Genomic DNA, 56,793 nt, shown 5'->3' with positions numbered 1-56,793 from the left:
GGACGGTGGTGTTAAAGAACGTACGGACCGACTGCTGCGCCAGATACGCGTCGTCGCCGGTGCCGAGGCAGACCAGGTGCTGCCGGGCGACCTCGCCCGCGAAGGTGACCGAGAGCTTGTTCCACCACTGCCAGGGGTGGACCGGGATCAGCAGATACGCGGCCGGGTCGAGGCCCCGGCCGGTCAGCGCGGCGGCGAAGCGCCGGAGCTGCTCCCGGCCCAGTTCGGCGGTGAGGAAGTCCTCGTAGTCGATGCCCGCGCCCGCGCTGAAGGTGGTGCGGTCGCGGCGCGCGGCCAGCCAGATCAGCCGGACGGGGGAGGCGGCCTCGGGCGCGTACCGCGGGTGGTCGTCCGCGCCGAAACCGAGCCGGCCGCTGTTGGCGACGAAGCAGGGGTGGCCCTCGGTCATCCCGGTCTCGATGGCCTGGAATCCGGCGCGGGTCAGCTCCGCCGCGCTCACCGGGGCGCGGTCGCGGGCGGCGAGCCTGAAGGCGGCGGCGGAGAGGGTCGCGCTGATCTCCTCCAGGTAGACCGGCAGGACGCTGTCGCTGATGGCGAGGGTGGTGCGCAGTTCGGTGATGAAGTCGAGCGCGTCGAGGGGGAGTTCGGCCTCCTGCCGGTGGCGGGTGACGGTCGCCGGGTCGATCCGCCAGTGGTCGAGGGCCAGGCGGCGGGCGGCGAAACGGTACGTCGTGGCGCCGTCGTCGCTGCGGACGAGGTAGCTGTCGTGGTCCTTCTGACCGTGCCGGGCGTCCTGGGCGTCCGGGGCGTCCGGGGCGTCCGGGGCGTGCTGACGGTCCTGGCCGTGCTGGGCGTCCTGGCCGTCCTGGCTCGCGGGCTCCGGGGTGAGCAGGCGTTCGTGGGTGAATTCGGCGAGGGCCTTGGCCACCAGGTGGCGGGTGGCCCGCTCCCACAGCTCCGGGGTGAGGTGGTCGACGTCGGTCATCGGGTGGCCTCGAAGCGCTCGCGGGTGCAGATGCTCAAGAAGGCGTCCTTCTCCGGCTTCTTGATCCGCTCGATGATCTCGAAGCCGACCGTCTCGTTGAGTACGTGCACCGCCGTGTTGCGGACGTCGGGCTCCACGATCACCCTTCGGGTCGCGGGATCGGCGAAGAGTTCGGCCATCACCGCCCTGATCACCGCGCGGGTGAAGCCGTGCACGGGGGTGTCGCAGGGCGCGACCAGGAAGTGCATCCCGACGTCACCGGGCTGCGCCGGGTAGAGCCCGACGAGTTCGACCCGCGCGGGGTCGTACCGTTCCATCAGGAAGACGGGCCGTCCGTCCTGGAGGCCGAGGAACGCCTCCTCGTACGGGGCCTGCGCGATCTCGGTGTACGCGCGCTCGACGTCGTAACGGCTCGCGTCGCCCATCAGCCAGAAACCGGCTTTCGGGTGCGTCACCCAGGTGTGCAGCAGGTCGGCGTCGGCGAGGGGGTCGACCGGGCGGAAGGTGAAGTCGAGGTCTGTGCTGGTGCTGCCCGCGCTGTGCGCGGTGGTTGCGGTCCTCGCGGTGCTTGCGCCGCTCATGCTGTTCGTGCTGCTCATGCGGTGAACTCCTGGAAGGCGATGGCCTTTTCCACGCGGTAGCGCTCGCGGCCCAGCAGCTCCCGGATGATGCGGGAGTTGCGGTAGGCGGCCATGCCGAGGTCGGGGGAGACGAAGCCGTGCGTGTGCAGTTCGGCGTTCTGCACGTAGATCGCGCGCTCGGTGACGTCGATGGCGTAGTCGCGGGTGACGTCGTAACGGCCCTGCTCGTCCCAGCGGATGCGGTCCCGGACGGGGGCGAGGAATTCCGGCACCTGGTAGCGGTAGCCGGTGGCGAGGACCAGGCCCTCGGTGTCGATCGTGAACTCCCCGCCCTGCTCGCGTTGGCACAGTCCGAGGGTGTACGTGCCGCTGTCGGCGTCGTACCGCGCGCTGTCGAGCGAGGTGTTGGTGAGCAGCCGGGTCGGGACCTTGCCGCGCCGGTTCTTCAGATAGAGCAGGTCGAAGATGTCATTGATCAGCTCCGAATTGATCCCCTTGTAGAGGTTCTTCTGCGAGACGTTCAGCGAGTCGCGGACCGGGGACGGCAGGGAATGGAAGTAGTCGACGTATTCGGGCGACGTCATTTCCAGCGTGAGCTTGGTGTATTCGAGCGGGAAGAAGCGCGGCGAGCGGGTCACCCAGTTCAGCGCGTAACCGTGCGCGTCGATGTCCTGGAGCAGGTCGTGGTAGATCTCGGCGGCGCTCTGCCCGCTGCCGACGATCGTGATGCTGCGCTTGCGCTGGAGGTCGCTCTTGGCCGCCAGATAGCGGGAGTTGTGGATGAGGTCGCCGCCGAGCCCTTCGCAGGCGGCGGGGACGTACGGCGGTGTGCCGGTGCCGAGGACCAGTCGGCGCGTACGGTGCGCCGCGCCGCTCGCGGTCCGTACGACGTAGGTCCCGCCGTGCGTGCCCTCGTGCGTGCCCTCGTGCGTTGCGCCGTCCTCGTAGGTCACCTCGGTGACCGTCTGTCCGAAGCGGATCGACGGGATGCGGGCCGCGGCCCAGCGGCAGTAGTCGTTGTACTCCTCGCGCAGCGGATAGAAGCTCTCGCGTATGTAGAAGGAGTACAACCGCCCTGATTCCTTGAGGTAGTTGAGGAAGCTGAAGGGCGAGGTGGGGTCGGCGAGGGTCACCAGGTCCGACATGAACGGCGTCTGGAGGGTGCTGCCCTCCAGGAACATGCCGGAGTGCCAGTCGAAGTCCGGTTTGGCTTCCAGGAAGAGGCCGTTGAGGTCGTCGATCGGCTCGGTCAGGCAGGCGAGGCCCAGATTGAACGGGCCGAGGCCGATCGCGATGAAGTCGAACTCCGGTTCCGGCGCGGCGGGTTCGGATGCCGAGTCCGGGTCACGAGGCGTGGACAAGTGCGTCTCCCAGGTACTGGTCCGCGTGCTCGGCGAGCAGGTCGAGGACGGTGGCGATGTCGGCGGGGGTGGTGCGCGGGTTGAGCAGGGTGAACTTCAGGTAGTGGCTGCCGCGTACCTTCGTGCCCGCCACGACGGCCTCGCCCGAGGCGAACAGCGCCTTGCGGGCGTGCAGGTTGGCGCGGTCGATCAGCGCCGGGCTGGTGACGGCGGCCGGGATCCAGCGGAAGACCAGCGTGGACAGGGTCGGCGGGGCGACCACTTCGAAGCGCGGGTCGGCGTCGAGCAGCTTCCAGCCCTCGGCGGCCAGGTCCACGACCTCGTCGAAGAGCTGGCCGACGCCGTCGGCGCCCATCACGCGCAGCGTCATCCACAGCTTGAGGGCGTCGAACCGCCGTGTGGTCTGGAGCGACTTGTCCACCTGGTTGGGGATGCGCTCGGTGGTGGTGCGGCGCGGGTTGAGGTAGTCGGCGTAGTACGTGGCGTGCCGCAGCGTGGTGCGGTCGCGGACCAGGAGGGCGCTCGAACTGACGGGCTGGAAGAAGGACTTGTGGTAGTCGACGGTCACCGAGTCGGCGCGCTCGATGCCGTCGAGCAGGTGGCGGCGGGTGGGGGAGACCAGCAGGCCGCAGCCGTACGCGGCGTCCACGTGCAGCCACACGCCGTGGCGCTCGCACAGGTCGGCGATGGCGGGCAGCGGGTCGATGGAGCCGAAGTCGGTGGTGCCCGCGGTGGCGACGACGGCCATCGGGGTCAGGCCCTCGCGGGCGCAGCGGTCCAACTCGCGGGCGAGCGCGAGGCTCTGCATCCGCTTGTTCTGGTCGCAGGGGACGGCGATGACGGCGTCGGCGCCGAGGCCGAGCAGCTTCGCGGACTTCTGGACGCTGAAGTGGCCGCACTCGGAGGCGAGGATGCGCAGCCGCGAGGAGGCGGCGCCGCGGGTGACGGCTTCCTCACGGGCGAGCAGCAGCGCCTGGAGGTTGGACTGGGTGCCGCCGCTGGTGAAGACGCCGTCGGCCGCCGGGCCGAGGCCCGCGCGCTCGGCCGTCCAGTCGATCATGCGGCGCTCGATGAGGGTGGCGCCGGCGCTCTGGTCCCAGGTGTCGAGGGAGGAGTTGACGGCGCTGAGCACGGCCTCGGCGGCGACGGCCGGTATGACGACCGGGCAGTTGAGGTGCGCGAGGTAGCGGGGGTGGTGGAAGTAGACGGCGTCGCGCAGATAGACCGCTTCGAGTTCGTCCAGCGCGGCGGCGGTGTCGCCGAGCGGCTGGGCGAGGTCGATCGCGTCGATCCGGGGCGCGAGGGCTTCCGGGGTGATACCGGTGAAAGGCCGGTCGGTCGCGGCGAGGGTGGCCGCCACCCGCTCGACTCCCTGGGAGACGGAGCGCAGATAGTGCTCCGTCGTGGCGTCGTTGAGCAGGTGTGAGCGCATGGGCAGACCTCTCGTTGAGCGGCTGAGTTAGGTTAGCCTAACCTAACTCACCGCTTCAACGGTCCTGTGTCCCAGTTGTCTCAGGAATCACTCTTCCCCGCAGGCGGGTGTTCTAGCCCACCAGCCCCAACTCCCGTGCGATCAGCATGCGCTGCACCTCGCTGGTGCCTTCGCCGATCTCCAGGATTTTGGAGTCCCGCCACATACGGGCCACCGGATATTCGTTCATGAAGCCGTAGCCGCCGTGGATCTGCGTGGCCTCACGGGCGTTGGTGACCGCGATCTCGGAGGAGTAGAGCTTGGCCAGCGCCGCCTCCTTCTTGAAGTCGTCGCCGTGCACCAGCCGCGACGCCGCGTCCCGCCACGCCAGCCGCGCCGTGTGGGCCCGCATCTCCATGTCCGCGATCTTGAACTGGATCGCCTGGTTGTCACCGATCGGACGCCCGAAGGCGTGCCGGGTCTTGGCGTACGACAGCGACTCGTCCACACAGCCCTGCGCCAGACCGGTGGACAGGGCCGAGATCGCGATCCGCCCCTCGTCCAGGATGCGCAGGAACTGCGCGTAGCCCCGGCCCTCCTCGCCCAGCAGATTCGCCGCGGGCACCCGGCAGTCGGCGAAGGACAGCTCGCGGGTGTCCGACGCGTTCCACCCGACCTTGCTGTACTTCTTCGACACCGTGAAGCCGGGCGTCCCCGACGGCACGATGATCGAGGAGATCCGCGGCCTGCCGTCGTCCTTGCGGCCGGTCACCGCCGTCACCGTGACCAGCCCGGTGATGTCGGTGCCCGAGTTGGTGATGAAGCACTTGGTGCCGTTGATCACCCACTCGTCGGTCGCCTCGTCCAGCCGCGCGGTGGTACGGGTGCCGCCCGCGTCGGAACCGCACTCCGGCTCCGTCAGCCCGAACGCGCCCAGCATCTCGCCCGAGCAGAGCTTCGGCAGCCAGGCGCGCTTCTGCTCCTCGGTGCCGAACCTGAACACCGGCATCGCGCCCAGCGACACCCCGGCCTCCAGGGTGATCGCCACCGAGGAGTCCACGCGGGCCAGCTCCTCCAGCGCGATGCACAGCGCGAAGTAGTCGCCGCCCATCCCGCCGTACTCCTCGGGGAACGGCAGCCCGAACAGGCCCATCCGCCCCATCTCCCGCACGATCTCGTACGGGAACTCCTGCTGCTCGTAGAACTCGCCGATCTTCGGCGCGATCACGTCCTTGGCGAACTCCGCGACCGTGGCGCGCAGTTCCTCGTACTCGGCGGACAGACGGTGGTCGATCGACATGGCTACTGCTCCTGGTGGGTCAGGGCGCGGACGGTACGGGACGGGCTCGGCCGTCCCAGGTGCTCCGCCATCCACACGCTTGTGGCGCTGAGGCGGTCCAGATCGACCCCGGTGCGGATGCCGAGGCCGTGCAGCATCCAGACGAGGTCTTCGGTGGCGAGGTTTCCGGTGGCGCTCTTGGCGTACGGGCAGCCGCCGAGGCCGCCCGCGGAGGCGTCCACGACGGTGACGCCCCGCTGGAGCGCGGCCAGCGTGTTGGACAGCGCCTGGCCGTAGGTGTCGTGGAAGTGCACGGCGAGCTTGTCGACCGGCACGCCGTTGCCGCCGGAGCCGCCGGTCAGTTCGTCCAGCAGCGCCGTGACATGGCCGGGCGTCGCCACCCCGATCGTGTCGCCGAGGCTCAGCTCGGTGCAGCCCAGTTCGTACAGCCGCCGGGCCGCGGCGGCGACCTGCCCGATCGGGACCGGGCCCTCCCAGGGGTCGCCGAAGCACATCGACAGATAGCCGCGGACGGTGGCGCCCGCGTCCCTGGCCCTGGTCACCACCGGGGCGAACATCGCCAGCGACTCCTCCACCGTCCGGTTGAGGTTGGCGCGGGCGAAGGACTCGGTGGCGCTGCCGAAGACCGCGATCTCCCGGACGCCCAGCTCCAGCGCCCGCTCCAGACCCCGCTCGTTCGGCACCAGCACCGGCAGCCGCACCGCCGGGTCCAGGTCCGCGAGCAGCGACATCAGCTCGGCCGCGTCGGCCAGTTGGGGCACCCACTTGGGGTGGACGAAGCTGGTCGCCTCGATCGTGCCGAGCCCGGCCGCGGCGAGCCGGTGCACGAATTCCGCCTTCACGGCGGTCGGCACGGTCGCCTTCTCGTTCTGCAATCCGTCCCGCGCGCCGACCTCGTGGATCCGCACGGCCGTCGGCAGCCCGGCCGCGGGTACGGCCATCGGCAGTCCGGCGGGCAGCGCGCCGGCGGTCGCGTCCGTCGTCGTACTCGCGGCGGCGCTGGTGGGTGTCCCGGACGCGGCCGGGCTCCGGTCGGCGGTGCTCATGACGCCTCCCCGGCAGTCGGCGCGGAAGCCGGCGCGGTGGTCTGACCGGCAGCGGGTGCGGTGGTCCGCGCGGCGTCGGATGCGGTGGTCCGCGCGGCGGTCGGTCCGGCGGGCGGTTCGGGCGCTGTTCCGGCGGCTGCCGCGGGTGTTGCCGCCTCGGCCGGGTCCTGCGGGGCCGACGGGGTGACCACCGCAAGCACCTGGTCCATCGCCACGGTGCTGCCCGCGGTGACGTCGATCTCGGACACCGTCCCGTCGTGCGGGGCGGTGATCACGTGCTCCATCTTCATGGCCTCCACCACCAGCAGGCTCTGGCCCGCCACGACCTCGTCCCCCTTGCCGACCTTCACCACCGTGACCGTGCCGGGCATCGGCGCGGTCAGCGCGCCGCCCCCGCCCCCGCCCGCGGCGCCGCGCAGGGCCGCGGCCACCGGGTCGTATGCCCGTACCCACCAGCCGTCGCCGTCCCGGCCCAGCCACTCGCCCGCGTGCCGGAAAGCGGTCACCGTGCCCTCGCGGTGCAGCAGCGCGCGCGGTCCGTCCAGCGTCAACCGGGCCGCCGTGGCCGGTCCTTCGCCGATCCGCACCAGGCCGTCACGGACCCGTACCGTCACCGGCTCCCGGCCGGGAACCCGCAGGTGGTGCACCGTCCAGGCCGCCTCGCCGCCCAGCCGCCAGCCGCTCGGCACCGAGAACGGGTCGGTCCAGCCGCCCGCGTCCGGGGCCGGGGCCAGCGCGGCCTGCCGCAGCAGCGCCGCCGCCGCGTACACCTCGTCCGGCACGCCGGGCGGCAGCAGCTCGGCGGCGTCCCGGTCGATCAGCCCGGTGTCCAGCTCGCCCGCGACCACCGCCGGGTGGGCCAGCAGCCTGCGCAGGAAACCGGTGTTGGTGTCCAGGCCCAGCACGACGGTGTCCGCCAGCGCGGCCCGCAGCCGTCGCAGCGCCGTGGCCCGGTCGGGGCCGTAGGCGATCACCTTGGCCAGCATCGGGTCGTAGGCCGTGCCCACCTCCGTGCCGACCGCGAGACCCGAATCGACGCGCACTCCGGGGCCGGTCGGTTCGGCCAGCGCCACGACGGTGCCCGCGGACGGCAGGAAGTCCACCCGGCCGTCGCCCGCTCTGGCGGTCTCCGCGCAGATCCGCGCCTCCATGGCGTGGCCGGTCATGGCGATGGCCCGCTGTCCGAAGCCCAGCCGCTCGCCGCACGCCACCCGGAGCTGCCACTCGACCAGGTCGAGCCCGGTGACCAGCTCCGTCACCGGGTGCTCCACCTGGAGGCGGGTGTTCATCTCCATGAAGAAGTACGCGCCGGGGTCGGCGCCGGGGACGATGAACTCCACCGTGCCCGCGCCCGTGTAGCCGCACGAGCGGGCGGCCTGCACCGCGGCCTCGCCCATCGCCTGCCGGGTCGCCTCGTCGAGCAGGACCGAGGGGGCCTCCTCGATCACCTTCTGGTGCCGTCGTTGCAGCGAGCACTCGCGCTCGCCGAGGTGCACCACCGAGCCGTGGCCGTCGGCCAGGACCTGGATCTCGATGTGCCGCGGCCGGTCGATCCACCGCTCCACCAGCAGCGTGTCGTCGCCGAAGGAGCCGCGCGCCTCGCGCCGGGCCGCCGCGATCTCCTCGGCCAGCAGGGCCTCGTCGCGCACCAGCCGCATGCCCTTGCCGCCGCCGCCCGCCGAGGGCTTGAGCAGCACCGGCAGGCCGATCTCCCGTGCCGCGTCGGCCAGTTGGTCGTCGGTGAGCCCACTGCCCGTGCTGCCGGGCACGACCGGGACGCCCGCGGCCCGGACCGTCTCCTTGGCGCGGATCTTGTCGCCCATCAGCTCGATGGCCTCGGCGGGCGGTCCGATGAAGACCAGGCCCGCCTCGGCGCAGGCGCGGGCGAAGGCCGCGTTCTCCGCCAGGAAGCCGTAGCCGGGGTGGACCGCCTGGGCACCCGCCTCCACGGCCGCCCGTACCTGCTCGGCGGCCGACAGATAGTTCTCGATCCGTACCGCGGTGTCCGCCTCGCGTACGTGCCGGGCGTCGGCGTCGGCGTCGGTGAAGACGGCGGCCGAGCGGACGCCCAGCTCCCGCAGGGTCCGCAGCACGCGGACGGCGATCTCGCCGCGGTTGGCGACCAGGACGGTGTCGAACATGGGGCTCGCGCTCCCGGCGGTTGCGGTGTTCATGGTCGGCACGCCCCTCACATCCGGAAGACGCCGTAGCCGGGCGCGCCCGGATCGGCGGTCGGAAGGGGGGCGTTGGCGCAGGCGGTGAGGGCCAGGCCGAGGACGGTACGGGTCTCCAGCGGGTCGATCACACCGTCGTCCCAGAGCCTGGCGGTGGCGTAGTAGGCGTTGCCCTGCGTCTCGTACTGCTCGCGGACCGGGGCCTTGAACGCCTCCTCCGCCTCCTCGCTCCACTTCTCGCCCGCGGCGGCGAGCTGGTCGCGCTTGACGGTGGCCAGCACGGACGCGGCCTGCTCGCCGCCCATCACCGAGATCTTGGCGTTGGGCCACATCCACAGGAAGCGCGGGCTGTAGGCCCGGCCGCACATCGAGTAGTTGCCCGCGCCGTAGGAGCCGCCGATCACCACGGTCAGCTTGGGCACGCGCGCGCAGGCGACCGCCGTGACCATCTTCGCGCCGTGCTTGGCGATGCCGCCCGCCTCGTACTGGCGGCCGACCATGAAGCCGGAGATGTTCTGGAGGAACAGCAGCGGGATGCCGCGCTGGTCGCACAGCTCGATGAAATGCGCGCCCTTGAGGGCGGATTCGGCGAACAGGATGCCGTTGTTGGCCACGATGCCGACCGGATGGCCCTGGATGTGGGCGAAGCCGGTGACCAGCGTGGTGCCGTACTCCGCCTTGAACTCGGCGAAGCGGCTGCCGTCCACCAGCCGCGCGATGACCTCGCGGACGTCGTACGGGGTGCGGGAGTCGACCGGTACCGCGCCGGTCAGCCCGGCCGGGTCCACGGCGGGCGGCTCCGCGGGCCGTACCGTCCACGGCGGCGCGCCGCGCGCGGGCAGGGTGGCGACGATGTCGCGGACGATGTCCAGCGCGTGGGCGTCGTCCTCGGCGAGGTGGTCGGTGACGCCGGAGACCCGGGAGTGCACCTCGCCGCCGCCCAGTTCCTCCGCGGTGACGACCTCGCCGGTGGCCGCCTTCACCAGCGGCGGACCGCCGAGGAAGATCGTGCCCTGATTCCGTACGATCACCGCCTCGTCGCTCATCGCCGGGACGTAGGCGCCGCCCGCGGTGCACGAGCCCATGACGGCGGCGATCTGCGGGATGCCGCGCGCGGACATGGTGGCCTGGTTGTAGAAGATCCGGCCGAAGTGGTCGCGGTCGGGGAAGACCTCGTCCTGCCGGGGGAGGAAGGCGCCGCCGGAGTCGACCAGGTAGACGCACGGCAGCCGGTTGTCCAGGGCGATCTCCTGGGCGCGCAGATGCTTCTTGACCGTCATCGGGTAATAGGTGCCGCCCTTGACCGTGGCGTCATTGGCGACGACCACGACCTCACGCCCCGCGACCCGGCCGATCCCGGCGATCACCCCGGCGGCCGGTGCCTGCCCGTCGTACATCCCGTCCGCGGCCAGCGGCGCCAGCTCCAGGAAGGGCGAGCCGGGGTCGAGCAGCCCGTCCACCCGGTCTCTGGGCAGCAGCTTTCCGCGCGCGGTGTGGCGGGCGCGGGCTCTCTCGCCGCCGCCGAGCCGCGCGGCGGCCAGCTTGTCGCGCAGGTCCGCGGTCAATGCGGCATGAGCCTGCGCATTGGCCTGATACGCCTCTGACGCCGGATCTGCGGCGCTGGACAGGGCGGGTGCTGCCATGGTTCGGCCCCCCGGATGTTAGCGAGCGTTAACGTGATGACTCCACGTTAACGCTCGCTAACTCGGTTGTCTAGACTCGATCTCATGAACCCGACGAAGACGGCGGAGAACCGTCGCGAGCAGATTCTCCGAGAGGCCGCCCGGCTCTTCGCCGAGCGCGGCTTCCACGGGGTCGGTGTCGACGAGATAGGCGCCGCGGTCGGCATCAGCGGCCCGGGTCTCTACCGGCATTTCGCGGGCAAGGACGCCATGCTCGCCGAGCTGCTGGTGGGCATCAGCGGCCGGCTGCTGACCGCGGGCAAGATGCGGGTCGCCGAGGCGACCGGGCCAGTCGAGGCGCTGGACGCGCTGGTCCGCGGCCATATCGACTTCGCGATCGACGACCGGCCGCTGATCACGCTGCACGACCGCGAGCTGGACCGGCTGCGCGACTCCGACCGCAAGCTGGTCCGCCAGCTCCAGCGGCAGTACGTCGAGGAGTGGGTCGCGGTCGTGCGGCTGGTCCATCCGGGCGCCACCGAGCTGGAGGTGCGCGCGGCCGTGCACGCCGTCTTCGGTCTGCTCAACTCCACTCCGCACCTCGGCGAGCGCGGCGGACTGCCCGGCAGGACCGCGATGGCGGCCCTGCTGCACCGGCTCGCCCTCGGGGCGCTGGACGCGCTGGACGGTCTGGACAGCACGGCCGACTGGCGGGTAACTTACTGAGCGCTTGCTTAATGCTCGATTGTCGACCGCCCCGGCAGCGGACCCGGTCGCGGATGGGAGGCGCGCTGTGCGTCGTACGGTGTTCAACGAGGACCACGAAGCGTTCCGCGAGACGATACGTGCCTTCATCGAGGCCGAGGTCGTCCCCGTCCACGACGAGTGGCTTGCGGCGGGCCTGGTCCCGCGCGACTTCTACTACAAGCTCGGCGAGCTGGGCGTCTTCGGCATCGAGGTGCCCGAGGAGTTCGGCGGCGCGGGCGAGCACAGCTTCAAATTCCAGGCCGTCATCAGCGAGGAGTGCGCCCGCGCGGGCGTCAGCTTCGGCGGCAGCGGGGTCCACGTCGGCCTCTGCCTGCCCTACGTGATGGCCTACGCCACCGACGAGCAGAAGAAGCGCTGGCTGCCCGGCTTCGTCAGCGGCGAGACGATGTTCGCCATCGCCATGACAGAACCCGGCACCGGCTCCGACCTCGCGGGCATGAAGACGACGGCCAAGCTCTCCGCCGACGGCACGCACTACGTGCTCAACGGCGCCAAGACCTTCATCACCGGCGGCGTCCACGCCGACCGCGTCATCGTCTGCGCCCGCACCGCCCCCGCCACGCCCGAGGACCGCCGCGCGGGCATCTCCCTGTTCGTCGTGGACACCAAGGCCGACGGATACGCGGTCGGCCGCAAGCTCGACAAGCTCGGCCTGCGCACCTCCGACACCGCGGAACTCTCCTTCTCCGACGTCAAGGTCCCGCTCGAGGACCTGCTCGGCGAGGAGGGCAAGGGCTTCTCCTACCTCGGACAGAATCTCCCGCAGGAGCGGCTGGGCATCGCCGTCGGCGCGTACGCCCAGGCCGCCGCCGCGATCCGCTTCGCCCAGGCGTACGTCCAGGACCGGACCGTCTTCGGCCAGACCGTCGCGTCCTTCCAGAACACCAAGTTCGAACTCGCCGCCTGCAAGGCCGAGGTGGACGCCGCGCAGGCCGTCGTCGACCGCGCCCTCGAAGCGCACGACAAGAAGGAGCTGTCGGCCGCGGACGCCGCCTCCGCCAAGCTCTTCTGCACCGAGGTCGCCGCCCGCGTCATCGACCGCTGCCTCCAGCTCCACGGCGGCTACGGCTACATGAACGAGTACCCGATCGCCCGCCTGTACGCCGACAACCGCGTCAACCGGATCTACGGCGGCACGAGCGAGGTCATGAAGTCCATCATCGCCAAGTCGATGGGCCTGTGACCGTAGACCCATCCGTGAGAAAGCCGGCGGACGCGTGAATGCCGAAGGACCCGTGAACGACTCCCGGGATCCGCTCCAGTCCCTGCTCGATCTGCTCGACCTGGAGCGGATCGAGCGGGACATCTTCCGCGGTGTCAGCCGGTCGGCCGTGGTGCCCCGGGTCTTCGGCGGCCAGGTCGCCGCACAGGCCCTCGTCGCCGCGGGCCGCACGGCGCCCGAGGACCGCGGCGCGCACTCGCTGCACGCCTATTTCCTGCGGCCCGGCGATCCCGGCGCGCCGATCGTCTACCAGGTCGACCGGATCCGCGACGGCCGCTCCTTCACCACCCGGCGGGTCGTCGCGATCCAGCACGGCCAGCCGATCTTCCACCTCTCGGCGTCCTTCCAGGTCCACGAGGAGGGCCTGGAACACCAGGAGCCGATGCCGTACGCGCCCGACCCGGAGACGCTGCCGACGGCCGAGGAGATGCTGCCCGTACACGCCGCGCGGTTCCCCGACCCCACGGTGGTCGACCGGATACTCGAGACCCGCGCGGCCGTCGACCTGCGTTACGTCGAGGACCCGCCGTTCCTCACCGCGGGTGTCATCCGCGAACCGCGCTCCCAGGTCTGGTTCCGCGCCCGCGGCAAACTGGCCGACGACCCGCTGCTCCACGTCTGCCTCGCCACCTATGTGTCGGACATGACGCTGCTCGACTCGGTCCTGCTCGCCCACGGCCGCGGCGGCTGGACCGTCGGCGACGTGGTCGGCGCGAGCCTGGACCACGCCATGTGGTTCCACCGGCCCTTCCGGGCCGACGAATGGCTGCTCTACGACCAGCAGAGCCCGTCCGCCTCCGGCGGTCGCGGCCTCGGCACCGCCCGGATCTACACCCGCGACGGGCAGCTCGCCGTCTCGGTGATCCAGGAGGGCCTGGTGCGGGTGCCGCGCGACTGACGCTCACCCTTTCGGGTGAGCGCGGATTTCCGCTCCCGGATACCAGACACGCGGAGCATTCCGGCGCGGTGGCTCCCGAGGCGCGCCCCGGCTCTGATCGGGCGGCTCCGCCTACGCCGCCTCGACCGCCGGTCCGACCGGCAGCGTCGCCCGTACGAGAAAGCCCCCGGTCGCCGCGGGCGACGCGATGAATTCGCCGCCGAGCTGCACCGCTCGCTCGCGCAGCCCGGCGAGACCGTGGCCGCCCGACGGCAGGGCCGGTCCCGGCGCCGCGGACGCGGGTCCGTTGCGCACCTCCACCACCAGCACGTCGCCGCTGTGCCGCACCAGGACGCGGGTTTCCGCGCCTGGCGCGTGCTTGCGGATGTTGGTGAGCGCTTCCTGCACGATGCGGTACGCGGCGTGCTGGACGTCCGAGGGCAGGCGGGCGGCGTCGGCCGGGGCCATGGTGCCGGGCAGTTCGCCGTGCGTGCCGGGTCCCGCGGCGGCGACCAGCGCGGGGATGCCCGCGAGGCCGGGGCCCGCGTCCAGCGGCTGCCCCGACGTCACCGGCAGCCGCAGCAGCCCCACCATCCGGCGCAGCTCGTCCAGCGCGTCCCGGCTCAGCTCGCGCACCGCCCCGGCCGCCGCCCGCGCCTGCGGTCCCCGTGCGGTCGCCTCCAGGGCGCCGGACTGCACGGCGATCAGGCTGATGTGGTGCGCCACGGTGTCGTGCATCTCGCGGGCGAGCCGGGCCCGCTCCCGTACCACCGCCTGTTCCGCGGCCAGTTCTCGCTCCCGTTCCCTGCTGGCCGCCAGCTCCTCCAGCCGCCCGGCCAGCTCGCGCCGCGAGGCGGCGAACAGGCCCAGCGCGGTCGGCGCCAGGGCCAGCAGCGAGGACAGCATCACCGCGAGGATCGTGTCCGACAGCCCCCAGGGCGCCGGGGCGCGGAACGGCCAGGGCACGCAGGAGACCGTCGCCGCGAGCAGCGCGCAGCCACCGATCAGCAGGGCGCGGCGAGATATCACGCGCTCACCCGAACGGGTGAGCGTGGCCGATGAGGTAGCGGCCGTCGTCCCGGGTGGTAGGAGAGCCGCCGAGGCGAAGGACGTGGCGGGCGGCATACCGGAGGGCGCGCTCTTCGAGGGCCGGGCCGGAGAAAACGGCCACCCTTGTGCGCGGTGACGGTCGGGGCCGCCCGCGGCGATCTCGTAGAGCGCGCCCATCGGCGAGAACCAGATGTAGCCGAGCGAGAGGGCGGGCAGGGTCGCGGCGAAGGCGATCAGCGGGAAGCGGTGCCGGAACAGCAGCGCCAGCGTGCCCAGGGCCGCGAAGGCGAACGAGACCGGGCCGCCGAAGGAGCGCGTCGCCCACACCTCGGTCGCGGAGAGGGCGAACAGTGCGGCGTCCGGCAGGGCGACACGTGGCTTCACGATCACTTCGGCACCCGTACCAGCCCGGCCTGGTGCGCGACGACGGCGGCGGCCACCCGGTTGGGCGCGGCCAGCTTCCGCAGCACCGCGCGCACATGGTCCTTGACGGTGCCGACCGAGATCCCCAGCTCCGCGGCTATCCGGGCGTTCGGCAGCCCGGCCGCCAGCAGCCGCAGCACCTCGGTCTCGCGGTCGGTCAGCGGCGCCAGGGCCGCGGCGTGGGCGGACGCCTCGGGCGTACCGGGCCCCTCCGCGCCGTCGGAGCCGGGCGGACCGCCCAGGAAGCCGTCGACGACCGCGCGGCCCACGGTGGGGGTGAAGACGGTGCCGCCGCGCGCCATGACGCGTACCGCGTCGATCAGGGTGCCGACCGCGGTGTCCTTGAGCAGGAAACCGGTGGCGCCCGCCGCCATCGCCGCGCGCAGATGGGCGCTGGTGTCGAAGGCGGTCAGCATGGCGACGGCGGGCGGCGAGGGCAGTGCCCGCAGGGCGCGCAGGACGGTCAGTCCGTCGTCGGGCGGCGGCATCACCGCGTCCAGCAGGACGAGGCCGGGACGCGTCGCGGTCACCGTCCCGACGGCGTCGTGCCCGTCGCAGTCCGCGACCACCCGGATGTCGCCGGAGGATTCGAGGATGCTTCGCAGGGCGGCCCTGACCAGTGCTTCGTCATCGACGATCACGACCTGGACCACTGCGCCTGCCTTCCTCGCCCCCTCTTGACCCTGATGTTCCTTTTGTTCCCTCAACGATGGTAGCGAGCGTAGCGACGGACCGGGACCGCGTCAGTTCCGCGCGGCCTGACCTGCGGCGGTCAGATCGGCGGTCGCCAGCAGATACGCGGTCAGCGGCGCGTAGTGCTGCGGTGGCACATTGTCGTCCAGCGGGACGGTCACCAGCAGGCTGCCCTCCGCCTCGCCGACGAAAAGCGCCGGGTCGTTGCAGTCCGCGAAGCCGACCGTGTCGATGCCGCGCTCGCCCGCGTACCCCGCCCAGCCGTGGTCGGCGATCACCAGATCGGGCAGCGGCTCGCCGTCGCGCTCCAGCGCGTCCAGGATCTCCCGCATCGGGTCGGGCGAGTGGGTGTGCACCAGACCGCCCGCCCGGTGGACCATGGAAACGGACGCCAGGTGCCGGATCTCACCGCCGTCCGCGTACAGGCGCTCCGACGGGGTGATCAGCGTGCAGCCCGCCTCGCGCAGCGCGGCGGCCAGCTCCCAGTGGACGGCGAACAGACCCGCCGGGTGACCGGTCGCCACCAGCACCCTGGAGCCGTTTTCCGCCGCCTTGTGCAGCACATCGGCCATCCGGTCGAGCGCGTCGATCGTCAGCTCGGGATCGATGGTGTCCTGCCCGTGCCGGTGCCCGGGATCGGCGACGACACCGCACCGCTCGGCCATCAGCTCCAGCACCGCCGCCTGGTCGTCCCAGCGGTCACCCAGCTCCAGGCCGAACCAGTAGTAGCGATTTCCCTCGGCCAGCGCCCGGAAGTGGTCGAGGTTGTTCTCGCGGCTGGTCGCCACGTCGCCGGCTATCCGGGTGCTGGTCAGATGGGCGACGAGGGCCTGGCGGGTGGGTGCTGCGGCAGCTGGATCCATGGGCATGCGCACATTGTCCCGCTCCGCCGCTCGGACGTGCGTCCGGCCGGGGATCGACGCCGAGGCGTAATCGGAACCCCCGATTGGAGGAAACGTACATTCCGGTGGCTTCCGGCGGCCACGTAGGGTCGGCCTCGCCCCTCAGGCGGGCGATCCCCAACGAAAGAGGCAGCCACCCATGAGCAGCGCAGAGCCGCGCGGCCCCGTCGACTCCTCGCGTATCCCGCGCTACGCGGGACCGGCCACCTTCGCGCGCCTGCCGCGCCTGGACGAGGTCGGCGCCGCCGACGTCGCGGTCGTCGGCGTACCCTTCGACTCCGGCGTCTCCTACCGGCCCGGCGCGAGGTTCGGCGGCAACGCGATCCGCGAGGCGTCACGGCTGCTGCGCCCGTACAACCCGGCGCAGGACGCGTCGCCCTTCGCGCTCGCCCAGGTCGCGGACGCGGGCGACATCGCCGCCAACCCGTTCGACATCAACGAGGCCGTGGAGACCGTCCAGGCCGCGGCGGACGACCTGCTGGGCACCGGTGCCCGGCTGATGACGCTCGGCGGCGACCACACCATCGCGCTGCCCCTGCTGCGCGCCGTCGCGCGCAAGCACGGCCCGGTGGCGCTGCTGCACTTCGACGCGCACCTGGACACCTGGGACACCTACTTCGGCGCCGAGTACACCCACGGCACGCCCTTCCGGCGCGCGGTCGAGGAGGGCATTCTCGACACGTCGGCGCTGTCGCACGTCGGCACGCGCGGCCCGCTGTACGGCAGGAAGGACCTGGACGACGACGAGAAGATGGGCTTCGGGATCGTGACGTCCGCCGACGTCATGCGGCGCGGTGTCGACGAGGTCGCGCAGCAGCTCAGGGAGCGTGTCGGGAACCGTCCGCTGTACATCTCGGTCGACATCGACGTGCTCGACCCGGCGCACGCGCCCGGCACCGGCACCCCGGAGGCCGGCGGCCTCACCTCCCGCGAGCTGCTGGAGATCCTGCGGGGCCTGGCCGACTGCCACCTGGTATCCGCCGATGTCGTCGAGGTCGCCCCGGCCTACGACCACGCCGAGATCACCTCGGTCGCGGCCTCGCACACCGCCTACGAGCTGACGACGATCATGTCCCGGCAGGTCGCCGCGGCCCGCTGACGGCCCCTCCAGGGCCGCCCCGCGGGCCTGTTCGCGGCCCCTCGGCGGCCTGGCCGGTGTCGCCCCGGGGACTACGACCAAGGTCGCACCGCCCCGCGACCTTGGTCTCCCATTTGTTGCGGGAGGATGAAACGCGCACGCCGGAGCGTTGCAGCCTCCGGCGGCAACGGGTGGACGGACGGGCTGGAGGACGCGGGTGGCAAGGTCGTTGACCAGGGCGAGGACGACGAAGGAAGGTCCTGTCCCCGGTGAGGGGGCGGCGGCGCGGACGCTGAAGGAGCGGGGCTGGCTGTGGCGGCTGACCACGTACTGCTGGCGCTACCGCCGCAATGTGCTGCTCGCGATGGGCGCGTCACTCGGCGGCATGGCGGTGACCGCGCTGGTCCCGCTGGTGCCGAAGCTGATCATCGACGACGTGATCGTCAAGCACGACAAGCCGCTCGCGCCCTGGGCGTTCACCTTGATCGCGGCGGCCGTCGTCGTCTATGTGCTCACCTATGTGCGGCGCTACTACGGCGGACGGCTCGCCCTGGACGTCCAGTACGACCTGCGCAATGAGATGTTCCGCTCGATCATGCGCCTGGACGGCCGCCGCCAGGACGAGTTGAGCACCGGCCAGGTCGTCGGCCGCGCCACCAGCGACCTTCAGCTCATCCAGGGTCTGCTCTTCATGCTGCCGATGATGATCGGCAATCTGCTGCTGTTCGTGCTCTCGCTCGTGGTGATGCTCACGCTGTCGCCGCTGCTCACCCTGGTCGCGCTCGCGGTCGCCCCTGCTCTGTGGTTTATCGCCGACCGGTCGCGTAAGCGGCTGTTTCCCGCGACCTGGTACGCGCAAGGTCAGGCGGCGGCCGTCGCGGGCATCGTCGACGGCTCGGTCACCGGTGTGCGCGTGGTGAAGGGCTTCGGCCAGGAGCAGCAGGAGATGGACAAGCTGGAGACGGTCAGCCGCAAGCTGTTCGCCGGCCGCCTCCGTACCATCCGCCTCACCGCCCGCTACAGCCCCGCGCTCCAGGCGGTGCCCTCCCTCGGCCAGATCGGCATGCTGGCGCTCGGCGGCTGGATGGCGACCCGCGGCCAGATCACCCTCGGCACCTTCGTGGCCTTCTCCACCTACCTGGCGCAGCTCACCGGCCCGGTCCGGATGCTGACGATGATGCTCACCGTCGGCCAGCAGGCGCGGGCCGGGGTCGAGCGGGTCTACGAACTGATCGACACCGAGCCCACGCTGACCGACGGCACCAGGACGCTGCCCGCGGACGCCCCCGCCACCGTCGACTTCGACCACATCACCTTCGGCTACACCGAGGACCGGCCCGTCCTCGACGGCTTCGACCTGCGCGTCGAGCCCGGCGAGACCGTCGCCGTCGTCGGCTCCTCGGGCTCCGGCAAGTCCACGGTCTCGCTGCTGCTGCCGCGGCTGTACGACGTGACCGGCGGCGCCGTACGCGTCGGCGGCGTGGACGTACGGGAGCTGACCTTCGAATCGCTGCGGTCCGCGATCGGCATGGTCCCCGAGGACAGCTTCCTGTTCTCCGACAGCGTGCGGGCGAACATCCTCTACGGCCACCCGGACGCCACTGAGGAGGAGATGCTCGCCGCCACCCGCGCCGCGCAGGCGGACGGCTTCATCTCCGACCTGCCCGACGGCTACGACACGGTCGTCGGCGAGCAGGGCCTGACCCTGTCCGGCGGCCAGCGCCAGCGCGTCGCCCTGGCCCGCGCGATCCTCACCGACCCCCGGCTGCTGCTGCTCGACGACGCCACCTCGGCGGTCGACGCCCGGGTGGAGGCGGAGATCTTCGACGCGCTGCGCGAGGTGATGCGCGGCCGTACGACGCTGCTGATCGCCCACCGCCGCTCCACGCTGGCGCTCGCCGACCGGATCGCCGTACTGGACGCGGGACGCCTGGCGGACGTCGGCACGCACGAGGAGTTGCAGGAGCGCTGCCCGCTCTACCGCGCGCTGCTCACCGACCCGGACGCGCTCGGCGCCGACGTGGTCGACCTCGACCCGGCGGGGCGGATCGAGTGGGAGGCGGCGCAGACGGACATGGCCGCGGCGCAGGCCGAACTGGCGGGTGCGCGGACCGAGGGCTGTACGGACGGCCTCGACGGTTTCGAGTGCCCGCTCGACGAGGACGGCCGGGCGCGGGGCGACGGCGCTTGTCCCGAGGCTGTGGCTCCGGGGGCGGTGACTCCGGAGCTGTGGCCTGCCGACCGGCGCGCCGCGGCCGAGGACGACGACCGGCGGAGCGCCGGCGCGGGCGCCTCCGGGCCGCCGCGGGTCGCCCCCGCCCAGGGCGGCATGGCGGGCGCGCTGGCGGGCATGCCCGCCACTCCCGACCTGCTCGCCAAGGTCGCCGCGCTGCCGCCCGCCCTGGACACCCCGGAGGTCGACGAGGACCGGGCGCGGACCGCCGAGGAGAAGTTCGGCCTCGGCAGCGTGCTGCGCGGCTTCCGCACCCCGCTGCTGCTCAGCCTGGCGCTGGTGGCCGTGGACGCCATCGCGGGACTGCTGCTGCCGGTGCTGATCCGGCACGGCATCGACGCGGGCGTCCGGCAGGCGGCGCTCGGCGCGGTCTGGGTGGCGTCGCTGCTCGGCCTGGTCCTGGTGATCGCGCAGTGGGCGGCGGAGTGGGGCTCGACCCGGCTGACCGGCCGCACCGGCGAACGCGTCCTCTACACCCTGCGCGTGAAGATCTTCGCGCACCTGCACCGGCTCGGCCTCGACTACTACGAGCGCGAGCTGACCGGCCGCATCATGACGCGGATGACCACGGACGTGGACGCGCTGTCGACGTTCCTCCAGACCGGGCTGGTCACGGCGCTGGTCAGCGTCCTCACCTTCCTCGGCATCCTGGTGGCGCTGCTCGCCATCGACGTCCAGCTCGCCCTGATGGTCTTCGCCACGCTGCCGATCCTGATCGTCGCCACCTGGGTCTTCCGCCGTAAGTCGGTGAAGGCGTACGAGTTGGCGCGCGAGCGGATCGCCGTCGTCAACGCCGACCTCCAAGAGCACGTCGCGGGTCTGCGGATCGTGCAGGCGTTCCGGGGGGAGCGGCGCGGGGCGGAACGATTCGCCGAACGCGGTGACGACTACCGGACGGCGCGGGTGCGCGGCCAGTTCCTGATCTCCGTCTACTTCCCCTTCGTTCAGCTGCTGTCCAGCGTGGCGGCGGCGCTCGTCCTGATCGTGGGCGCGCACCGGATCAGCGCGGGGACGCTCACGGCGGGCGCGCTGGTGGCGTATCTGCTCTACATCGACCTGTTCTTCTCACCCGTGCAGCAGCTCTCGCAGGTCTTCGACGGCTACCAGCAGGCGTCGGTGTCGCTCGGCCGGATCCGTGAGCTGCTGCACGAGCCGACCGCCACCCCGGCCGCCGCCCGGCCGCGTGAGGTCGGAAGGCTGCGCGGCGAGATCGCCTTCCGCGACCTGCACTTCAGGTACGGCGGCGAGGGGGCCGAGGGCGCGGAGGCGCTCAGCGGCGTGAATCTGCGCATCCCCGCCGGACAGACCGTCGCCTTCGTCGGCGAGACCGGCGCGGGCAAGTCCACCCTGGTCAAGATGGTCGCGCGGTTCTACGACCCGACCGACGGCGCGGTGCTGGTCGACGGCACCGACATCCGTGAACTCGACCTCACCGCCTACCGGCAGCGCCTCGGCGTCGTCCCCCAGGAGCCGTACCTCTTCGCGGGCACGGTGCGCGACGCCATCGCGTACGGACGGATGGGCGCGACCGACGCCGAGGTCGAGGCGGCGGCGCGGGCCGTCGGCGCGCACGCGATGATCGCGACGCTGGAGGGCGGCTATCTCCACCAGGTCGCCGAGCGGGGCCGCAATCTGTCGGCCGGACAGCGGCAGTTGATCGCCCTGGCCCGCGCCGAACTGGTCGACCCCGCCGTCCTGCTTCTCGACGAGGCGACCGCGGCCCTCGACCTGGCCACCGAAGCCCTCGTCAACCAGGCCGCCGACCGGCTCGCCACCCGGCGTACGACGCTGGTCGTCGCGCACCGGCTGAGCACGGCGGCCCGTGCGGACCGGGTCGTCGTCCTCGACCACGGGCGGGTCATCGAGGACGGCACCCACGCGGCGCTGCTGGCCCGCGACGGCCGCTACGCCGAGCTGTGGCGCACCTTCACGGGCGAGGTACGCGCGGTGGCGTGACGGGAGGACCCGTCGCCCGTGCGACGGAACCGGCGGGTCCCGCCTTCCTGGCCTGCCGCCCTTCTGCCCTTCTGGCCTTCTGGGCTCCTGGCGACCCGCCTTCGGTCAGCCGAAGGCGGGTCGCGCCGGGATCCGGTCCTTCGGCACCTCGAACACCACCGTCACGCGGAAGTCCGTCAGGCACTCCGCCGTCGGCGTCGGCTGCTCGACGCGCAGCTTCAGCGAGTTGCCCGCCACGCCCAGCGTCGCCGACGTCGCCGCGCTGCACCCGGTCGACTTGGTCCAGCCGACCAGCACGTACCGCCCGAAGTCCGTCGCCGCCCCGCCCGCCGAGATCTCCGCCGCCGTCTTCCCGTCGCTGTGCGCCACAGTGGTGGCGAAACGGTCCAACTCGCCCCGGTCGCGCAGCACCTCGTGCGTCCCCGCGACGGCCCGCACCGACGACGAGAAGTACACGACGCGACTGGCGATCGACCCCGTCCCCGGCGTCGCCCCGCCCGTGGTGGGGCCACCGGTCGTCGGCGGCGCGGTGGTCGTGTCGCCGCTCGGCGTCACGGGCCCGGTTGTGCTGGACGGCGCGCCGTCCGCCGCGTCCGAGGTGCCGCTCCCGCAGGCGACGGCACCCAAGGTCAGCGAAACGGCCAGTGCCACGGCCCAGGCCGCTCCGCGCTGATTCACCTTCACGGTCAGCATGCCGGTGTGACGGTCCCCGACCCCGCACGGTTCCGCGATGGCCTCAGGGGCATGGTCACCGCCCGGCTGCGGGCGCGGCGGACGGTGCGGAAATCGTGGGCGCATGCCCCGATCATCCGTCCTCGGCGGCCGATCCGGGCCCAGCCGCCCAATGCGACCTCAACGTGTCGACCGCCGCGACGATCGAGGGCCTGCGCGCGGCCCCCGTCCGCCACAGCGCGTACAGCCGCCGCACCGGAGCGGGCTCCAGCGGTACGACCGCGACGCCCTCGGGCACCGGTCCCCGCCCCAGCCTCGGCACCAACGCGATACCGAGCCCTGCCCCCACGAGCGCCAACTGCGTCCCGTACTCGCCGACCTGGAAGGCCATGTCCGGCTCCGTCCCGGCCTCCCGCAACGTCCGCACCAGCCAGTCGTGGCACACCGACCCCGGCGGCTGGCAGATCCACCGCTCGTGCGCCACATCCGCCCGCGTCAGCGACGCCCGCTCGGCCAACCGGTGCCCGGCAGGGACCAGTACGTCGCACCGGTCGTCCCCGATGACCGCCCGCTCCAAGCCAGGCGGCGCGGGCAGCGGCGCGATGTCCCAGTCGTGCGCCACGGCCAGGTCCACCGCCCCGCGCGCCACCAGGTCCACCGACAGATGCGCGTCCACTTCCAGCAGCCGGAGCTCCAACGCGGGGTGCGCCGCGGTCAGTTCCGCCAGCACTCCGGGTAGCAGCCCGCAGGCCGCCGTCGGGAACGCCGCCAGCGTCAGTCGTCCCGTGGGCCGTCCGCGCTGCTCCTCCAGCGTGACCTCGGCCGCCTCCACGATCGACATCAGCCGCTGCGCGGTCTCCACCAGCAGATGCGCCGCGTCCGTGAGCGCCACCCCGCGCCCGTGCCGCTCCAGCAGCACGGACCTGGTCTCCCGCTCCAGCTTGGAGATCTGCTGCGAGACCGCCGACGGCGTGTAGCCGAGCGCTTCGGCCGCCGCGCCCACCGACCCGTGGACGTGCACCGCGTGCAGCGCCCTCAGCCGCGCCAGATCGAGCATGCCGTTCAGGCCGAGTCGGCCAGCAACCGGGACAGGTGCTCGCGCGCCGGGCCGAGCAGCCCCGCCAACTCCGGCACCTGCGGATACCAGCGCTTCTCGTACTCCCAGCACAGCCAGCCGTCCCAGTCCGCCCGGCTCAGCACCTCGACGGTCTCCGCCAGCGGCAGCACCCCGGCCCCCAGCGCCAGCGGTGTGGTGTCCGCCGCCGAGGCGATGTCCTTGACCTGGACATAGCCCAGGTACGGGGCCAGTGCCGGATAGGTCGTGGACGGCTGCTCTCCCGCCAGCCAGGTGTGCATCACGTCCCAGATCGTGCCGACCCCCTGGTGTCCGACCAGGCCCAGGATCCGCGCGACATCGGCGCCGCCGCGGTGCGAGTCATGGGTCTCCAGCAGCACCCGCACCCCGAGGTCGGCGGCGACCGGCGCCACCGCTGCGAGCCGGCGCGCGGCGACCGCGTCCGCCTCCTGCGACTCGGTGTCGCCTCCGCCGGGGAACACCCGCACGTAGGAGGCCCCCAGATCGGCCGCGAGGGTCATCGCCGCGCCGATCTCGTCGAGCACCGGCTGGTCGTCCCCGGGCGCGGCCACCTTGGCGTAGGCGGCCACGGTGAGGATCTCGACCCCGGCCTTGCCGAACTGCTCCACCACGTCGGCGCGTTCACCGGCCGAGAGACCGGGGTGGACCGGTTCCTCGTCGCTGGCGCGCAATTCGACGCCGTGGAAGCCGTTTTCCGTCGCGAGCCGCACCACCTGCTCGATGGGCAGGGCCGGGACGCCGAGAGTGGAGAAGGCGAGTTTCATTCGCCGGACACTAGGCACCGCTTCCTGCCGGGTCAACCGCGTTCGGCCCCGCCCGACCCGTGTTCAGCCCCTGCTCGGCACCTGTTCAGCCGCCGACGATGCCCTGCGCGCGGGCCGCCGCCAGCCAGTCGGGGAACTCCGCCATGAGCTGGTCGTACAGCACCGCGTCGGATATCGATCGCGGGTCCTTGCCCGCGGGGAAGAACCCCGCGTTGTCCACCACCCGTTTGGCGGGTACCGGCAGTTCGTCCAGCCGCCGCAGGAAGCGGAATTCGTCGTCCCCGAATCCCACGAACTGCCAGAAGATCGGCAGCTTCGCCGCCTTGCACAGCACCTCGATGGTCGCGCCCTTGTTGATCGGCCCGCCGTCGGTCTGGAACACCACGAACGCGGGCGCCGTCGACCCCGACCGCTGATAGTGCTCGATGACCGCTTCCATGGCAGCCGCGTAATTGGTGCGACCCATATGGCCGTACGCCTCATTGAGCTTGTTGATCCGGCCGCCGTACCGCGTCAGCGACACCTCGTCCACACCGTCGACCTCGGTGGAGAAGAATACGACGGGGACGATGCCGTCGTCGTCGAAATGCGCGGCCAGGCCGAGTGTCTGCTCGGCGAGATGCTGGACGGTGCCGTCGTTGTAGAACTCCCGCATGCTGCCCGAGCGGTCGAGCACCAGATAGACCGCGGCGCTTTCGCCCGACAGCCGGTGCTTGTCCAGGCTGACGGCCGCCTGCTTGTAGAGGCTGACCAGACCGGGCGCGGTCTGCTCCACCTTCTGCATCGAAATCGCCATGGAATCCCCCTGTACCGTGTCTGCGATGTCGTGTCGGCCCCGCGGCGCTGTCCCCTACAGCGCCAAGTGCCAGTCCTGCCCCATGAGTTCGCGGCCGAAGCTGTGATGCCGCTGCTCCGCGACGAGTTCGAATCCCGCGCGCTGATAGATCGTTCGGGCGCCGGCCAGTATGTCATTGGTCCACAGGACCAGATCGGTGTAGCCGGCGGAGCGGGCGAAGGCGATGCATTCGTCCACCAACAACTTGCCTATGCCGTGCCCCCGGGCGGCCGGATCGACCAGCAGCAGCCGTAGCCGCGCGGTGCCCGGCTCCTTGTCGCGTACACAGAAGACGCAGCCCGCCCGCTGTCCGTCGAGTTCGGCGATCCACACCGCGTCGCGCTCCGGATCGCGATGGGCGGCGAAGTCCGCGACGATCTGGGCGACCAGCGCCTCGTACTCCTCGTTCCACCCGAACTCCGTCGCGTAGACCTCCGCGTTGCGCTCGATGGACCACCCCAGATCGCCGGGGCGCGCGCCGCGCAGCACGACCCGCGACGCGGACGGCTCGCCGCCGGTGGCCGGGGCACGGCCGTCGCCACCGCTGTCGCCGCTGACGGTGTTGTCGCGCAGTATTTCCCGAACCGTCCGCATCGCCTCGGACAGCCGCGGCCGGTCCTGCGGACGTATGCGGTCCACCAGCGAGCCGACGGCTTCCTCCGACCGCTCCTCCAGCAGCGACGCGGCCTGCCTCCCGTGCGTGGTCAGCTCTATCCGCTGCCGCCTGGCGTCCTGTTCTGACGGGCCGCGGGTGACCAGTTGCCGCTCCTCGAATTTGGCCAGCATCCGGCTGAGATGGCCCGCGTCCAGCGACAACTCCACCCGCAGGTCGGCCGCGTCGGTCCGCGGGGCGTGCGCCAGCTCGTACAGCACGCGCGCCTCGGTGAGGGTGAACGGTGTGTGCAGGTGGCGGCTGTAGTCGAGCGCACCGATCAGGTTGGTGTAGAAGCGGTTGAATTCGCGGATCTCCCGGACGGCCATGATCAATCCCCCATTTCCTTTGCCTGAGTCAAAGGTAGGCGGATGCGGGGCCGGGCGGAAGACCCCTCCGAAACCTGTGGATAACTTCAGTCGGACCGGTCCGACGGCGGCGCGGTCGACCCGCGGACCATGAGTTCCGTACGGATCGTGGCGACCCCGCCCGGCGGCGGGGACAGCCGCCCCATCACCAACCGCCCGGCTCGCGCGCCCGCCTCCTGCAAGGGAATGCGGACCGTCGTCAGGGCCGGGGAGACATCGGCGCTGAACGGCAGATCGTCGAATCCGGCGACCGACACGTCACCGGGAATGCTCAGCCCCTGGTCCCGCAGCGCCGCGCACACGCCGAGCGCGACCGTGTCGTTCGCGGCCACGATCGCGGTCAGACCCGCGTCCCGCCGCAGCAGTTCGAGCGCGGCGTCGTAACCCGACGCCCGGTCGTACGTCCCGTGCACCGTCAGCCGCTCCGCGTACGCCTCCGGATCCGAGGTGATCCGGGTGCCGCTCGCGGCCAGGGCCGCACGGTGGCCCTCCAGCCGGTGCCGGGAGGTGCTGCGCTCGACCGGCCCCGTCACGTAACCGATTCGGCGGTGGCCCAGGGACAGCAGGTGCTCGGTCAGCCGCCGCGCGCCGCCGCGGTTGTCGAAGGCGACGGTGGCCGCGACGAGCCCGCTGTCCGGCAGGGTCAGCGGGGGACGGCCGCACAGCACGACATTGGCGCCGGACGCGGCGAGCCGGGTGAGCCGCGCGGTGACCGCCGCCGTGTGCTCCGCGCTCTCCACGGCGCCCCCGGTGAGGACCACGCCCGCCGCGCGCTGGCGTTCGAGCAGCGTGAGATAGGTGAGTTCGGCCTCGGGGGATCCACCGGTGTTGCACACGACGGCGAGCTTGCCGCCGCCCGGCGCCGCGCCCGCGCTGATCTCGGCCTGGACGGCGCTCGCGATGAGCCCGAAGAAGGGGTCGGCGACATCGTTGACGAGGACGCCGACCAGGTCGGAGGTGGCGGCGGCGAGGGCCCGCGCCTGGCCGTTGACGACATAGTCCAGTTCGGCGACGGCGCGCCTGACCCGCTCCCGAGTGCTTCCCGCGACCGGGTAGTTGCCGTTCAGAACACGGGAAACGGTCGCCGACGACACTCCGGCGCGCGCCGCCACATCGGCCAGAGTCACTGCCATCTCGGTCCGGTCCTTCTGCAGGGGGCGGTGGGCGCGAGGGGCGCCGTGAGGTGCGCGTTCCCGCTCGCAGGGGCACATGGTCTCACTTCGTGGACGCGAGGGGGAGCGGTGGCGCATGTGAGAGAAAGCGCTTCCATTCACCACCAGGAGACTCTTGTCGAACGCAGGCCGTGGCAGCTAGCGTAAACGAGAAGAAAGCGCTTGCTATCGCCTTGCTGGTGACCGTGGGCGCGTTCCCTGCATCCGGCAGCGACGAGAGGACTTGTCACGTGACACGCAGGACAGTGCGGATCGCCATGAACGGCGTCACCGGGCGGATGGGATACCGGCAGCACCTGGTCCGCTCCATCCTGAGCCTGCGTGAGCAGGGAGGACTCGACCTCGGCGACGGCACCACGCTGTGGCCCGAGCCGATCCTGCTGGGCCGGCGCGAGCACGCGCTGCGGGCCATGGCCGAGCGGCACGGCATCGAGCACTGGTCGACCGACCTCGACGCCGTCCTCGCCGACCCCTCCGTCGACATCTACTTCGACTCGCAGGTGACCGCGGCCCGCGAGACCGCGCTGAAGGCGGCCATCGCCGCGGGCAAGCACATCTACTGCGAGAAGCCCACCGCCACCTCACTCGACGGAGCGTTGGAACTCGCCCGGCTCGCCACATCCGCGGGCGTCAAGCACGGCGTCGTGCAGGACAAGCTCTTCCTGCCGGGCCTGCTGAAGCTCAAGCGGCTCATCGACGGCGGCTTCTTCGGCCGGATCCTGTCCATCCGCGGCGAATTCGGCTACTGGGTCTTCGAAGGCGACTGGCAGAGCGCCCAACGCCCCTCCTGGAACTACCGCTCGGAGGACGGCGGCGGCATCGTGGCCGACATGTTCCCGCACTGGGAGTACCTGCTGCACGAGCTGTTCGGCCGGGTCCGTACCGTCCAGGCGCTGGCCACCACCCACATCCCGCAGCGCTGGGACGAGAAGGACAAGCCGTACGACGCCACCGCGGACGACGCCGCCTACGGTGTCTTCGAACTCGAGGGCGGCGCCGTCGCACAGATCAACTCCTCCTGGGCGGTGCGCGTCAACCGCGACGAATTGGTGGAGTTCCAGGTCGACGGCACGCACGGCTCCGCGGTCGCCGGGCTGCGCAACTGCCGCGTCCAGCACCGTTCCGCCACGCCGAAGCCGGTGTGGAATCCGGACCTGCCCGCCACCGAGTCCTTCAGGGACCAGTGGCAGGAGGTCCCGGACAACGGCGACTTCGACAACGGATTCAAGGTCCAGTGGGAGCTGTTCCTGCGGCACGTCGCGCTCGACGAGCCCTGGCAGTGGGACCTGCTGGCCGGTGCCCGGGGCGTCCAGCTCGCCGAACTCGGCCTGGCCTCCTCCGCGCAGGGCCGCCGCTTCGAGGTTCCGGAGCTGGCCCTGTGAGCATCCTGCTGCCGGACGCGTCCGGTGAAACGCGCACCTATGTGCCGCGTTCGGAATCCGTCACCTATAGCGCGGATCTTCCGCTGCGCAGCCGTGTCGTGTACTCCGCCGCCCATGTCGTGGCCGACCCGCTGCGGACGGCGGCGGACGAGCCCGCGGCCGTCGACTGGGACGCCACTCTCGCCTTCCGCCGCCATCTGTGGTCGCACGGGCTGGGCGTGGCCGAGGCCATGGACACCGCGCAGCGCGGCATGGGGCTCGACTGGGCGGGCGCGGCGGAGCTGATCCGCAGGTCGGCGGCCGAGGCGCGCGCCGTCGGCGGCCGGATCGCCTGCGGTGTCGGCACCGACCAGCTCACCGGTCCCGCCGCCACACTGGACGAGGTCGCCGCCGCCTACGAGGAGCAGTTGGCGCTCGTCGAGGCGACCGGTTCGCAGGCCGTCCTCATGGCGTCCCGCGCCCTCGCCGCGGTCGCGAAGGGCCCTGAGGACTATCTGGAGGTGTACGGGCGGCTGCTGCGTCAGGCCGGTGACCCGGTGATCCTGCACTGGCTCGGCCCGATGTTCGACCCGGCGCTCGCCGGGTACTGGGGCAGCGACGATCTGGACGCGGCGACCGACACCTTCCTCGACGTCATCAAGGCCCACCCGGACAAGATCGACGGCGTGAAGATCTCGCTGCTCGACGCGCGGCGCGAGGTCGAACTGCGCCGCCGCCTGCCGCAGGGCGTGCGCTGCTACACCGGCGACGACTTCAACTACCCCGAGCTGATCGAGGGCGACGAACAGGGCTTCAGCCACGCGCTGCTCGGCATCTTCGACCCGCTCGCGCCCCTGGCGTCGGCTGCCGTCAGCGCCCTCGACACCGGGGACGACGCCGGTTTCCGCCGCGTCCTCGACCCCACCGTCGAGTTGTCCCGGCACCTGTTCCAGACACCGACACGCTTCTACAAGACCGGTGTCGTCCTGCTCGCCTGGCTGGCCGGGCACCAGTCGCACTTCAGCATGGTCGGCGGTCTCCAGTCGGCCCGTTCCCTGCCGCATCTCGCCCGCGCCTACGAACTGGCCGACCGGATCGGCCTGTTCCCCGACCCCGGACTCGCCGAGGCTCGGATGCGCGGCCTGCTCGCCGTATACGGAGTGGACGCATGACCGTACCGACGTCGCCCGACCCCGAGTCCTCCGCATCCGCCTCTCACGACGACGTGCACAGCGACGTGACCGGCGACCTCTCGCGGCTGAGCATCAACCAGGAGACCGTCAAGCAGTGGTCGCTGCCCGAGCTGGCCAAGGGCTGCGTGGCGGCCGGGATCGGCTCGGTGGGGCTGTGGCGGGCGCCGGTGCGGGAGTACGGCGTCGAGCGTGCAGCGGACCTGATGCGGGACAGCGGGCTCACCGTGACATCGCTGTGCCGCGGCGGATTCTTCACCGCGACCGACCCGGCGGAGCGGGCGACCGCGCTGGACGACAACCGCGCGGCGATCGACGAGGCGGCGACGCTGGGAACGGCCACCTTGGTGCTGGTTTCCGGCGGCCTGCCCGCGGGCGACCGCGACATCGCCGCCGCCAGGGAGCGGGTCGCCGACGCGATCGGCGAGCTGGCGCCCTACGCGGCGGAGCGCGGGGTACGGCTCGCGATCGAGCCTCTGCACCCGATGTACGCCTCCGACCGGTGTGTGGTCTCCACGCTCGGCCAGGCGCTGGACATCGCCGAGCGCTTCCCCGCGGACCAGGTGGGTGTCGTGGTCGACACGTATCACCTGTGGTGGGATGACATGGTGCCTACGCAGATCGTCCGGGCCGGAGCGGGAGGCAGGATCGCCTCCTTCCAGGTCGCCGACTGGGTGACGCCCCTGCCGGAGGGGGTGCTGCTGGGGCGGGGACAGCTCGGTGACGGCTGCGTCGACCTGCGGGGACTGCGTGAGCGGGTGGACGCGACGGGCTTTCGCGGGCCGGTCGAGGTGGAGATCTTCAACCCCGCGCTGTGGGCCAGGGACGGCGCTGAACTGGTCGCCGAGATCGCCGATCGGTACCTCCGGCACGTTCTCTGAAAAAAACTTGAGAGATTACGCATCCGTCGTACAACCCTTCCGGGGGGTCGGTGGTCTTACTGGGCATCAAGGCTCCTGGGAGGGGTTTCACGGAGCCGAGAGGGAAATGCGCCCGAGGGGGGCTTCGGGGGTAGCAGGGGGGAAACGAAAGAGGTCCGGCCTTGTGCCGGACCTCTTTCGTATCTCTGTGCGGACGCTGTGACCGCCGGGGCGGCTCGCCGCGTCCGCCTCACTTCGCCCGGCGGGCCCGCTTGGCCAGCACCGTCGCCACCACGGGAATGAGCGTCTCCAGCGCCCCCGTGACCGCCGCCACCGGAAGACCCGTCCGCTTCGACACCGCGCGGGCCGTCGGCGCGGTCGCCTTGCGCAGCACTGTGGTGAGCAGACCGCCGCCCACGCCCGTGCCGAGCCCCGCGAAACCGGCGACCCCGGTGAGCGGCTCCGGTTCCGAGGCGGCCTGCTCCAGCGCCTGGCTCAACTCCGCGGTCCCGCCCGGTGTCACCGCCTCATCCGTGACCACACCGGTCAGCGAACCGACCGAGGCGCCCACGACCTGCCGAGCCGCGTCCGTGTCCGTGCCGAGCCGATCGGCCAGTTCCTGAAGCCGCTCGTCACCCAGCTCGGTCAGCACTTCGTCCTGCAGCGGTCGGTCGCTCATGTGCCGGACGCTACGCGGGCGCGCGAGCGGCGGCCCCCGGAGTTCGGCCGAACGCGTGAAGGGCCGCAGCCGGGTGGCCCGAGCGGCGTTGTCCACAGGGGGAGTTGCCGCCGGAGAGTTATCCACAGGGCGGCAACGGGGTGTCCGAGCCAACCGGTACCTTCGGAACAGATCACCAACGGGAGGGCCGGGAAGGGAGGCCGGGCATGGGCGAGTCGGGGCTGGCCGTGCTGGACGGCGTCCTGGAACGGATCACCTACGCCAACGAGGACACCGGGTACACGGTCGCGCGGGTGGACACCGGCCGTGGCTCGGGGGATCTGCTGACGGTCGTCGGCGCGCTGCTGGGGGCGCAGCCGGGGGAGTCGCTGCGGATGCACGGCCGCTGGGGCTCGCATCCGCAGTACGGCAAGCAGTTCAGTGTCGAGAACTACACGACGGTGCTGCCGGCCACGATCCAGGGGATACGCCGCTACCTGGGATCGGGGCTGATCAAGGGCATCGGGCCGAGGATCGCGGAGCGGATCGTCGACCACTTCGGCACCGGCACGCTGGAGATCATCGAGGGCGAGCCGAAGCGGCTGATCGAGGTGCCGGGGCTTGGCCCCAAGCGCACCAAGCTGATCGCCGCCGCGTGGGAGGAGCAGAAGGCGATCAAGGAGGTGATGGTCTTCCTCCAGGGAGTGGGGGTGTCCACTTCCATCGCCGTGCGGATCTACAAGGGCTACGGGGACGCGTCGATCTCCGTGGTGAAGAACCAGCCGTACCGGCTGGCCGCCGAGGTCTGGGGGATCGGCTTCCTGACCGCGGACCGGATCGCGCAGGCGGTCGGGATACCCCACGACAGCCCGGAGCGGGTCAAGGCCGGATTGCAGTACGCCCTGTCGCAGGCCACTGACGGCGGCAACTGCTATCTGCCCGAGGAACGGCTGATCGCGGACTCGGTGAAGCTGCTCCAGGTCGACACGGGCCTGGTGATCGACTGCCTGGGCGAGCTGGCCGAGGAGGAGGGCGTCGTCCGGGAGAGCGTGCCCTCGCCGGACGGGCACGAGGAACAGGTGAAGGCCGTCTACCTGGTCCCCTTCCACCGGGCCGAGATATCGCTCGCCGCCCAGTTGCTGCGGCTGCTGCGCGGACCGGAGGACCGGCTGCCCGCCTTCCGGGACGTGGAGTGGGACAAGGCGCTGGCCTGGCTGGCAACCAGGACGGGGGCCGATCTCGCACCGGAACAGCAGGAGGCGGTACGGCTGGCGCTGACCGAGAAGGTCGCCGTGCTCACCGGCGGCCCCGGCTGCGGCAAGTCGTTCACCGTGCGCTCGGTGGTGGAGCTGGCGCGCGCGAAGAAGGCCAAGGTGGTGCTGGCCGCCCCGACCGGCCGCGCCGCCAAGCGGCTGGCCGAGCTGACCGGTGCCGAGGCCTCGACCGTGCACCGGCTGCTGGAGCTGAAGCCGGGCGGCGACGCGGCGTACGACAAGGACCGGCCGCTGGACGCGGATCTGGTGGTGGTCGACGAGGCGTCGATGCTCGACCTGCTGTTGGCGAACAAGCTGGTGAAGGCGGTGCCGCCGGGCGCGCACCTGCTGTTCGTCGGCGATGTGGACCAGTTGCCGAGCGTCGGCGCGGGTGAGGTGCTGCGTGACCTGCTCGCGGCGGACGGCCCCGTGCCCGCCGTGCGGCTCACACGTATCTTCCGGCAGGCCCAGCAGTCCGGGGTGGTGACCAACGCGCACCGGATCAACTCCGGTGTCCCGCCGCTCACTCAGGGCCTGCCCGACTTCTTCCTCTTCGCCGAGGAGGACTCGGAGGAGGTGGCCAGGCTGACCGTGGACGTGGTGGCCCGCCGCATCCCGGCCCGCTTCGGGCTCGACCCGCGCCGTGACGTCCAGGTGCTCGCGCCGATGCACCGGGGTCCCGCGGGCGCGGGCGTGCTCAACGGACTGCTCCAGCAGGCCGTCACCCCGGCGCGGCCCGACCTGCCCGAGCGCCGGTTCGGCGGCCGGACCTTCCGGGTCGGCGACAAGGTCACGCAGATCAGGAACAACTACGACAAGGGCGCGAACGGCGTCTTCAACGGCACGGTCGGCGTGGTCACCGGGCTGGACACCGTCGAGCAGCGCCTCACCGTGCACACCGACGAGGACGAGGAGATCCCGTACGACTTCGACGAGCTGGACGAGCTGGCCCACGCGTATGCGGTGACGATCCACCGCTCGCAGGGCAGCGAGTATCCGGCCGTGGTGATCCCTGTCACCACCAGTGCCTGGATGATGCTGCAGCGCAATCTGCTCTACACCGCTGTGACCAGGGCGAAGCGGCTCGTCGTGCTGGTCGGATCGCGTCGCGCCATCGGTCAGGCGGTGCGGACGGTGTCGGCGGGAAAGCGCTTCACGGCTCTCGACCACCGGCTGTCCAGGGGCGCAAAATAGGCACTGAGTGCCACCTTTCGGCCCGATGGCCGACCCCGAGTGCACACGCCAGTGCCAAATGGGGGACAGTGGACCTCGTCAGGGCACCTCGAAGAAGAGGCAACACCGTCGGTGAGGGAATGACGTGAGCGACAAGTCTGTAGTACTGCGGTATGGGGACGGCGAGTACAGCTACCCGGTGGTTGACAGCACCGTCGGTGACAACGGCTTCGACATCGGCAAGCTGCGCGCCGACACCGGGCTGGTCACCCTGGACAGCGGTTACGGCAACACTGCGGCCTACAAGTCCGCGATCACCTTCCTCGATGGTGAGGAAGGCATCCTGCGCTACCGCGGTTACCCGATCGAGCAGCTCGCCGAGCGCGGAAGCTTCCTGGAGACCGCCTACCTGCTGATCAACGGCGAACTGCCGACGGTCGACGAGCTGGCGGAGTTCAAGGGCGAGATCACCCAGCACACCCTTTTGCACGAGGACGTCAAACGGTTCTACGACGGCTTCCCCCGTGACGCCCACCCGATGGCGATGCTGTCGTCCGTGGTGAGCGCGCTGTCGACCTTCTACCAGGACAGCCACAACCCGTTCGATCCCGAGCAGCGCCACCTCTCCACGATCCGGCTGCTCGCCAAGCTGCCGACCATCGCGGCGTACGCGTACAAGAAGTCCGTCGGTCAGCCGGTGGTCTACCCGCGCAACGACCTCGGCTATGTCGAGAACTTCCTGCGCATGACGTTCTCCGTGCCGGCCGAGGAGTACGAGCTCGACCCGGTCGTGGTCAGCGCCCTCGACAAGCTCTTCATCCTGCACGCCGACCACGAGCAGAACTGTTCGACGTCGACGGTCCGGCTGGTCGGCTCCTCGCAGGCGAACCAGTTCGCCTCGATCTCGGCCGGTATCAGCGCGCTGTGGGGCCCCCTGCACGGTGGCGCCAACCAGTCGGTGCTGGAGATGCTGGAAGGCATCCAGGCCGACGGCGGCGACGTGGACGCCTTCATCCGCAAGGTGAAGAACAAGGAAGACGGTGTGAAGCTCATGGGCTTCGGACACCGCGTCTACAAGAACTTCGACCCCCGGGCGAAGATCATCAAGTCGGCCGCGCACGACGTCCTGTCGGCGCTCGGCAAGTCCGACGAGCTTCTGGACATCGCGCTCAAGCTCGAAGAGCACGCGCTCGGCGACGACTACTTCGTCTCGCGCAAGCTGTACCCGAACGTGGACTTCTACACCGGCCTGATCTACCGGGCCATGGGCTTCCCGACCAGCATGTTCACCGTGCTGTTCGCCATCGGGCGGCTGCCCGGCTGGATCGCCCAGTGGCACGAGATGATCAAGGAGCCCGGCTCCCGCATCGGCCGTCCGCGGCAGATCTACACGGGCGTCGAGATCCGCGACTACGTGCCCGTCGAGGGCCGCTGAACCACGGGCTGAGCCTGGCCCCGCCACGCATGAAGAAGCGCCCCGCGCTGGATCCCCCCACGGGTCCGGCACGGGGCGCTCCCGTTCCCGGAACGGATCCCCCCACGGGTCCGACCGGGCGTCTTTCGGCGGCTGCGCCGTGCCGGGACGACTGCGGCCCGGGAGGGCCGCTCAAAGCTCCCCGGACATCGCCCCGGCGACGCATTCCCGGGCCGTCCCCCAAGACAGCCCGTTCCGCAGCCCCCCACCGGCTCCGCCGGGAGCGCGGTGCTCAAGACATAAGACCCACGAACCACCGTAATGGTTACGTTCCAAGCCCTGTGATCTACGTCTCTTCGAATGGGGGCGTTTTCGCAGGCTACCCCGCTCGCGGGCGGTATGGGGCGATCCCGTAGCGTGCTGTCTCCTCATGAGGGGCGGAGTACATGGCACAGAACGGGACAGCGGGCCGCAGCGTCGTCGTGACCGGCGGGGGTACGGGCATCGGTCGGGCGATCTCGATCCGCTTCGCCGAGGAGGGCCACCACGTCACGATCGTCGGCCGTCGCCGTGAGGTCCTGCACGCCACCGCGGAGGAGCTGCGCCGGGAACGCGGGCTGGACGTCACCCCGGTCGCCTGCGACCTGGCCGACCCCGACGACGTCGAGGCGGCGCTCCGGCACCTGCCCGAGCAGGTCGACGTCCTGGTGAACAACGCGGGCAGCCGGGAGCTGGCGATCGGCGCGGGCCCGCACGGGGTGCTCGCCCGCTGGCGCGGCGACTTCGAGCGCAATGTGCTGACCGCGGTGCTGCTGACCGAATCGCTGCGGGACCGCTTCACCGACAGCGGCCGGGTGGTCACGGTCACCTCGGTGGCCGCGCTGCGCGGCGGCGGCTCCTACGGGGCCTCCAAAGCCGCCCTGCACGCCTGGAACCACTCGCTGGCCGCCCAGCTCGGCCCGCAGGGCGTCACGTGCAACATCGTGGCGCCCGGCACCGTGGCGGGCACCGAATTCTTCGGCTCGCGGCTCAACGACGCCGAGCTGACCCGGCGGGCCGGGCGCACGCTCGTGGGCCGCGTCGGCCACCCCGCCGACGTGGCGGCGGCCGTGCTCTTCCTCGCGTCCCCCGAGGCCGGCTTCATCACCGGCGAGATCCTTCAGTGCAACGGCGGCGAACTGCTCGGCCGGTGACCCGGTGACCCGGTGACCCGGAGGTCCTGCGCTCCGGAGGCCCTGTGCTCCGGAGGTCCAGTGCGCCGGGAGCATTCCGCGTTCCGTGACAGGCGCGCCCGTACTCCCTGAGGAGTAGCCCGACTGGACCCTCAGGATGAATTCTCCTGGGAGCCCCCGAGGAATCCCCTGATCCAGGGGAAACCCCCTTGCCCCGTCCCGCCGGCCGCTGTCAGTTTTGAAGCCCGGGGGCGGGAAGAGGGGCGGTGGAATGGACGTTGCACTGAACGTGTCGTCACTGGACTTCACCTCGGGTCTCGCTGAGTACCTGCGAGGTGGACACGTCTTCTGGGCATACGCGGTACTGGCCCTCACCACGGCCCCGCCGCTCGTGCCCAACTCCGTGCTGCTCGTGACCGGCGGAGTGATGGCGGCCGAGGGACGGCTGGACATCGCCCTCGTGCTGCTGGTGGTGGCGGGCAGCGCGGTCCTCGGCGACATGCTGATCCACCGCACCGGCCGGGCGCTCAGCGGCCGTGTCCTGGCCCGCATGGAGCGCGACGAACGCCGGGCGGCGCTGCTCAGATGGGCCGCCTTGCGGATACAGCGGCACGGTGTGCCCTTTGTGATCGGCGTGCGCTTTCTGCCCAGCGGCCGAGTGATAGGCGGTCTCGCGGCGGGTGTCGTGCGCTATCCCGCCCGGCGTTACGCGGTGGGCGCGGGTGTCGCGGAGGCCGTCTGGGCCAGCTATTCCGTCGGAGCCGGTTATTTCAGCGGCAAAGCCGCTTCCAACTCCTTCTTCGCCCTCTGTCTGGGGCTCGGTATATCGATGCTCGTCGCCGGTATCGGCACGCTGGTGCAGTGGATCTCGCGGGCGCGTGAGCGCCGTGATCCACGCCTGGTGGGGGAGCGCGAGGCGTCCCGGCCTCCCTCGATGGTGGTACGGGCGTCCTTCGCGGGTGACGCGGTGGTCGTACCGGGACCCTCCGGCGGTGGTGGTACGGGACCGGCCGGTGGCCTGCCCGCGGGACCAGGGGCAGCGGCCACCACCACATCGACATCCGTCACAGGCGCCACTGTCGCGCGCACAAGTCCGCCACCGGGCAAGGACCGGGGCGGATTTCCCTGTTTCTCGGCCGGTCGCGGCAAGTAGCCGTCGGCCGCGTCCCCGGACCCGGAGTCAGCGCGCGGCGGCGGTGTCCGTGCTGTCTTCTGGGCTCTTGCCCGGGGCGGCGCCCTTGTCCGGGGCGGCGGCTGCGTCGGGGGCGGCGGCCGTGCCCTGACCAGTGACCGCCCCGGTGCCCAGGTAGGGCGCCAGATAGCGGTAGAGCATCCCCTTCATCTCCCGCGCGTACGCGTCCCGTTCCTCGCCCTCGTGCTGGACGACGAGGTCGAGTCCTGCCTTGAACATCGCGAAGGACATCTGCGCCACAAGCGTGCGTTCCGCTGTGGACAGCGACGGCTGACGGACGCCGAGCAGTTCGGTGAGGCGCGCGAGCAGTGACGCGTGCAGCTCGTCGTGGCCCTCGGCGACCTTGCCGGGAGTGTCCGGGCCCTTGATCAGGGCGAGGAAGGCCGGGTTGGCGCAGTTGAACTCGATGAAGGGACCGGCGACGGCGTCGATCATCTCGTCCAGCGGCAGCAAGGCGTTCTCGACGGTGAAGACCCGGCCGTGGGTGGCTTCCATCTCCTTGGCGAGCTGGCTGCCCAGCTCGACCGCGATGGCCTCCTTGTTCGGGAAGAACTGGTAGAGCGTGCCCGGCGACACCCCCGCCTCGCGGGCGATCGCGTTGGTGCTGGACGCCGTGTAGCCCAGCGCGCAGAACACGCTGGCGGCGGCCTGGAGGAGCTGTGTGACACGCCGCTCGCCGCGGGCCTGCCGACGGCGCGGCTGCCGCTCTTCCGCCTCGGACACGGTGACTCCCCAGGGGTATTGACAAACACGAGCGGTCGCTCGCATTCTTGAAACGCGAGCGACAGTTCGCATTTGCGATTCTACGTCGCACTACGGGGAGAGGACACCTTTTGTCATGGCTGATGTCAACCACGACTCCGACGTCGGGGGCTGGACGCGGGCCGTCACGGCCCGGCCCAGGCTGACGCTGCTGCTCGCCCTCCTCTTCACCGCGCTCGCGGTCGTCGCCGGGCGAGGCGTGGCCGACCGGCTGGCCAGCGGCGGCTGGGAAGCGCCCGACTCCGAGTCCTCGTACGCGACCGCGGCGCTCGCCGACCACTTCCCCGCCTCCCAGCCCAATCTGGTCCTGCTGGTCGACGCCAAGGGCGCGGGAGTCGACAGCCCCGCCGTGGCCGCGCAGGGGCAGGAGCTGGCCCGCAAGCTCGCCGCCGATCCGGCCGTCACCGGCGTCACCTCCTATTGGGGCACCCACGCGCCGGTGCTGCGCGCCAAGGACGACGGCTCGGCGATGATCACCGCCCGGCTCAAGGGCGACGACGACGCGGTGGCCACCGCCGTCAAACGGATCGCCCCCGCCTACCGCGGGGAGCACGGACCGGTCGACGTGAGCGTCGGCGGCTCGGCCGCCGTCCGGCACGAATTGCAGAGCACCATCCAGGACGACCTGGTCAAGGCCGAGATGATCGCCCTGCCCGTCACCCTGATACTGCTCGTCATGGTCTTCGGCAGCGCCATCGCCGCACTGCTGCCACTGGGCGTCGGCATCATCGCGATCCTCGGCACCAACGCGGTGCTGCGCGCCATCACCTCGTTCACCGACGTCTCGGTCTTCGCGCAGAATCTCACCACCGCGCTCGGCCTCGGCCTCGCGATCGACTACGCCCTGTTCATCGTCCGCAGATTCCGCGAAGAGCTGGCGACCGGACTCACCCCGCGCGCGGCGGTCGGAGTGACCCTGCGCACCGCGGGCCGCACCGTCCTCTTCTCGGCCCTGACCGTCGCCGCCTCGCTCGCCGCGATGCTTGTCTTCCCGCAGTACTTCCTGCGCTCCTTCGCCTACGCGGGGATCGCCGTGGTGCTGCTGGCCGCCGCCGCGGCGCTGATCGCACTGCCCGCCTGCCTGGTCCTGCTCGGAGACCGAGTCAACGCGCTGGATCTGCGCAAGGCACTGCGCCGCAGGCCCGCGAGCGACCCCGGCGCGGGATACGCCGCCTTCGCCCGGCTGGTGATGCGCAGGGCGCCGCTCTTCGCGATCGGCGCGGTCGCGGGCCTGCTGCTGCTCGGACTGCCCTTCCTCCAGGTGCGCTTCGGCGCCGCGGACGACCGGCAGTTGCCCTCGGCGGCCGAGTCCCATGTGGTGCAGCAGCACATCCGCCAGGAGTTCCCCGGCAGTCCCGACGGCGCCATCACGGTGCTGGCCGAAGGCGCCGACCGGTCCCAACTGGCCGGATACGAGAAGCGGGTGGCCGCCCTGCCCGGCGTGGTCCGGGTCGAGGGGCCGGTCGTCGCCCAGGACTCAGGCGCCGCCTACATGACGGTGCTGTCCACGAGCGAGGCGGTGGACGCCGGCACCCAGCACCTGGTCGGCGCGATCCGCGCCGTGCCCACGGACTTCAAAGCCTCGGTGACCGGCCAGGCCGCCGTCCTGGTGGACACCAAGGACACCATCGGCCAACGGCTGCCATGGGCGGCCGGGATCATCGCCCTGGTCACCTTGCTGCTGGTCTTCCTGCTCACCGGCAGCGTGATCATCCCGCTCCAGGCGGTGCTGCTCAACGCGCTGAGCCTCACCGCGATGTTCGGCGCGGTGGTGTGGGTCTTCCAGGACGGTCATCTGTCCGGACTGCTGGGCTTCACAGCCACCGGCAGCATCGAGACGACCCTGCCGGTGCTGATGTTCTGCGTGGCCTTCGGACTCTCCATGGACTACGGGGTGTTCCTGCTCTCACGGATCAAGGAGGAGTACGACCGCAGTGGCGACCACCAGGCGTCCATTGAGTTCGGGCTCAAGCGGACCGGCGGACTGATCACGGCGGCGGCGGTGATCCTGGCCGTGGTGATGGTCGCGATCGGCACCTCGCGGGTGGCCAACACCAAGATGCTGGGGCTCGGCATCGCGCTCGCGGTGCTCATGGACGCGATGGTGGTCCGCACCCTGCTGGTGCCCGCGGTGATGCGGCTGACCGGGCGGGCCACCTGGTGGGCGCCGCCGGTGCTGCGCCGCTTCCACGACCGGTTCGGCATATCGGAGGGCGGCGGCCAGGAGGCGCCGGAGGGCACGAAGGCCCCGCACTCCTCGCGGGAGCGGCGGGACCCCGAGCCGGCCACGCGGAACTGAGGCTCAGTCCGGATCCCGGCGGCCGCGGTTTCCCGGCCGCCGGGCACTCCAGGCCCTGACGGTATCGGCGTACCAGAAGGGCTTGCCGCCCTCGACGACATCGGGCGGCGGGAGATGCCCGTGCTTCCGGTAGGAGCGGACGGTGTCGACCTGTACGCGGATGTGCGCGGCGATCTCGGCGTACGACCACAGGGTCCGGTCGGTCATCCCAGGTACCTCCGTACGGCGGGGCTGCTGTTGATCAGCACCTTCGTCCGGCCAACGACAGGTGAGCGTCACCGCATGGGCTTGTTGATCTTCTGTGACACGGAACCCGCGTAACGGTGACAAATGTGGCGAACGGGTAACGACCGCGCAGGTCGTCCGGACCGTGGCGGTGAAAGGGGGCACGATGGCGGGCTGAGACCGGAGGAAATCCGCGAGCGGGCAATCCGCCCACCCCTCGGCTCCGAATACCGGTCGGAGACTTGCGCGGGTGAGTCGGGACGGGATGGATCGCAGATGAGGGAAGCCGTACGGCTGGACGGCGTCGCAGGCGCCGGGCCCGACCTCCAGGAGCTGCTGGTCGCGGTCGCCCGCGGCGACGAGGCGGCGTTCGCCAGGGTCTACGACGCGGTGGCCGGGCCCGTGCTGGGGCTGGTGCGCTCGGTGCTGCGCGACCCCGCGCAGTCGGAGGAGGTCGCCCAGGAGGTGCTGGTCGAGGTCTGGCAGACCGCGACCCGCTTCCAGGCATCCCGTGGCAGCGCCATGACCTGGGTGATGACGCTGGCCCACCGTCGTGCGGTGGACCGGGTGCGTTCCGCGCAGGCGTCCTCCGACCGGGAGCACAAGGCCGCGCTGCTTGAGCACACCCCCGCCTTCGACGAGGTCGCGGAACAGGTCGAGTCACGGCTGGAGCGCGAGCAGGTGCGACGCTGTATGCGGACGCTCACCGAATTGCAGCGCCAGTCGGTGACACTCGCCTACTACCAGGGATTCACCTACCGGGAGGTCGCCGAGTTGCTCGCGGCTCCGCTGGGGACCGTCAAGACCCGACTGCGGGACGGACTCATCCGCCTGCGCGACTGCTTGGGAGTGAGCGCATGACGACCGCCGATCTGCATACCCTCACCGGTGCGTACGCGGTGCACGCGCTGCCCGACGGTGAGCGGGAGGAATTCGAACGGCACATCGCCGACTGCTCGGCCTGTGCGCAGGAGGTCCGTGAGCTGTCCGCGACGGCCACCCGGCTGGCGCTGGCCGCCTCGGTCGTGCCGCCGCCGCACATGCGTGAGCAGGTGCTGCGCCGGGTAGCCGCCGTGCGGCAGGAGCCGCCGGTCGTCACGCGGCAGGAGCGGCGCGGTCTCGCCGGATGGATGGCCGGGGCGCGGCGGCTGCCGCGTTACGCGCTGGCCGCGTGCATGGCGGGAGTGGTCGGGCTCGGCGGGGTGGCCGTCTGGCAGCACCAGGCCGCCGACGACGCGAGGCAGCGCGCGAATCAGGCCGAGCAGCGGGCGGGCGAGCTCTCCCAGGTGCTCTCGGCGCCCGACGCGGCGAGCACCACACGGAAGCTCAGCACCGGCACGACCGCGACCGTGGTGGTCTCCCGGAGCCTGGGCAAGGCCGCTTTCCTGGCCGCCGGTATGCCGACGCCGGCGGCCGGGAAGACGTACGAGCTGTGGTTCGACGACGGCGGGAAGATGCGGCCGGCGGGTCTGATGGACCCGTCAGCCACCGACCAGGCCGTGGTGCTGGACGGGCGGATCGACAACGCCTCCGGGGTGGGCGTGACGGTCGAACCGGCCGGCGGCTCGCAGCAGCCGACGAGTGCCCCGCTGGCGCTGGTGACGTTCCCGGCGGTGGCCCGTGCCTGAGACGTCGCGGACCGGGTCGTCCATCGCGCTGTTCACCGCGGACCTGCGGTTGCACGACAATCCTGTGGTGGCCGGGGCGGTGGCGGCGGCCGGGAGCGTGGTCCCGCTGTTCGTGGTGGACGAGGGCATCGCGCGGGCCGGATTCGCGGTGCCGAACAGGGCGGCGTTCCTCGCCGACTGCCTGGCCGACCTGGACGCGGGCCTGCGGGCCCGCGGCGGGCGGCTGGTCGTGCGGCGCGGCGACGTCGTCGAGGAGGTCGTCCGGGCCGCCGGCGACAGCGGGGCGCGGCAGGTGCACATCGCGGCCGGGGTGAGCGGTTACGCCCTGCGCCGTGAGGACCGGCTGCGCAAGGCCCTGGCGGAGGCGGGCTGCGAGGTGGTGGTGCACGAGGCCGTGGTCACCGCGGCCCCACCCGGCGCCGTCACCCCCGTGGGCCGCGACCACTTCGCCGTGTTCACACCGTACTTCCGGCGCTGGGGCGCCGAGCCCCAGCGCCGCGTGCTGGACGCGCCGCGCAAGGTCACCGTGCCCGAGGACGTGAAGTCCGCCGCGCTGCCCTCCGCCGCCGAGCTGACCGGGCCGGGCGGCGGGCAGCCGTCGCCGGGCCTGCCGCCCGGCGGGGAGACGGCGGGTCGCAAGCTGGCGGGCAGTTGGTGGCGTTCGGGCCTGGAGGGTTACGCGGACCAGCACGACGACCTGGCGGGTGACGCGACCTCCCGGCTCTCGCCGTATCTGCACTTCGGGTGCGTGTCCGCGACCGAACTCGTCCACCGGGCGCGGTCGGTGAGCGGCCGGGGCGCGGAGGCGTTCATCCGGCAGCTCGCCTGGCGCGACTTCCACCATCAGGTGCTCGCCGCGCGGCCGGACGCGGCGCACCGCGACTACCGTTCCCGGCACGACCGTTGGCGCACCGCGCCCGAGGAGGTCACCGCCTGGCGCGAGGGCCGCACCGGCTACCCCATCGTGGACGCCGCGATGCGCCAACTGCTGCACGAGGGCTGGATGCACAACAGGGGCAGGCTGCTCGTGGCGAGTTTCCTGACCAAGACGCTGTACGTGGACTGGCGGGTCGGCGCCCGGCACTTCCTGGACCTGCTGGTCGACGGCGACATCCCCAACAACCAGCTCAACTGGCAGTGGTCGGCGGGCACCGGCACCGACACCCGGCCCAACCGGGTGCTCAACCCGCTGCTCCAGGCGGCCCGTTTCGACCCGGACGGCGACTATGTGCGGCGCTGGGTTCCGGAACTGGCCGAGTTGGAGGGGGCGGCAGTGCACCAGCCGTGGAAGCTGTCGGGTCCGGAACGGGAGCGGTTCGACTACCCGGACCCGATCGTGGCCCTGAGCGAGGGGCACGCCCGCTTCTCGCGGGCCCGCGGCCTGGACGACTGACCGCGAACCCGCGAACCCGCGAACCGACCGAGCCACCGAGCCCACCGAAACCGCCGAACCGAGCGGAGCCGACCCACTCACCACGACCTGTGCCCCCAGCGGCCCGGCTGCCGCCGACTACGCCCGCCCGTCAACACCGCCCTTTCGCGGCGGCCACGGGAAGAAACCACTCGTCCGGGCGACGTATTCGGCGTAGCCGGGCCGCTGCGCCATGTGCCGTTCCAGCAGCGGCTTCCCGCTGCCCCGCAGGAGCAGGAAGCTGATGGTCAGCGGGCCGAGCACGGCCAGCACGACCGCGCCCGCCGCCGACGACCAGCGGGCGCCGTCGCACGCCAGCACGTACAGCCCCCACCAGACGCAGAAGTCGCCGAAGTAGTTGGGGTGCCGGGTCCAGCCCCACAGGCCGCGGTCCATCACCTGACCGCGGTGCGCGGGATCGGCTTTGAAGCGGGCGAGCTGGTGGTCGCCGACCGCCTCGAAGACCAGCCCGACCAGGCACAGCGCCGCGCCGACCGCCGCCGCCGGGCCGACGGACCCCGGCAGATAGCAGGCGACCTGCACCGGCAGCGACACCACGCACACCAGCAGACCCTGGAGCAGGTAGACGATCCGGAAGGCGTACCCGTTGCGGCGGTCGGCCGGGACCTTGGACAGCATCTTCTCGTAGCGCGGATCCTCGCCGTGGCCACGGCCGCGCCAGGCGATGTGCCCGGCCAGCCGCAGCCCCCACACCACGGTCAGGACCAGGACCAGCAGCCGCCGCCCGTCGTCACCGTGCCCCGAGGACAACCCGTACGACACGACGGCGACCGCCGCGAAGGCGGCGCCCCACGCCACGTCGACCACCCGGTGCATGCCCTTGGCCACCGCGACCGCGAAGGTCACCAGCATCACGGCGAGCGCCGCGCCCGCAGCCGCCGCGAGATTCACGCAGAATGCGCCCCACGGAAAGCCGTTCACCGGCCTGCCGCCGAGTCTTCCGCGTGCACGGCACCAGTCGGCCCCGATGCCCCGGTGGCCCCCGCCGCCCCCTCCAGCACGAACTGCCGCACATCCAGGTACCCGGAGCGGAAACCGGCCTCCGAGTAGGCCAGATAGAACGTCCACAGCCGCCGGAAGACCGCGTCGAAGCCGAGCGCCGCCACCTCGTCCGCGCACCGCGCGAACCGCTCGCGCCACAGCCGCAGCGTCTCCGCGTAGTGCGGTCCGAACGCCTCGGCGCTGACGATCCGCAGCCCGGTGGCCTCGCCGCTCACCTCGGAGATGGCCTCGGCGGAGGGGATCATGCCGCCGGGGAAGACGTACTTGTGGATCCAGGTGAAGGTGGGAAGGCTCACCAGCATCCGGTCGTGCGGCATGGTGATCGCCTGGAGCGCGATCCGGCCGCCGGGCGCGAGCCGCCGCTCCAGGGTGCGGAAATACTCCGGCCAGAACTCGTGGCCGACCGCCTCGATCATCTCGACGCTGACCACCGCGTCGTACTCGCCCTCGACCTCGCGGTAGTCGCGCAGCAGCACCTCGACACGGTCCTGGAGCCCGGCGGCGCGGACCCGTTCCAGCGCCAGTCCACGCTGCTCGCGCGAGAGCGTCACGCTCACCACACGGGCGCCGCGCGATGCCGCGCGCACCGCCAGTTCGCCCCAGCCGGTGCCGATCTCCAGCAGCCGGGTGCCGGGACCGACCCCGGCCGCGTCCAGCAGCAGGTCGATCTTGCGGTGCTGGGCGGCGGGCAGCAGGTGCTCGTCGGCAGGGAAGCCGCGGAAGACCGCGGAGGAGTACGTCATCGTCTCGTCGAGGAAGAGCGAGAAGAGGTCGTTGGACAGGTCGTAGTGCCGGTGGATGTTGTCGCGCGCGCCCTCGCGGGTGTTGCGCTGCGCCTCCGGCCGCCGCCTGGCCCACGCACCGCGCAGCCGTTGCAGGGACGGCGGTACGAGGGTGGCGACGTTGTCGGCGAAGACCGTGAGCACACCGGTCAGGTCGTCCGCGTCCCACTCCCCGGCCATGTACGACTCGCCGAAGCCGATCAGGCCCTCGGCGCCGATCCGGCGGAAGAAGGACCGCGGGTCGTGCACCCGCATCAGCGGGCCGCCGAGCCCCAGCGTGCGGGCGCCCTCGCCCGCGTCGTCGCCGTCCGCGCCCGCCAGCCGCACCCGCAGCGGCAGCCGCTCCAGCGCCCTGCGGACGAGGAAGGCCGCGACGGCCGCGCGCGCGGCCGAACAGCGGGGCGCCGCCGCCACGTCCGGCCAGCGCTCGGCGTCGACCGCCGCGCGCACCCTGGACGTCGACACGGGCGAGACGGCGGCCCCGGCAGTCACCGGGGCGGCCGGAGTGGATGACACGGTCACCGCATTCCCTCCTGAACGTGATGGCTTGGCCGCGGCCGTACGGGCAGGCCGCGCAGATACAGCAGAACACCGTGGAATCTGATCCCCGCGGAGACGAGGAGCGTCGACCACGGATGGCGTACAGCGGCCCGGAGCAGTCCGGCCGCGGTGGCCGGGCGGCGGTCGCCGCTCACGGTCGCGGTGAAGGGGCGTTTTCCGTCCAGTTCCAGATGGACCGTCACGGAAAGGCGGTTTCCCGGCTCCGGCACTCGCATGCGGTAGTCGCCCTCCACCGGGAAGAACGGGGAGACGTACAGCTCCTTGGCGGTCGAGGCACGGCCCTCGGCGTCCGGCGCCAGCAGATAGCAGTGCCGCTCGCCATAGGTGTTGTGGACCTCCGCGACCACATGGCGGGGCGTGCCGTCACGCGCGTGGCACCAGTACAGGGTCAGCGGGTTGAAGACATGGCCGAGGACACGGGCGTGCGTGAGCATCAGCACGCGGCCGTCCGCAGGGGCCGCCCCCTGCGCGGCGAGGAAACGGTCGAGCCCCGCCCTGACCGTGGGCGCCGTACCGCCGAAGTGGTCCCGCGCCCGGAAACCGGCCAGCGGGCGCAGCGGCAGCGGCAGTCGGGGCATGTGGTCCACGTCGACCAGCCACATATAGGTGCGCATACGGAAGGTGTGCCGCACGGGGCGGTTACGGGCGTGGGCGATCCGACAGTCGTACAGCGAAGGCGCCACCGCCTCCGCCACCACCGGAGCCGTCATGACCACTCCACCCCCAGCGCGCGCGCCGCCGCCACCCCGGAGGCGCAGCCGTCCTCGTGGAAACCCCAGCCGTGGTAGGCGCCCGCGTAGGCGACCACCGGCCCGTTCAGTTCGGGCAGCCGTCGTTGCGCGGCCACCGACTCCGGTGTGTACTGCGGGTGTTCGTACGCCATCCGGTCCCGTACGGCGGAGGGGTCGACCCGGTCGGCGCCGTTGAGCGTCACCACATACGTGTCGGCGCCGTCCAGCCGCTGGAGCCGGTTCATGTCGTAGCTGACCAGGACGGCGCCGGCGTCCGAGGCGCAGGACGGCATCAGGTAGTTCCACGACGCGCGGGCGCCGGACGCGCGCGGCAGCACGCCGGTGTCGGTGTGCAGCAGCGCGGGATTGACGGTGTATGGGATCGCGCCCAGCACCTCGCGCTCGGCCGCGGTGGGCTCGGCGAGCAGGCTCAGCGCCTGGTGCGGGTGGACGGCGACGACCACCGCGTCGTAGCGCTCGGTGGTGCCGTCCTCGACGGTGACCTCGGCCCCGCCGGGGACGCGGCGCAGCGCGGTCACCCGGCTGGAGGTGTGCACGGCGGACACCTCCTTGCCCACCCGCTCGACGTACGTACGGGAGCCGCCGGTGATCGTGCGCCAGGTGGGGGAGTCGCCGACGCTGAGCAGGCCGTGGTGGTCGAGGAAGCGGAAGAGGTAGCGGGCCGGGAAGTCCAGCGCGGTCGCGGGGGAGCAGGACCAGACGGCGGAGACCAGCGGGGTCATGAAGTGCTGGACGAAGTAGGGGGAGTAGCGGCCGTCGGCGAGGAATTCCCGCAGCGTGCGGTCGGTGGCGGCAGCGCGCGCACCCGTATCCGTATCCGAGCCCGTATCCGCGGAAGAACCCGAACCCGCTTCACCGCTCTCCGCGAGCAGCCGCCGCGCCCCGCGGTGGAAGGCCGTGACCTCGGTCAGCATCCGCAGATAGCGGCCCCGCAGCGCGTTGCGCGGCTGCGCGAAGAGCCCGCGCGGCCCGCGGGCCCCGGCGTACTCCAGGCCGCAGCCCTCGCACCGCACCGACATGCTCATCTCGGACTCCTGCGTGGCGACGTCCAGCTCGCGCAGCAGCCGCAGCAGATGCGGATAGGTGCGGGCGTTGTGCACGATGAAGCCGGTGTCGACGCTCAGGGACCGGCCGTCGGGGTCGGCCACGTCGTGGGTGTCCGCGTGCCCGCCGAGCCGGTCGTCCGCCTCGTACAGGGACACGTCACTCGCACGGTGCAGCACATGGGCGGCGGTAAGGCCCGCCACTCCGCTGCCTATCACCGCGATCCGACGTCGTTCGGCCGTCATGCGATCCCCTCGGTCAGTGCTCGATGTCCGGTGACACCCCGTGGTGCCCGGTGGCGCCCCGTGCCCGGTCGGTGTCCGGCGCGGCCGGAACGGCGACCGGCACCGGTGCGCCCTCACTGATCATTCGTGGCCGTCGCCGCCGCGGATTGGTGCGGGAGCGGAACGTTCCGGCGGTGATCTTCACGGTCCCCACCTGCGGCGGAACCCGTCGGTCCGGGGGACGCGGAATCCCGCACCAATCCGCCGGGCGAGTGGCCACGAATGCGGGATGTGACCGACCAGGAGACCATCAGCCCCGGCAGTGCGCTGGAGCCTCATCAGCCACATGGCCCGAGCGCCGCCGGTCGGCTGCTGAGGGTCGTACTCGGCGCGCTGAGCGGCCTGTTGGCCGCTGCCGCGTCCCTCGGTTTCGCCGAACTCGTCGCCGTGGCCGCCCGTCCCGAGGCCAGTCCGGTGACGGCGGTCGGCGGCGCGGTCATCGACCGCACACCGGTGTCCCTGAAGGACTACGCGGTACGGAACTTCGGCACCAACGACAAACTGGTGCTGCAACTGGGCATCGTCGCGATCCTGGCCCTCTTCGCCTTCGTGCTCGGCGTGTTCGCGCTGCGCTTCCGGCGCACGGGCTGCGCGGGCGTGCTGGCCTTCGGCGTCATCGGGGCGGTCGCCGCCTGGAGCCGTCCCGACCACCACCGGCTGGACGCGCTGCCGTCGATCGTCGGCGCGCTGCTCGGAGCGGCGGCGCTGTGGCTGCTGACGCAGCGGCTCACGCTCCGCGCCGCACCGGCCGCGCGCGTGCCGGAACAGGCCGCCGCGCCGGAGACACCGACCGCTCCGTCCGCCGTGGAGCGCGCCGCGGAGGACGACGAGGACACCGCCGAGACCCCTCTGCCACGGACGGAAACGCCCGCCCCGCAGGCCGGGCCCACCTCCCGCCCCGCGTTCGACCGCCGTGGCTTCGTGCTGGCCGCTGCCGCCACGGCTGCCGCGTCCGCGGGTGCGGGAGCCCTGGGCCGTACCCTCAACAACCGTCGCGGCGCCGTCGCGGTGGCCTCACGGAAGGCCATCGCGCTGCCCGCCCCCGCCTCCCGCGCCGCGGCCGTCCCGCGCGGGGCGGACCTGGGAATCCCCGGGCTGAGCGCATTCACCACGCCGAACGCGAAGTTCTACCGCGTCGACACCGCCCTGGTCGTGCCGAAGATCGACGCCACCACCTGGCGGCTGCGCATCCACGGCATGGGCGTGGGCAAGGAGTTGACGCTCTCCTACGACGACCTGCTGCGCCGTGACCTGATCGAGCGGGACATCACGCTGACCTGCGTGTCCAACCAGGTCGGCGGCCCGTACGTCGGCAACGCCCGCTGGATCGGCGTCCGGCTGGCCGATCTGCTGCGCGAGGCGGGGGTACGGCCCCCGTCGCGCGGTGGCACGGCGGACCAGTTGGTGGCGCACTCGGTGGACGGCATGGCCATCGGCTCACCGGTGGAGACCGTGCTCGACGGCCGTGACGCGATGCTCGCGCTCGGCATGAACGGCGAGCCGCTGCCCTTCGCGCACGGCTTCCCCGTCCGCATGCTGGTGCCCGGCCTGTACGGCTATGTGTCGGCCTGCAAGTGGCTTCGCGAACTCGAACTGACCACCTTCGACTCCTACGACGCCTACTGGGTCAAACGCAGCTGGTCGCGCGAGGCGCCGATCAAGACCGAGTCGCGGATCGACACCCCGAAACCGTTCGCCAGTCCCAAGGCGGGCCGGGTGCCGGTGGCCGGGGTGGCGTGGGCGCAGCACCGGGGCATCGACCGGGTGCAGGTACGGGTCGACGGCGGCCGGTGGCAGACCGCCCGGCTCGCGGACGAGGACAGCACCGACACCTGGCGGCAGTGGCTGTGGGAGTGGGACGCCACGCCCGGCAGTCACACGCTGGAGGTCCGCGCGACGGACCGTGACGGCTACACGCAGACCGACCACCGCGTCGGCACCGTCCCGAACGGCGCGACCGGCTGGCACTCGGTGGTGGTCAGCGTCGACTGACCCGTCGGCGCGCCGACCATCCGACGACCTGTTCGCCTTCGAGCGGCCCGCCGCCCCCCCGGGCTATCCGCCCCCCCGGGGCCATCCGCCCCCCTGACCATCCGCCGCCCCAACTCCCCGCCACAGACGACTTTTCCGCACGCACATGTCGCATGAACCGCACATATAGAGGAGAAAAACCATGTTCAACCTCCGCGCCCGCCGCATCGCCGTCGCCGTGACGGCCGCCGCCGTCCTGCCGCTGGCCCTCAGCGCCTGTTCGAGCGACGACAACAAGAAGGACGACTCGGCGGCGGCGAGCCCGTCCACCTCGGCGAGCGATCCGGCGATGGCGCCCACCAGCGACGCGCCGAGTGACGCCTCGACGAAGGACGCGCCCTTCGGGCCCGGCTGCGCCACCGTGCCCAAGAACGGCGCGGGCAGCTTCGACGGCATGTCCAAGGACCCGGTGGCGACCGCCGCCTCGCACAACCCGGCGCTGTCGACGCTGGTCGCCGCCGTCCAGAAGGCCGGTCTCGTCGACACCCTGAACAACGCCCAGAACATCACCGTCTTCGCGCCGACCAATGACGCCTTCGCGAAGATCCCGAAGGCCGACCTCGACAAGGTCCTCGCCGACAAGGCGATGCTCACCAAGATCCTCACCTACCACGTGGTCGGCGAGCCGGTGAAGGCGCCCGAGGGCCTGTCCAAGGGCACCTACACCACGCTGGAGAAGGGCACCCTGACGACCTCGGGCTCCGGCGAGGCGTACAAGGTCAACGACACGGCGAACGTGGTCTGCGGCAACGTCACCACCGCCAACGCCACCGTGCAGATCATCGACACGGTGCTGATGCCCAAGTAGCCGTTGGGGACCAGGCGTTACGGATCACACCGGACGGCCCGCGACGACGCGCAGCAGGTGTTCCGCCACGGCGGACATCGCGTCGCGGGCCGGCCGCAGATAGCGCCGCGGGTCGACGACGGCCGGGTCCGCCGCCAGGTGCTCCCGTACCGCCCCGGTGAAGGCGATGTTCAGCGCCGTACCGATGTTGACCTTCACCATCCCGGCGGCGACGGCCCGCCGCAGCTCGTCGTCCGGCACACCGGACGAGCCGTGCAGCACCAGCGGTACGGGTACGGCCGTGCGCAGCGCGGCTATCAGTTCGTGGTCGAGGCGCGCGGAGCGGTCGGTCATCGCGTGCGAGCTGCCGACCGCGACGGCGAGCGCGTCCACCCCGGTCGCGGCGGTGAAGGCGGCGGCCTCGGCGGGGTCGGTCCGCACGCCGGGCGCGTGCGCGCCGTCCTTGCCCCCGACCTCGCCCAACTCGGCCTCGACCCAGGCGCCCTGGCCGTGCGCCCACTCCACCATCCGCGCGGTGGCCCGCAGATTCTCCTCGTACGGCAGCTTCGACGCGTCGAACATCACCGAGGACGCCCCGGCGGCCACGCCCGCCCGCAGCAGCTCCTCGCTCTCCACGTGGTCCAGGTGCAGGGCGACCGGCACCGCCGCGCCCCGCGCGACCGCCGCCGCCCCCGCCAGCACCGGCTCGACCCGGCCGCCGTGGAAGGCCACCGCGTTCTCGCTGATCTGGAGGATCACCGGCAGCCCGGCGGCCTGCGCGGCGGAGGTGATCGCCTCCGCGTGCTCCAGCGTGATCACATTGAACGCGGCGACCCCGTGGCCCGCGGCCCGGGCTGCGGTGACGAGTTCTGCGGTGGCGACGGCAGGCATGGGATTCCTCGGGGTACGTACGGCGGTGCCGGTTTCACGGGTGCGGGCGGGGGTACGGGCGGCGGTCCGCCGAACAGCGGAGCGCCGTGCGGGGGTTGGCGTCAGGCCAGGACGACGGAACGCGTCAGGTTGCGCGGCCGGTCCGGGTCGTACCCCTTGTTCTCCGCGATGGCCACCGCGAGCCGCTGGACCCGCACCAGGTCGGCCAGCGGGTCGAGCACGGGCGCGCCCGTACCGCCGACCGCGCTCGTACCGCCGTCGGCGGGCGCGGCGGAACCGGCCTCGAGAAGGCCGCCCACGCCCGCGACGTTGTCCGCCAGGCCCTCGGGCAGGGCGCCGAAGGCCCACACCACGCGGCCGGGGCCGGTGATGCTGATCGGGCCGTGCCGGTACTCCATCGCCGGGTAGCTCTCGGTCCAGGCGCCCGCGGCCTCGCGCATCTTCAGCGCGGCCTCCTGCGCCAGGCCGTAGGTCCAGCCGGTGCCGAGGAAGGTGAACTGCTCGGCGGCCGTGACGGTGGTGGGCAGTTCCTGGGTGAGCGCCAGCCGCGCGTCGGCGACGGCCGCGGTCAGGTCGTGGCCGAGGTGGGCGCGCAGCAGCGCGAGCGCGGTGGTGGCGAACCGGGTCTGCACCACCGACTGTTCGTCGGCGAAGTCCAGCACCACGACCTCGTCGGCGGCCTCCATGACCGGCGTGTGCGGGTCGGCGGTGATCGCCGTGACCGCGACGCCCGCCGTACGCAGTTGCTCGCTCGCCCGCAGCACCTCGGTGGTGGTGCCGGAGCGGGTGATCGTCACTACACGGTCGTAGCCGCGGCCGAACGGGAACTCCGAGGCCGCGAAGGCGTCGGTCTCGCCGTGGCCGCCCTGTTCGCGCAGCGCGGCGTAGGACTGGGCCATGAACCAGGAGGTGCCGCAGCCGATCACCGCCACCCGCTCGCCGTCGCGCGGCAGCTTTCCGGCCTCGGCGGGAGCGAGATCGGCCGCCCGCTGCCAGCACTCGGGCTGGGAGGCGGTCTCGGTGGTGGTGAGGGACGCGGACATCGGGGCTCCTCGTGCGGTGTGCGAGATACGGCGTGCGAGATGCGACGCGCGGTGCGGATGCGCGATCCTGCTCGAAACGAGCAGCTATCGAGCATAAATGTACACAGAGGAGAGGGCTGGCGGAAGGTCCCGGACTGCGCTAAGGGCGCACGTGGGCGGCGCACCCCCTGTCCGGCGGCCGAATGAGGCGCGCGTCACACTTCCCGCACCGGATGTCACATCCCGTCGCGCGGTCCGGCTCTCTGGTAGGAGGGCGTGAGCGGCGGCCGGACTTGACGAAGGCCGAACGGTGAGAACGAGAAGAACGAGGAGGAAACCCTGCCCGAGAGAAAGCTCCGCACGACAGGCAGGGCTCTTCGTCCTCTGTCAATTGCTTTACGCGAGGCCCGAAGCGCTCACGTGGATTCCTTCAGAGCCGCCGCTTCCGTTTTCGCGGCCACACGTTCGAGTAGCTCGTCGAGATCGTATTGCGCGCGTCCGGGACTGCCGTAGCGGGTGATCTTGCCGCGGCTGGCCCATTTCCTGATCGTCGCCTCGGAGACTCCGGCGGCGAGTGCGGCGAGTTGAGTCGGAACAAGCCGACTTCTATTGCGCGGTGGCGGATTCATGCGGCGTCCTCCGGGCGCTGGGATTGTGCTGCCGCTCCCGCAGTGCCGCGCGCGAACTGCCGCGTCTGCTGAATCTGCCGGGATAGCAGAAGCCATTGGTGGGGCTGCCAACTGTGTCCTGCGGTACAGCTCACTTCTCGGGTGCGCCGGCCGTCGGGCGACGACGGCGCCGTGGTCATCGCCGCGCTGCAACCGGAATGGATGCATTGGCCGAGATCCATGCGCAACGCGGGCTGCGTGTAGGCGGACCGGCGCGCGCGGTGCGTTATCTCGGAGATCTCCTCCGCGAAGTCCGCGGCGGTCGGGTGCGCGAGCAGCCAGTTGAGGTGGACGACGAGGAAGTCGGCCATCTCCTCCGGCTGCCTGCGGACCGGCTTGCGGACGGCGCGCTCCTCGGCGACCATCGCCGCCCACGAGGCCAGGAACCCGACGATGCCGGACCGGGCGGTGATCGCCGCCTCGTCCAGCCGTATTCCGGTCGACTGCCTGCTGCCGCTGACCCGTTGGAGAGTCGGGTTGCGGCGCGGATGGAGCACCGACTCGCAGTCGTCGTAGATCTCCGGCAGCTCCATCAGATTCGCCTTGAGATCGTGGTAGCACGAGGTGCACAGACGCAGCCCCGGGGCCGCTGTGCGGCGCGGTCGCGACCCGTGCGGCACGTTGCCGCATTTTTGGCCCACACATGGAGATGAATTCATTTGGTCACCCGTTGGTCATGATGTCGGAAGGTGGCTGTCGCAGTGCGAACTCGTCGATCGACTGGATGACCGAGGGGAGTGCGCCCTGTTCAGGACATGCCGAAAGTCGTCGTCGGTGCAGGTGAGCGACGTCCCGTCGGAACATGGCCGTGCATCGGCTGCCTCCGACGGAATGGCGCACCGTCAGCGGCGACCGCTGGATCCGGAACCTGTCGACGTACTCCAGGCGCGAGGGAACTACTCAGTGGAACGCCTGGACCATCTCAACGCAGTGCTGAACGCAGTGCAGAACGGTCGGCGAGGGCCGGGCCGACCGGATATACCGCGAGCAGCGGTGCTCGCGGGCTCCACAGACCAGTGGGGCCCATGGGGCACGCCGGATCATGGAGGTGTGCGTCGTGAGTGGATCGCACCGGTACGGGATGATGTGGGGCGCGCGTGTGCCGTGGCGTCGCCTAAGCGGGACGTCATCGTCCGTGCCACGCGGGACGGGGCCCGCCGCGCCGTCGAATCAACGGCCGAATCAACCGTCGAGTCGCCGGAGCGTGCGCGGACCTGGCCGGCCTCCGCGTCCGAGCAGTGGCTCGGGCGGAGACGGATGACGGTGCCCTGGGCCGTGCCCGGGACCGTTCGTAAAGCTGGATCCCCGCCGGTCGCCCGAGGGTGACCTGGAGAAACGCTCCCGTGGCGCCATGAGGTGACCGGCTCATCCACCGTGCCTGAAGCACCCCGGCACGAGACCGAGGTTACCGGCGATCGGAAACGCCGTGGTGGCCGTGATGAGTCCAGTTGGGCCTGTCGCGTTAAATCCGTGTTCATAACGATCCGGAACCCCCGCTCCCGAGTCATGTACGGCTTACAGCATACGGATGTTCGCGTTTGGCAGGCGACGATACAGGCAAACGCAGGAGCCGTCCACACCTGATCTACCTGCGACGATCACGCTCCACGCGGCCCTGACCGGCGGCTCATTGACGAGAATGCCGCCTCGTAAAATGTGACTACACGCTAGCGTGACGCCGTCGTGAACCCGCGAACAATCACCATCTGACAGCGCGTCAGGCTCCATGGTCATTCGGGTCCGGAGTGTTCCGAAATGCTCGATGTTGAGGCGATGCTATGAGGATCATCGGACTTCATCGGTGTCACGCAAATTCGAGGGGCACTGCAACCATCTTTCCCGACCGCATAGTCCCGACCCGTCGATGAACTGCGCAAACAGCCCGCTGACCAAGTGAAGTTGACATCGGCGGCAAGAGACTGTCACGATACTTCCGGCGGCCGAGGTATGCCCGGATCCGGGCAGCAGTGAGACCCCGGACGCCGCAATCACACTCAGATCACCGAGCCCCGCGTGCGCTGTGCAGCCGCGGGGCTTCGTCATGGGCGGCCACGCCGTCTCCGACCGCCCGCCACCGGCACCGCGAAAGGCCGAAAGGAGCCTGCGGCGCATGGACAGGATCGGTTTTGTCTTCCCCGGCCAGGGTTCGCAGAAGGTGGGAATGGGGCTCGACCTCGCCGGAGAGCATCCGGATCTGGTCGGCCCCTACTACCGCACCGCGGACGAGATTCTCGGCCTTCCACTGTCCCGGCTGTGCTGGGAGGGACCCGCCGAGGTCCTCCGGGACACCTCGATCACCCAGCCCGCGATCTTCCTGACCAGCCTGTGCACCTGGCAGAGCCTGCGTCCGCGCGGTCTCGCCCCCGACATCGTCGCGGGCCACAGCCTCGGCGAATACACCGCGCTGGTCGCCGCGGGCGTCCTCGAATGGACCGACGCCCTCCGACTCGTACGGCTGCGCGGCCAGTTGATGGCCGCGGTCAACGCACGCGTGCCCGGCGCCATGGCGGCCGTACTCGGCCTGCCGCTCGAGGACGTCGAGGCCATCTGCGCACAGGCCGCCACCGGCACCGGCCAGATCGTCGAGATCGCCAACGACAACGAACCGGCGCAGGCGGTCGTCTCGGGCCAGGCCGAAGCCGTCCAATGGGTGATGGCCGCCGCCAAGGACGCCGGCGCGCGCCGGGCGGTCCCCCTCGAAGTCGGCGCGCCTTTCCATTGCAGTCTCATGAGCGAGATCGAGGACGAATTCGCGGCGGCCCTGGACGCGGTGGAATTCCGCGATCCGGTGGTCGAGACGATCTCGTCCGTCACCGCGGCGCCGGTCACCACCGCCGCCGAGGCGCGTACCGCGCTCAAACGCCAGCTCACCGGCCGGGTCCGCTGGACCGAAACCGTGGCCGGAATGTCGGACGCGGGCGTGGACCGCTTCATCGAGATCGGACCCGGAAAGGTACTCGGCGGCCTGTGCCGCCGGATCGCCCCGGCAGCACGGGTGTTCGCGACATTCGATTCACGGCAGTGTGCCTCGACTCTCGATGCGCTCGCATTCGCGGCCGGAGGTTGACCGGAGACTCGCAAGCAGTCCAAGGAACCGATCAGGCCCAGGTCGCAGTCGGACCTGAGCGTCACAAAGGGCGGACCCATG

Annotated in this window: 48 protein-coding genes (2 of these 48 running past the window's edge); 20 read left to right on the top strand and 28 right to left on the bottom strand. The window is 71.5% G+C overall.

The features are described from left to right. From ACIQCJ_RS30380 to ACIQCJ_RS30345, 8 genes are all read right to left on the bottom strand, one after another. On the bottom strand, positions 1-946 hold the 5' end (the start) of the coding sequence (locus ACIQCJ_RS30380; protein WP_402713131.1) for an IucA/IucC family protein. It extends 986 nt beyond the left edge of the window; 946 of the gene's 1,932 nt are visible here — the first part of the coding sequence; the start codon lies at positions 944-946; its stop codon lies off the left edge, out of view. Beyond that, the gene (locus ACIQCJ_RS30375; protein ID WP_402713130.1) at positions 943-1,545 is read right to left on the bottom strand and encodes a GNAT family N-acetyltransferase; all 603 of its coding nucleotides are present in this window, start codon (positions 1,543-1,545) and stop codon (positions 943-945) included. The genes ACIQCJ_RS30380 and ACIQCJ_RS30375 overlap by 4 nt, the downstream gene beginning before the upstream one ends. Then, positions 1,542-2,888 (bottom strand): lysine N(6)-hydroxylase/L-ornithine N(5)-oxygenase family protein, encoded by a 1,347-nt coding sequence (locus ACIQCJ_RS30370; protein ID WP_402713129.1) that lies wholly within the window; start codon positions 2,886-2,888, stop codon positions 1,542-1,544. Before ACIQCJ_RS30370 ends, ACIQCJ_RS30375 begins: the two co-directional genes overlap by 4 nt. Beyond that, complete coding sequence (locus ACIQCJ_RS30365) at positions 2,872-4,320, bottom strand: aspartate aminotransferase family protein (protein WP_355336994.1); 1,449 nt, start codon at positions 4,318-4,320, stop codon at positions 2,872-2,874. Before ACIQCJ_RS30365 ends, ACIQCJ_RS30370 begins: the two co-directional genes overlap by 17 nt. Before the next feature lie 112 nt (positions 4,321-4,432). Next, the gene (locus ACIQCJ_RS30360) at positions 4,433-5,599 is read right to left on the bottom strand and encodes an acyl-CoA dehydrogenase family protein (protein ID WP_402713128.1); all 1,167 of its coding nucleotides are present in this window, start codon (positions 5,597-5,599) and stop codon (positions 4,433-4,435) included. Positions 5,600-5,601: 2 nt separating this feature from the next. Then, complete coding sequence (locus ACIQCJ_RS30355) at positions 5,602-6,540, bottom strand: hydroxymethylglutaryl-CoA lyase (RefSeq protein WP_402713195.1); 939 nt, start codon at positions 6,538-6,540, stop codon at positions 5,602-5,604. A 101-nt stretch (positions 6,541-6,641) separates the two neighbouring features. Further along, complete coding sequence (locus ACIQCJ_RS30350; RefSeq protein WP_402713194.1) at positions 6,642-8,786, bottom strand: biotin carboxylase N-terminal domain-containing protein; 2,145 nt, start codon at positions 8,784-8,786, stop codon at positions 6,642-6,644. 47 nt (positions 8,787-8,833) lie between these two features. After that, complete coding sequence (locus ACIQCJ_RS30345; protein WP_355336998.1) at positions 8,834-10,462, bottom strand: carboxyl transferase domain-containing protein; 1,629 nt, start codon at positions 10,460-10,462, stop codon at positions 8,834-8,836. A gap of 84 nt (positions 10,463-10,546) precedes the next feature. Between ACIQCJ_RS30345 and ACIQCJ_RS30340 the strand changes: the two genes are divergently transcribed. The 3 genes from ACIQCJ_RS30340 to ACIQCJ_RS30330 all read left to right on the top strand — a co-directional run bounded on the left by ACIQCJ_RS30340 (position 10,547) and on the right by ACIQCJ_RS30330 (position 13,329). Continuing rightward, positions 10,547-11,167, top strand: a complete 621-nt coding sequence (locus ACIQCJ_RS30340; protein WP_355337000.1) for a TetR/AcrR family transcriptional regulator — start codon at positions 10,547-10,549, stop codon at positions 11,165-11,167. Between the two features lie 67 nt (positions 11,168-11,234). Beyond that, on the top strand, positions 11,235-12,392 hold the full coding sequence (locus tag ACIQCJ_RS30335; protein WP_355337002.1) for an acyl-CoA dehydrogenase family protein: 1,158 nt from the start codon (positions 11,235-11,237) through the stop codon (positions 12,390-12,392). A 52-nt stretch (positions 12,393-12,444) separates the two neighbouring features. Then, positions 12,445-13,329: an acyl-CoA thioesterase domain-containing protein gene (locus tag ACIQCJ_RS30330; RefSeq protein ID WP_391160509.1), complete on the top strand. Its 885-nt coding sequence runs from the start codon at positions 12,445-12,447 to the stop codon at positions 13,327-13,329. Positions 13,330-13,440: 111 nt separating this feature from the next. On the opposite strand, the gene ACIQCJ_RS30325 is transcribed toward ACIQCJ_RS30330, so the two are convergent. From ACIQCJ_RS30325 to ACIQCJ_RS30315, 3 genes are all read right to left on the bottom strand, one after another. Beyond that, complete coding sequence (locus tag ACIQCJ_RS30325) at positions 13,441-14,742, bottom strand: sensor histidine kinase (RefSeq protein WP_402713127.1); 1,302 nt, start codon at positions 14,740-14,742, stop codon at positions 13,441-13,443. A gap of 2 nt (positions 14,743-14,744) precedes the next feature. Beyond that, entirely contained in the window at positions 14,745-15,434 is a 690-nt protein-coding gene (locus ACIQCJ_RS30320) for a response regulator (protein ID WP_402713126.1), read from the bottom strand. A 90-nt stretch (positions 15,435-15,524) separates the two neighbouring features. Next, on the bottom strand, positions 15,525-16,343 hold the full coding sequence (locus ACIQCJ_RS30315; RefSeq protein ID WP_355337010.1) for a phosphatase: 819 nt from the start codon (positions 16,341-16,343) through the stop codon (positions 15,525-15,527). A gap of 172 nt (positions 16,344-16,515) precedes the next feature. On the opposite strand from ACIQCJ_RS30315, the gene speB reads away from it, so the two are divergent. Both speB and ACIQCJ_RS30305 read left to right on the top strand, forming a co-directional pair. After that, entirely contained in the window at positions 16,516-17,475 is a 960-nt protein-coding gene (gene speB, locus ACIQCJ_RS30310; protein WP_402713125.1) for an agmatinase, read from the top strand. Between the two features lie 271 nt (positions 17,476-17,746). Then, positions 17,747-21,643 (top strand): ABC transporter ATP-binding protein, encoded by a 3,897-nt coding sequence (locus tag ACIQCJ_RS30305; protein ID WP_402713193.1) that lies wholly within the window; start codon positions 17,747-17,749, stop codon positions 21,641-21,643. 105 nt (positions 21,644-21,748) lie between these two features. Here the strand turns inward: ACIQCJ_RS30305 and ACIQCJ_RS30300 are convergent, their stop codons facing one another. The 6 genes from ACIQCJ_RS30300 to ACIQCJ_RS30275 all read right to left on the bottom strand — a co-directional run bounded on the left by ACIQCJ_RS30300 (position 21,749) and on the right by ACIQCJ_RS30275 (position 27,163). Then, positions 21,749-22,336, bottom strand: a complete 588-nt coding sequence (locus tag ACIQCJ_RS30300; RefSeq protein ID WP_402713124.1) for a hypothetical protein — start codon at positions 22,334-22,336, stop codon at positions 21,749-21,751. A gap of 112 nt (positions 22,337-22,448) precedes the next feature. After that, entirely contained in the window at positions 22,449-23,372 is a 924-nt protein-coding gene (locus ACIQCJ_RS30295; protein WP_355337016.1) for a LysR family transcriptional regulator, read from the bottom strand. A 5-nt stretch (positions 23,373-23,377) separates the two neighbouring features. Then, entirely contained in the window at positions 23,378-24,175 is a 798-nt protein-coding gene (locus tag ACIQCJ_RS30290) for a sugar phosphate isomerase/epimerase (RefSeq protein ID WP_188280311.1), read from the bottom strand. An 85-nt stretch (positions 24,176-24,260) separates the two neighbouring features. Further along, positions 24,261-24,971: a VWA domain-containing protein gene (locus tag ACIQCJ_RS30285; protein ID WP_355337020.1), complete on the bottom strand. Its 711-nt coding sequence runs from the start codon at positions 24,969-24,971 to the stop codon at positions 24,261-24,263. Between the two features lie 54 nt (positions 24,972-25,025). Then, a complete protein-coding gene (locus ACIQCJ_RS30280; RefSeq protein ID WP_401304758.1) occupies positions 25,026-25,991 on the bottom strand; it encodes a GNAT family N-acetyltransferase in 966 nt (321 codons plus the stop codon). A gap of 86 nt (positions 25,992-26,077) precedes the next feature. After that, the gene (locus tag ACIQCJ_RS30275) at positions 26,078-27,163 is read right to left on the bottom strand and encodes a LacI family DNA-binding transcriptional regulator (protein WP_402713123.1); all 1,086 of its coding nucleotides are present in this window, start codon (positions 27,161-27,163) and stop codon (positions 26,078-26,080) included. Positions 27,164-27,432: 269 nt separating this feature from the next. On the opposite strand from ACIQCJ_RS30275, the gene ACIQCJ_RS30270 reads away from it, so the two are divergent. The 3 genes from ACIQCJ_RS30270 to ACIQCJ_RS30260 all read left to right on the top strand — a co-directional run bounded on the left by ACIQCJ_RS30270 (position 27,433) and on the right by ACIQCJ_RS30260 (position 30,634). Continuing rightward, entirely contained in the window at positions 27,433-28,584 is a 1,152-nt protein-coding gene (locus tag ACIQCJ_RS30270; RefSeq protein WP_355337026.1) for a Gfo/Idh/MocA family oxidoreductase, read from the top strand. Continuing rightward, on the top strand, positions 28,581-29,735 hold the full coding sequence (locus tag ACIQCJ_RS30265; RefSeq protein ID WP_401304752.1) for a dihydrodipicolinate synthase family protein: 1,155 nt from the start codon (positions 28,581-28,583) through the stop codon (positions 29,733-29,735). Before ACIQCJ_RS30270 ends, ACIQCJ_RS30265 begins: the two co-directional genes overlap by 4 nt. Before the next feature lie 65 nt (positions 29,736-29,800). Next, complete coding sequence (locus tag ACIQCJ_RS30260) at positions 29,801-30,634, top strand: sugar phosphate isomerase/epimerase family protein (protein WP_401305040.1); 834 nt, start codon at positions 29,801-29,803, stop codon at positions 30,632-30,634. 229 nt (positions 30,635-30,863) lie between these two features. On the opposite strand, the gene ACIQCJ_RS30255 is transcribed toward ACIQCJ_RS30260, so the two are convergent. Further along, positions 30,864-31,292 carry a DUF937 domain-containing protein gene (locus ACIQCJ_RS30255; protein WP_401304749.1) on the bottom strand — a complete coding sequence of 143 codons (429 nt, stop codon included), beginning with the start codon at positions 31,290-31,292 and terminating at the stop codon, positions 30,864-30,866. 206 nt (positions 31,293-31,498) lie between these two features. On the opposite strand from ACIQCJ_RS30255, the gene ACIQCJ_RS30250 reads away from it, so the two are divergent. The 4 genes from ACIQCJ_RS30250 (at position 31,499) to ACIQCJ_RS30235 (ending at position 37,436) form a co-directional block, all read left to right on the top strand. Then, positions 31,499-33,718, top strand: coding sequence for an ATP-dependent RecD-like DNA helicase (locus ACIQCJ_RS30250; RefSeq protein ID WP_391046883.1), 2,220 nt, complete (start codon positions 31,499-31,501; stop codon positions 33,716-33,718). Between the two features lie 124 nt (positions 33,719-33,842). Next, positions 33,843-35,132: a citrate synthase gene (locus ACIQCJ_RS30245; protein WP_188280320.1), complete on the top strand. Its 1,290-nt coding sequence runs from the start codon at positions 33,843-33,845 to the stop codon at positions 35,130-35,132. Positions 35,133-35,557: 425 nt separating this feature from the next. Next, positions 35,558-36,304, top strand: coding sequence for an SDR family oxidoreductase (locus tag ACIQCJ_RS30240; protein ID WP_355337035.1), 747 nt, complete (start codon positions 35,558-35,560; stop codon positions 36,302-36,304). A gap of 250 nt (positions 36,305-36,554) precedes the next feature. Next, positions 36,555-37,436 carry a DedA family protein gene (locus tag ACIQCJ_RS30235; protein ID WP_402713122.1) on the top strand — a complete coding sequence of 294 codons (882 nt, stop codon included), beginning with the start codon at positions 36,555-36,557 and terminating at the stop codon, positions 37,434-37,436. Between the two features lie 27 nt (positions 37,437-37,463). Here the strand turns inward: ACIQCJ_RS30235 and ACIQCJ_RS30230 are convergent, their stop codons facing one another. Next, entirely contained in the window at positions 37,464-38,198 is a 735-nt protein-coding gene (locus ACIQCJ_RS30230; protein WP_402713121.1) for a TetR/AcrR family transcriptional regulator, read from the bottom strand. A gap of 115 nt (positions 38,199-38,313) precedes the next feature. On the opposite strand from ACIQCJ_RS30230, the gene ACIQCJ_RS30225 reads away from it, so the two are divergent. Beyond that, positions 38,314-40,536: an MMPL family transporter gene (locus ACIQCJ_RS30225; protein WP_402713120.1), complete on the top strand. Its 2,223-nt coding sequence runs from the start codon at positions 38,314-38,316 to the stop codon at positions 40,534-40,536. A 3-nt stretch (positions 40,537-40,539) separates the two neighbouring features. On the opposite strand, the gene ACIQCJ_RS30220 is transcribed toward ACIQCJ_RS30225, so the two are convergent. Continuing rightward, positions 40,540-40,743 carry an AlpA family transcriptional regulator gene (locus tag ACIQCJ_RS30220; protein WP_188280324.1) on the bottom strand — a complete coding sequence of 68 codons (204 nt, stop codon included), beginning with the start codon at positions 40,741-40,743 and terminating at the stop codon, positions 40,540-40,542. 294 nt (positions 40,744-41,037) lie between these two features. Here ACIQCJ_RS30220 and ACIQCJ_RS30215 point away from each other — a divergent pair, with 294 nt between their 5' ends. Genes ACIQCJ_RS30215 through ACIQCJ_RS30205 form a run of 3 tightly spaced genes read left to right on the top strand, consistent with a single transcriptional unit; the run spans position 41,038 to position 43,782 of the window. Further along, complete coding sequence (locus ACIQCJ_RS30215; RefSeq protein WP_188280325.1) at positions 41,038-41,622, top strand: sigma-70 family RNA polymerase sigma factor; 585 nt, start codon at positions 41,038-41,040, stop codon at positions 41,620-41,622. Continuing rightward, the gene (locus ACIQCJ_RS30210) at positions 41,619-42,389 is read left to right on the top strand and encodes an anti-sigma factor domain-containing protein (protein WP_401715638.1); all 771 of its coding nucleotides are present in this window, start codon (positions 41,619-41,621) and stop codon (positions 42,387-42,389) included. Before ACIQCJ_RS30215 ends, ACIQCJ_RS30210 begins: the two co-directional genes overlap by 4 nt. After that, on the top strand, positions 42,382-43,782 hold the full coding sequence (locus tag ACIQCJ_RS30205) for a cryptochrome/photolyase family protein (protein WP_402713119.1): 1,401 nt from the start codon (positions 42,382-42,384) through the stop codon (positions 43,780-43,782). The genes ACIQCJ_RS30210 and ACIQCJ_RS30205 overlap by 8 nt, the downstream gene beginning before the upstream one ends. 117 nt (positions 43,783-43,899) lie before the next feature. Here ACIQCJ_RS30205 and ACIQCJ_RS30200 read toward each other — a convergent pair whose 3' ends face one another. The 4 genes from ACIQCJ_RS30200 to ACIQCJ_RS30185 are packed head-to-tail and all read right to left on the bottom strand — an operon-like array spanning position 43,900 to position 48,207. After that, on the bottom strand, positions 43,900-44,742 hold the full coding sequence (locus ACIQCJ_RS30200) for a DUF1295 domain-containing protein (protein WP_391160471.1): 843 nt from the start codon (positions 44,740-44,742) through the stop codon (positions 43,900-43,902). After that, on the bottom strand, positions 44,739-46,127 hold the full coding sequence (locus tag ACIQCJ_RS30195) for a class I SAM-dependent methyltransferase (protein WP_402713118.1): 1,389 nt from the start codon (positions 46,125-46,127) through the stop codon (positions 44,739-44,741). Before ACIQCJ_RS30195 ends, ACIQCJ_RS30200 begins: the two co-directional genes overlap by 4 nt. Next, a complete protein-coding gene (locus ACIQCJ_RS30190; RefSeq protein ID WP_402713117.1) occupies positions 46,124-46,876 on the bottom strand; it encodes a DUF1365 domain-containing protein in 753 nt (250 codons plus the stop codon). The genes ACIQCJ_RS30195 and ACIQCJ_RS30190 overlap by 4 nt, the downstream gene beginning before the upstream one ends. Then, positions 46,873-48,207 carry an NAD(P)/FAD-dependent oxidoreductase gene (locus ACIQCJ_RS30185; RefSeq protein ID WP_402713116.1) on the bottom strand — a complete coding sequence of 445 codons (1,335 nt, stop codon included), beginning with the start codon at positions 48,205-48,207 and terminating at the stop codon, positions 46,873-46,875. The genes ACIQCJ_RS30190 and ACIQCJ_RS30185 overlap by 4 nt, the downstream gene beginning before the upstream one ends. 261 nt (positions 48,208-48,468) lie before the next feature. Between ACIQCJ_RS30185 and ACIQCJ_RS30180 the strand changes: the two genes are divergently transcribed. Together ACIQCJ_RS30180 and ACIQCJ_RS30175 are read left to right on the top strand one after the other, a co-directional pair. After that, a complete protein-coding gene (locus ACIQCJ_RS30180; protein WP_402713115.1) occupies positions 48,469-50,238 on the top strand; it encodes a molybdopterin-dependent oxidoreductase in 1,770 nt (589 codons plus the stop codon). A 181-nt stretch (positions 50,239-50,419) separates the two neighbouring features. Continuing rightward, the gene (locus tag ACIQCJ_RS30175) at positions 50,420-51,085 is read left to right on the top strand and encodes a fasciclin domain-containing protein (protein WP_391046862.1); all 666 of its coding nucleotides are present in this window, start codon (positions 50,420-50,422) and stop codon (positions 51,083-51,085) included. Between the two features lie 24 nt (positions 51,086-51,109). Here the strand turns inward: ACIQCJ_RS30175 and ACIQCJ_RS30170 are convergent, their stop codons facing one another. From ACIQCJ_RS30170 to ACIQCJ_RS30155, 4 genes are all read right to left on the bottom strand, one after another. Next, positions 51,110-51,955 carry a ketose-bisphosphate aldolase gene (locus ACIQCJ_RS30170; RefSeq protein WP_402713114.1) on the bottom strand — a complete coding sequence of 282 codons (846 nt, stop codon included), beginning with the start codon at positions 51,953-51,955 and terminating at the stop codon, positions 51,110-51,112. 101 nt (positions 51,956-52,056) lie between these two features. Further along, entirely contained in the window at positions 52,057-52,998 is a 942-nt protein-coding gene (locus ACIQCJ_RS30165; protein ID WP_402713113.1) for an SIS domain-containing protein, read from the bottom strand. Between the two features lie 395 nt (positions 52,999-53,393). Then, a complete protein-coding gene (locus ACIQCJ_RS30160) occupies positions 53,394-53,606 on the bottom strand; it encodes a MerR family transcriptional regulator (protein WP_188280336.1) in 213 nt (70 codons plus the stop codon). Continuing rightward, positions 53,603-54,178: a hypothetical protein gene (locus ACIQCJ_RS30155; RefSeq protein WP_355337059.1), complete on the bottom strand. Its 576-nt coding sequence runs from the start codon at positions 54,176-54,178 to the stop codon at positions 53,603-53,605. Before ACIQCJ_RS30155 ends, ACIQCJ_RS30160 begins: the two co-directional genes overlap by 4 nt. Positions 54,179-55,755: 1,577 nt before the next feature. Here ACIQCJ_RS30155 and fabD point away from each other — a divergent pair. Continuing rightward, positions 55,756-56,712, top strand: a complete 957-nt coding sequence (fabD, locus tag ACIQCJ_RS30150) for an ACP S-malonyltransferase (protein WP_391046853.1) — start codon at positions 55,756-55,758, stop codon at positions 56,710-56,712. A gap of 78 nt (positions 56,713-56,790) precedes the next feature. Further along, on the top strand, positions 56,791-56,793 hold the start of the coding sequence (locus tag ACIQCJ_RS30145) for a response regulator transcription factor (protein WP_355337063.1). It continues 795 nt past the right edge of the window; the window shows 3 of its 798 coding nt (coding positions 1-3); its start codon is at positions 56,791-56,793; its stop codon lies beyond the right edge, outside the window.

The sequence above is a fragment of the Streptomyces sp. NPDC093221 genome (genome assembly GCF_044753885.1).
In the GTDB taxonomy this organism is placed as follows: domain Bacteria; phylum Actinomycetota; class Actinomycetes; order Streptomycetales; family Streptomycetaceae; genus Actinacidiphila.
Note: the sequence above shows the minus strand (reverse complement) of the source record. Positions and strands in the feature narration are given on the sequence as shown.

What these genes read in the sequence shown, in the direction of transcription:
- ACIQCJ_RS30375 (WP_402713130.1), bottom strand. Translation starts at nt 1,545, where the DNA reads ATGAGCAGCACGAACAGCATGAGCGGCGCAAGCACCGCGAGGACCGCA.
- ACIQCJ_RS30365 (WP_355336994.1), bottom strand. Translation starts at nt 4,320, where the DNA reads ATGCGCTCACACCTGCTCAACGACGCCACGACGGAGCACTATCTGCGC.
- ACIQCJ_RS30360 (WP_402713128.1), bottom strand. Translation starts at nt 5,599, where the DNA reads ATGTCGATCGACCACCGTCTGTCCGCCGAGTACGAGGAACTGCGCGCC.
- ACIQCJ_RS30355 (WP_402713195.1), bottom strand. Translation starts at nt 6,540, where the DNA reads ATGGCCGTACCCGCGGCCGGGCTGCCGACGGCCGTGCGGATCCACGAG.
- ACIQCJ_RS30350 (WP_402713194.1), bottom strand. Translation starts at nt 8,786, where the DNA reads ATGTTCGACACCGTCCTGGTCGCCAACCGCGGCGAGATCGCCGTCCGC.
- ACIQCJ_RS30345 (WP_355336998.1), bottom strand. Translation starts at nt 10,462, where the DNA reads ATGGCAGCACCCGCCCTGTCCAGCGCCGCAGATCCGGCGTCAGAGGCG.
- ACIQCJ_RS30340 (WP_355337000.1), top strand. Translation starts at nt 10,547, where the DNA reads ATGAACCCGACGAAGACGGCGGAGAACCGTCGCGAGCAGATTCTCCGA.
- ACIQCJ_RS30315 (WP_355337010.1), bottom strand. Translation starts at nt 16,343, where the DNA reads ATGCCCATGGATCCAGCTGCCGCAGCACCCACCCGCCAGGCCCTCGTC.
- speB (WP_402713125.1), top strand. Translation starts at nt 16,516, where the DNA reads ATGAGCAGCGCAGAGCCGCGCGGCCCCGTCGACTCCTCGCGTATCCCG.
- ACIQCJ_RS30300 (WP_402713124.1), bottom strand. Translation starts at nt 22,336, where the DNA reads ATGCTGACCGTGAAGGTGAATCAGCGCGGAGCGGCCTGGGCCGTGGCA.
- ACIQCJ_RS30295 (WP_355337016.1), bottom strand. Translation starts at nt 23,372, where the DNA reads ATGCTCGATCTGGCGCGGCTGAGGGCGCTGCACGCGGTGCACGTCCAC.
- ACIQCJ_RS30290 (WP_188280311.1), bottom strand. Translation starts at nt 24,175, where the DNA reads ATGAAACTCGCCTTCTCCACTCTCGGCGTCCCGGCCCTGCCCATCGAG.
- ACIQCJ_RS30285 (WP_355337020.1), bottom strand. Translation starts at nt 24,971, where the DNA reads ATGGCGATTTCGATGCAGAAGGTGGAGCAGACCGCGCCCGGTCTGGTC.
- ACIQCJ_RS30280 (WP_401304758.1), bottom strand. Translation starts at nt 25,991, where the DNA reads ATGGCCGTCCGGGAGATCCGCGAATTCAACCGCTTCTACACCAACCTG.
- ACIQCJ_RS30275 (WP_402713123.1), bottom strand. Translation starts at nt 27,163, where the DNA reads ATGGCAGTGACTCTGGCCGATGTGGCGGCGCGCGCCGGAGTGTCGTCG.
- ACIQCJ_RS30255 (WP_401304749.1), bottom strand. Translation starts at nt 31,292, where the DNA reads ATGAGCGACCGACCGCTGCAGGACGAAGTGCTGACCGAGCTGGGTGAC.
- ACIQCJ_RS30250 (WP_391046883.1), top strand. Translation starts at nt 31,499, where the DNA reads ATGGGCGAGTCGGGGCTGGCCGTGCTGGACGGCGTCCTGGAACGGATC.
- ACIQCJ_RS30240 (WP_355337035.1), top strand. Translation starts at nt 35,558, where the DNA reads ATGGCACAGAACGGGACAGCGGGCCGCAGCGTCGTCGTGACCGGCGGG.
- ACIQCJ_RS30235 (WP_402713122.1), top strand. Translation starts at nt 36,555, where the DNA reads ATGGACGTTGCACTGAACGTGTCGTCACTGGACTTCACCTCGGGTCTC.
- ACIQCJ_RS30225 (WP_402713120.1), top strand. Translation starts at nt 38,314, where the DNA reads ATGGCTGATGTCAACCACGACTCCGACGTCGGGGGCTGGACGCGGGCC.
- ACIQCJ_RS30220 (WP_188280324.1), bottom strand. Translation starts at nt 40,743, where the DNA reads ATGACCGACCGGACCCTGTGGTCGTACGCCGAGATCGCCGCGCACATC.
- ACIQCJ_RS30215 (WP_188280325.1), top strand. Translation starts at nt 41,038, where the DNA reads ATGAGGGAAGCCGTACGGCTGGACGGCGTCGCAGGCGCCGGGCCCGAC.
- ACIQCJ_RS30210 (WP_401715638.1), top strand. Translation starts at nt 41,619, where the DNA reads ATGACGACCGCCGATCTGCATACCCTCACCGGTGCGTACGCGGTGCAC.
- ACIQCJ_RS30190 (WP_402713117.1), bottom strand. Translation starts at nt 46,876, where the DNA reads ATGACGGCTCCGGTGGTGGCGGAGGCGGTGGCGCCTTCGCTGTACGAC.
- ACIQCJ_RS30185 (WP_402713116.1), bottom strand. Translation starts at nt 48,207, where the DNA reads ATGACGGCCGAACGACGTCGGATCGCGGTGATAGGCAGCGGAGTGGCG.
- ACIQCJ_RS30180 (WP_402713115.1), top strand. Translation starts at nt 48,469, where the DNA reads ATGCGGGATGTGACCGACCAGGAGACCATCAGCCCCGGCAGTGCGCTG.
- ACIQCJ_RS30175 (WP_391046862.1), top strand. Translation starts at nt 50,420, where the DNA reads ATGTTCAACCTCCGCGCCCGCCGCATCGCCGTCGCCGTGACGGCCGCC.
- ACIQCJ_RS30170 (WP_402713114.1), bottom strand. Translation starts at nt 51,955, where the DNA reads ATGCCTGCCGTCGCCACCGCAGAACTCGTCACCGCAGCCCGGGCCGCG.
- ACIQCJ_RS30165 (WP_402713113.1), bottom strand. Translation starts at nt 52,998, where the DNA reads ATGTCCGCGTCCCTCACCACCACCGAGACCGCCTCCCAGCCCGAGTGC.
- ACIQCJ_RS30160 (WP_188280336.1), bottom strand. Translation starts at nt 53,606, where the DNA reads ATGAATCCGCCACCGCGCAATAGAAGTCGGCTTGTTCCGACTCAACTC.
- ACIQCJ_RS30155 (WP_355337059.1), bottom strand. Translation starts at nt 54,178, where the DNA reads ATGGAGCTGCCGGAGATCTACGACGACTGCGAGTCGGTGCTCCATCCG.
- fabD (WP_391046853.1), top strand. Translation starts at nt 55,756, where the DNA reads ATGGACAGGATCGGTTTTGTCTTCCCCGGCCAGGGTTCGCAGAAGGTG.